Here is a 55449-nt window from a genome sequence, read left to right on the forward strand (position 1 = left end):
TCGGTGGGGGGATGGTCCATCTGTTCAGTGTGCGTGGCCATGGCGGCTTCCTCATAGTCGTTTTCCGCGGCGACCTGTCGATTGCCTTCATCAATACGACGAACCACCGACAGGTTTTTCGACATCTCCCGCCGACGGGATCTGTGAATTCCGCTTTCTGCGGGCGTTCGAGGCCAGAATTGGTCTCGTGTGCCCGGATTCCGCTGTTTTCACGAGCGTCGGCGCCCACCGTCGAGACGTGAGAGAAGCGCGGAACCGCCAGCACGATGCCGCTGTAGGTGTCATGGAGGACACAGGCGGGTCGGTAGGCTTGGTCCAGTGTTCACCATCCTGCGCCGCCTGATCCGCTACGCCGTGATCGCGGCGGTCCTCGCCATGGTGGCGTCGAGCGCATGGGTGCAGTGGGAGAGCCGCGCTCGCATCCAACAGGACGCGTCCCGGCCGTGGGTGATCGTGCTCGGCGACCGTGTGCACGACGGCGAGCCGTCGGTGTACCTCCGGGAGCGACTCGACACCGCGCTGACGGTCCTGCGCGAGAACCGCGCCCAGCGCGTCCTCGTCTCCGGACACGCGGCGTCGACGAAGGGCGACGAGGTTGCCGCGATGCGGCAGTACCTCGAGGCGCGCGGCGTCGCCGCCGGATCCATCACCGACGACCGCTTCGGCGTGACGACCTACAACACCTGCGCCCGCGCGAAAACCGTCTTCGGAATCGACCAGGCCATCCTGGTGACACAGGACTTCCACCTGCGTCGAGCCGTCGCGCTGTGCCAGTCGCAGGGCATTGATGCGGTGGGCGTCGAGGCGGATTCCGACGCCGGCGTCTATCTCACGGTGCGGAACTGGGTCCGCGAGGTCTCACTGTCGCGCCCGAAGGCCGCGCTCGACGCCCTCCGCGATCCGGGTCCTGTGTCCCGCGACCGCTGAACGCGACACGGCGGCACTGCTATGTCATGGCGTCGATGAAGCCCTCAGGATCATCGAGGCTGAGGTAGAGGGAGCGGACCTCGCCCCATTTGGTACTCACGCGCTGCACAGACTTCGAGGTCACGGGCATGTCGAACTCGAGAACCACCATGCCGTCACGCGAACCGTTGACCACCCAGAGATCGCCCACCGGGTGAACTCCCCACGCCAGAGGCCGCCGCGAGGATGTCCGGGCCGACCTGATGTTCGCGAGCGGAACCTCCAGTCGGAACGCCCAGCCGTGCCTGATGCGCAACGTGTCACCGTCCACCACGATGGCCGTGCGCTGGGGACCGAGGCCGATCGCGGTGGCGATCGGTCGATACCAGCGGTCATAGCGCATCGCGAAGTTCACATTGCGATTGTCGCACGAGCGGTGGGCCTAGCCGGCTACGCGTTGAAGCGGAAACTCGACGGTGTCACCCTTCCTACGCACTGACCTACTTTCGCGAACGGGATCATGCGCCCAGCATCGTCCATCGTCGCGAGCAGACCATGCCCGCCCTCGGTCGTCGACAATGTCCACAATCACCGCGTACCGCCACGTGCTGGCGACCTCGGGGTCGGACACGAAGCGCAGGTGGAGCCGGGCGGATACAACCCACTCGTCCGGCAGGCGCCGCGCCCTCAGTTGCCGGATCAGCTGCATACCGTAACGTCGCGCCAACTGGTCGCTATGAACGTCGGCGCGCAAGTCGATATCAATCCCAGAGGGACCCGCGGTTCGGCACAAGAGGCCGATACCCCACCAGCCGTCGATGTCATTGTTCCGGCTGCTGAAACTGGTGGCGATTCCTCGACACACGTCCTCGAGCTCGCGGCGCCGAGGCATCGGGATGTCCCGATCTAGACGTTGAAGCGGAACTCGACGACGTCACCGTCGGACATCACGTAGTCCTTGCCCTCCATGCGGACCTTGCCGGCCGCCTTCGCGGCGGCCATGGTGCCGTTGGCGTCGAGGTCGGCGAAGGAGACGATCTCGGCCTTGATGAAACCCTTCTCGAAGTCGGTGTGGATAACGCCGGCGGCCTTGGGGGCGGTGTCGCCCTTGCGGATCGTCCAGGCGCGCGACTCCTTGGGGCCGGCGGTGAGGTAGGTCTGCAGGCCCAGAGTGTGGAAGCCGGCGCGGGCGAGCGAATCGAGGCCCGGCTCGTCCTGCCCGATCGACTCCAGCATCTCGGCCTGGTCCTCGGGGTCGAGCTCCAGCAGCTCGGACTCGATCTTGGCGTCGAGGAAGACGGCGTCGGCGGGGGCGACCTCGGCGACGAGCTCCTCGCGGCGCGCGGCGTCGGTGAGCACGCCCTCATCGGCGTTGAAGACATACAAGAAGGGCTTCGCGGTCATCAGGTGCAGCTCGCGGACCGGCGCGGTGTCGAAGCCGGCGCCGAACAGGGTCTTGCCGTCGGTCAGGATCGCCTCCGCGGCCTTGACGGCCTCGAGCGTCTCGACGAGCTCCTTGTTCTTCCGCGCATCCTTCTCGAGCCGGGGCAGGGCCTTCTCGATGGTCTGCAGGTCGGCGAGAATCAGCTCGGTGGCGACGGTCTCGATGTCGGCGAGCGGGTCGACCTTGCCGGCCACGTGCACGACGTCCTCGTCGGAGAAGACGCGTACCACCTGGCAGATCGCGTCGGCCTCGCGGATGTTGGAGAGGAACTGGTTGCCCATGCCCTCGCCCTCCGAGGCGCCCTTGACGATGCCGGCGATGTCGACGAAGGACACCGTCGCCGGCAGGATGCGCTCCGAGCCGAAGATCTCGGCCAGGCGGTTCAGCCGCGGGTCCGGAAGGTTCACTACGCCGACGTTCGGCTCGATGGTGGCGAACGGGTAGTTCGCCGCCTCCACCTCACTGTTGGTGAGGGCATTGAACAGGGTGGACTTGCCGACGTTGGGCAGTCCGACGATTCCGAGGGTAAGGCTCACGGGGCCTGATTCTACGTGCTGCGATCCGGCGCGAATCCCCCGCGCCCGCGGCTCGTGGATGAAACGATGATCCCTGCGAACCACCACCGTGGCGTAGACATCCAGGAGGCCTCGTGTCAGCTCCCACCGCTCCGTCGACCACGGAGTCCGACGGCGACATCACCTACATTCGGACGGCCCCGGACCTGCCGCCCGTCGCCGTGATCGACCGCAGCCCGATCACCACTAAACACAAGGTGATCTTCGGCGTGATCGCCCTCATCGGCGCCGTCGCCTGGGCCATGATCGCGCTCGCCCGCGGCGAATCCGTGAACGCCGTGTGGTTCGTGCTCGCCGCGATCTGCACGTACGTCGTCGGTTACCGCTTCTACGCCCGCCTCATCGAACTCAAGGTGGTGCGCCCCCGCGACGACCACGCCACGCCCGCGGAGGTGCTGGAGAACGGCACCGACTACCTGCCCACCGACCGGCGCGTGCTGTTCGGGCACCACTTCGCCGCGATCGCCGGCGCCGGGCCGCTCGTCGGGCCCGTGCTCGCCGCCCAGATGGGATACCTGCCCGGCACGATCTGGATCATCGTCGGCGCCCTGGTCGCCGGCTGCGTGCAGGACTACCTCGTGCTGTGGGTCGCTACCCGCCGCCGTGGCCGCTCGCTGGGCCAGATGATCCGCGACGAGCTCGGCCCGGTCGGCGGCGCCGCCGCGATCATCGGCATCGCCGCGATCATGACCATCCTCATCGCGGTGCTCGCGCTGGTCGTGGTGCAGGCGCTGGGCCACAGCCCCTGGGGCGTCTTCTCCATCGCCGCGACCATCCCCATCGCCCTGTTCATGGGCATCTACCTGCGCATCCTCCGGCCCGGCCGGGTCTCGGAGGTCTCATTGATCGGCTGCGTGCTGCTGCTCGCCGCAGTGATCGGCGGTCGCTACGTGGGCGAGAGCGGCTGGGGCAAGGAGCTGTTCACCCTCACCCCGGTCCAGCTGAGCTGGGCGATCATCATCTACGGCTTCGCCGCCTCGGTGCTCCCGGTGTGGCTGTTGCTCGCGCCGCGCGACTACCTCTCCACCTTCATGAAGGTCGGAACCATCGTGCTGCTGGCCGTCGGCATCGTCATCGCGCGCCCGGTCATGGAGGCGCCCGCCGTCTCCGACTTCGCGACCCGCGGCGACGGCCCCGTCTTCGCCGGATCCCTGTTCCCGTTCCTCTTCATCACCATCGCGTGCGGCGCCCTCTCCGGCTTCCACTCCCTCGTCAGCTCCGGCACCACGCCGAAGCTGCTGGAGAAGGAGGGGCAGATGCGGCTGATCGGTTACGGCGGCATGCTCACCGAGTCCTTTGTCGCGATCATGGCGCTGATCACCGCGTCGATCATCAACCAGCACTTCTACTTCGCCATGAACGCGCCACTTGCCAAGACCGGCGGTACCGCGGAGACCGCGGCCACCTACGTGAACTCGCTGGGCCTGAGCGGCGACCCGGTCACCGGGCAGCAACTCTCGCAGGCGGCGAAGGACGTCGGCGAGGAGTCCATCGTCTCCCGGACCGGCGGCGCCCCGACTCTGGCCTTCGGCATGTCCGAGGTGCTGCACCAGGTGTTCGGAGGATCCTCGATGAAGTCCTTCTGGTACCACTTCGCGATCATGTTCGAGGCGCTGTTCATCCTCACCACAGTCGATGCCGGCACCCGGGTCGCCCGCTTTTTGGTCTCGGACGCGCTCAGTAACCTGGGCGGCCCGTTCCGGCGACTCAAGGATCCGAGCTGGCGCGTCGGGGCCTGGATCGCCTCGCTGCTGGTCGTCGCCGCGTGGGGCAGCATCCTGCTCATGGGCGTGACCGACCCACTGGGCGGCATCAACACGCTCTTCCCGCTGTTCGGCATCGCCAACCAGCTGCTCGCCGCCATGGCACTCACCGTGGTCGTCGTGGTGGTGGTCAAGAAGGGCTACTACAAGTGGGTCTGGATACCAGCGATCCCGCTGGTCTGGGACCTCATCGTGACCATGACCGCCTCCTGGCAGAAGATCTTCAGCTCCGACCCGGCGGTCGGCTACTGGAAGCAGCACAGCAACTTCAAGGCCGCCGCCGAGGCCGGTAAGTCGACGTTCGGCTCCGCCAAGACCCCGGAGGCCATCGACGCGGTGGTGCGCAACACCTTCATCCAGGGCACGCTGTCGATCGTCTTCGCACTCATGGTGCTCGTCGTCGTGGTGATGGGTGTGTGGACCATCTACCGTACGGTCTCCGGCAACGGCCGCCCGCTCACCGAGGAGGAACCGGTGCCCAGCAATCTCTTCGCGCCGAGCGGCCTCATCCCCACCCCCGCGGAGAGGAAGGTGCAGGAGCAATGGGACGCCCTGGGAGTGACCCGATCGTCCGGGCACTGAAGGCGATCCGCTGGTACGTGGGCTCAGTGATGGGCGACAACCACTACCGGCGGTACGTCGAGCACCGTCGCGCGACGCATCCGGGCGAGCCCGTGATGACGGAACGCGAGTACTGGAAGGCCCGGCACGACGGTGCGACGGTGACCGCCCGCTGCTGCTGAGCTGCGCCGCCACGGTGATGGCCGAAAGCCGCTAGCGCAGGTGCCGGTGCAATGCCAGAGTCGAAGGGGTGAACACCAGCTCACCCCACCTCGACTTCGACCGGTGCTACCGGGCGATCGCCGGGCGCGATCCCCGGTTCGACGGCCAGTTCTACACCGCCGTCGCCACCACGGGCATCTACTGCCGACCGTCGTGCCCCGCAACCACCCCCAAAGCCGCGAACGTCAGCTTCCACCTCACCGCCGCGGCGGCCCAGGCCGCGGGATACCGGGCGTGCCGGCGTTGCCTTCCCGACGCCGTACCGGGCTCGCCCCGCTGGAACCTCGAGTCCGACCTCGCCGCGCGGGCCATGCGCCTCATCGCCGACGGGGTGGTCGACCGGTGCGGGGTGACGGGCCTCGCCGGGCAACTCGGCTACAGCACGCGACAACTCACCAGAGTGCTCACCGCAGAGCTCGGCGCCAGTCCGCTGGCACTCGCACGGGCGCACCGCGCCACGACCGCGCGGATCCTCATCACCGGCACGACGCTGCACTTCTCGGACATCGCCTTCGCCGCCGGCTTCACCTCGATCCGCCAGTTCAACGACACGATCCGCGAGGTCTTCGCGCGGACCCCGTCGGAGCTGCGGACGCAGCGCGGCCCCGACCCGGCGGCCCCGTCGACCGGGGAGCTGAGCCTGCGCCTCGCGCTGCGCGGCCCGTACGCCACCGGCTGGGTGCGGTGGTTCCTCGGCGCGCACGCCGTGGCCGGCCTCGAGCACGCCGACGGTGACCGCTACACCCGCGTCCTGAGCCTGCCGGGCGGGAGCGGGATCGCCTGTGTCGATCTGGGTCCCGCGTCAGATGGGTACGTGCGTGCCACTCTCTCGCTCGCGGCGATGAGCGACCTGTCGACAGCGGTGGCGCGGCTGCGGCACCTGCTGGACCTGGATGCCGACCCCGCCGCCGTGGACGAGGCGCTCGCCGCCGATCCGCAGCTGGCGCCGCTCGTCGCCGCGACGCCCGGGATCCGGCTGTTCGGCACCGTCGACCCGGCGGAGCTGCTGCTGCGCACCATGATCGGGCAGCAGATCTCCATCGCCGCGGCGGCCACACACCAGGCCCGGCTCGTCGCGGCGCTCGGCGCGGAGGTCGACGACCCGGCGGGCCTTCTCTCCCGGGCATTCCCCACACCGGCCGCCGTCGCCGAGCGCGGCGGCGAGGTCCTCACCGGCCCCCGGACCCGGATCGCCGCGATCCTCGGCGCCGCGGCCGATCTCGCCGAGGGGCGACTGGTCCTGCACGCGGGCATGACCCGGGAGGAGGCCCGCACGGAACTGCTGCGACTCAAGGGAGTCGGGCCCTGGACCGCTGACTACGTGGCGATGCGCCTGCTCGCCGACCCCGATACCCTCCTCGCGTCCGACCTTGTGGTCGCGAAGGGCGCGGAGCACCTCGGGCTCGACATCACCGCCAACCGGTGGAGCCCGTGGGGCAGCTACGTCTCCCTGCACCTGTGGAACCACTCCCTCACCACCGACCGGAGGATCACCCCGTGACCGCTGACTTCGCCACCCTCGCCACGCCCGCCGGGCCCTTCACCGCCGTCGTCGACGCCGACGGGGCCGTGCTCGCCTCGGGCTGGACCGCGGATCTCGGCGACCTGCTGCCCGTCATCCACACGGCGCTGCGGCCGGCCGCCGTCGACGAGCGCGCCGAATTGGGTGCCGTCACCCGGGCCGTCGCGGCCTTCCACGCCGGCGAGGTGACCGCGATCGACGACATCGTCGTGCGGCAGCGCTCCGGCGCCTTCGTCGAGCATGCCTGGGACGTGCTGCGCACCGTCGAACCCGGGAAGCCCGTGACCTACACGGAGTACGCCGACCTGTCCGGGCGGCCCGCGGCGGTCCGGGCCGCAGCGATGGCCTGCGCGCGCAACGCGGCAGCCCTGTTCGTCCCCTGCCACCGGGTGCTGCGGTTGGACGGCACGCTCGGCGGATTCCGGTGGGGACTCGCCGTGAAGAAGTGGCTGTTGGACCACGAGGCACATACGATCGCGACGTGAGCGAAGAGACGACGACACCGCCGCCGGGCACGAAGACCCGCAGCGAGGTCTACGGCGAGGCCGGCCGCTGGCTGGCCACCTGGAGCTGGCGGACCGTCGCGGTCGCGGCGATGCTGTTCGTCCTCAGCTGGATCATCGGCGAGTTCTGGACGATCCTGCTGCCGGTGCTGCTGGCGATCCTGCTGTGCACGGTGCTGTGGCCGCCGGTGCGCTGGCTGCGCAGCAAGGGTCTGCCGCCCGCGCTCGCCACGGCGCTGGTGATGCTGCTCTCCCTGGGCCTCCTCGGCGGCGTCATCGGCGCCATCGCGCCGTCCATCGGCGGCCAGTCGAAAGAGATCGCCGATCGCGCCGTCGAGGGTGTCGGCAAGGTGCAGAAGTGGGCGCAGGGCCCGCCCCTGAATCTGCAGGACGAGCAGATCAGCAAGTTCGTCACCTCGATCACCAAGAAGCTGCAGGAGAGCGCCGAGACCATCGCGTCGGGCGTCTTCACGGGCGTCAGCGCCGCCGGCTCCTTCGTGGTCGCGATCGTGATGGTCGCGATGCTGACCTTCTTCTTCCTCAAGGACGGCGACAAGTTCATGCCATGGCTGCGACGCCACTCGGGAACGCCGGTCTCGGAGCACTTCGCCGAGCTGCTCAGCCGCATCTGGGGCACCCTGGGCGGGTTCATCCGCACCCAGGCGGTCGTCAGCTTCATCGACGCCCTGTTCATCGGACTCGGCCTGGTGATCCTGCAGGTGCCCCTGGCAGGTGCACTGGCGGTGATCACCTTCCTCGGCGGCTTCATCCCCATCGTCGGTGCCTTCGTCGCGGGCGCGCTCGCCGTGATCGTCGCGCTGGTGACCAACGGTTTCGGCACGGCGCTGGCGGTGCTCGCCGTGGTCATTGCGGTGCAGCAGCTCGAGGGCAATGTGCTCTCGCCGATCCTGCAGTCGCGCTCGATGCAGCTGCACCCCGCGATCGTGCTGCTCGCCATCGCCTTCGGCAGCACCCAGTTCGGCATTATCGGCGCCTTCCTCGCCGTGCCCGTCGCCGCCGCGATCGCGGTGCTGTTCCGGTACCTCGGCGAACTCGTCGACGAACAGACCGGCGAGACGCCGCCGCCCGAGGAGGAGCCGAAGCCCAGCTTCTGGGACAAGTTCCGGCGCAAGTCTGCGAAGCCGGCTGCGGAGCCGGCGAAGGACGCCCCGGCCGAGACGGCCTGAAACTTGTCAGTGGGGGCGTCCATGCTGACGGCATGGACCTCTCGCACCTGATCGTCGCGCTGCTGGCGCTGCTGGTCGGCGGCGCCGTCGGGATCATCCTGGCCCGGTCCCTGCCCGCGCAGCCCGGCCGGTCCGACGGTGCCGGGCCGGCCCCGGACGCGGTGGCGGGGCCGGTGAATGCGCTGCTCGCGCCCCTTCGGCAGACCCTGGATTCGCTGGGCCACGAGTTCGCCGTCGCCGAGCGCAGCCGCGTCGCCGCCTTCGCCGGGCTGCGGGAGCAGATCGGCACGGTGGCGCGCACGAGCGAAGCTCTGCGCGCCGAGACCGCCACGCTGCGCTCCGCGATGAAGTCGTCCACCGTGCGCGGCCGCTGGGGCGAGCTGCAACTCGAGCGGGTGGTGGAACTGGCCGGGCTGAGCCGGCACTGCGACTTCTCGACGCAGGTGGGCGGCGCGGTCGGCGAGGCGCGGGTTCGGCCCGACGTCGTGGTGCACCTCGCGGGCGGCCGCGATCTGGCCGTCGACGCGAAAGTGCCACTGGACGCGTACCTGCAGCTGCTCGAGGCGCCGCCGGCGGAACACGCCGCCCTGCTCTCCGACCATGCGCGGCGGTTCCGCTCCCACGTCGTGCAGCTGGCGGGCAAACGGTACTGGGAGGCCGTCGGCTCACCGGAGCTCGTAGTGATGTTCGTGCCCGCCGAGGCATTCCTCGACGCCGCACTGCAGGCCGACCCCGAGCTGCTCGAGTTCGCCCTCGACCGGAACGTGGTGCTCGCCACACCGACGACGCTCGTCGCGATGCTCCGCGCCGTCGCGCTGAGCTGGCGACAGCACGCCCTCGGCGAGGACGCGGCGCGGATACAAGCGCTCGGCCGCGAACTGAACGAGCGATTCGACGTTCTGAACAGTCACTTCGCTTCACTGGGTACGGCGCTGGGCAGGACCGTCGAGGCCTTCAACGCCACGGTCGGTTCGTACAACTCCCGGGTGGGTGTCACCGCCCGCCGTCTGGCCGACCTCGATTCCCTGCCGGACGGTTCGCGCGACGATCCACTGGAACTCGACCGCGCGCCGCGAGCCGTCCCCACGGCGGAAGATTCTCGGTTCTCACAGCCTTAGCCGGTACGGTTCACCTGTGTCGAAGTTCCCACCGTCCCGCTCCCAGGTCCCGGTCGACGAGCGCTCCGTGCTCGCGACGGTGCCCGGACTGCCGTGGTGGGGCGCTGTCCTGACCATGCTGGTCTTCACCGCCGCGGGCGCCCTCGCCTCGGGCGAGTTCGCGGGCGCGAACGCCGGTGTGCTCGCAATGTCGGTCGGCGCGGTCGTCGCCGTACTCGCCGTGCGCAATCGCGCGCTGTTCACCGCGATCGTCCAGCCCCCGCTCATCATCGCCACCGCGATCCCGCTGTACCGGTGGTTCTCCCTCCCCAGCCCGCGCAAGACCAGTCAGATCCTCACCGATGTGCTCTTCCCCATGATCTCGCTCTTCCCGTGGATGTTCTGGACCACGGTGATCGTGCTGGTCATCGGCGGCGTACGCCTGCTGCAGTACCGCTCGCTCACCGCGAACGCCCGCAGCGCACAGCGCCGCGGCGCCTCGGCGGGGGCGAAGTCCGCACCGGCCAAGGCAGGTGTCAAGGCCGGCACCAAGCCCGGTACGGCGAAGCCCGACACGGCTGAGCCTGCCCTCGTCGGAGCCGCGAAGCCCGCTGCCGTCGCGGCGAGCGCTGGGGCCACGGGTGCTGCCGCCAGAGCCGGGAAGCGGCACGCCGAGTCCGCCGGGCTGCCGATCGGCGAGCGGATCCGCGCGGCATTCAGCCGCCTCCGCCCCGCGCCTGCCGCGGGCGCGGTCGGCGCCGCTGCCCTCGTCGGCAACGGTGCCGGCCGCTCCGAGCGCCACCAGAGCCGCGCCACCGAGCACCGATCCAGCCGCGCTGTCCGAGAGCGGGCGGAGCGGACCGACCGCCGGGAACCCGCCGCCGCGGCCGACGCCCCCGTCCGGGGCCGCAGCTCGGCCGCGCGCCGAGAAGATCCGCGCCGCGATCTCCGTCGCGATGCGGTGCGGCGCGACGAACAGCGCCGGGATTCGGCCGCGCGCCTCGCTCGGACCCGCGAGGAGATCGCCGCGCGCGACACCGGGGCACCCGCGACCCAAATCAACCGCGTGATCCGGCCCGACTCGGGGCAGATCCCGCGGCCGGCGATGCCGAGGCAGCCCGACGAGGATGACCGTCGGGCGATGCCGCGCGGCGCCCGGCCCCGCCCTGCCGTGGCACAGGGCGACCGGCCGCGCCCCGGGATCCACGACTCGCGGGAACTGCGGCACGACGACGAGCGTCGCCGGATCGGCGAGCCCCAGCCCCGGTGGCGCACTCCGCGGGGTCCGGAGGGCCGCCCCGACGCCCCCGCCGCGCGGGCCGCGCCCCCCGCTGACGCGCGCGACTACCGACGCGAGGCCGGCGACATCGATCGCGCCCGCGGCGTGGACCCCGCAGCACGTCGTCCCGGGCGGGAGCGCACGCAGATCCCGCGCGACGACTTCGCCTCGCTCCCCCGCATCTCCGGCAGCCGCGCGGCGCAGCCCGATCTTCCTAGCCTGACCGGCGAGGAGCGGATCGCGCGGAGGGGCGAGACGCCGTCGAACCCGGGACGCTACGAGCACTACCGGCCCCCGCGCTACCGGCCGCGGAGCGAGGACTCGGCGGTGGAGACCAACTTCCGGGACGACTTCACAGAGCCCTCCGACGAGCCCCGGCAGATCCGCCGGCACCGCTACAAGGACTGATTCCACCGCGCCGACGAGAAGGGCGCGCCACCGTTTCCGGTGGCGCGCCCTTCTCGTGGGGGGGTGACGCGGTCAGGCCTTGGCGCGGGGGCGCAGCTCACGCGGGAGGGCGAAGACCAGCGTCTCGTTCGCAGTGGTGACGGCCTTGACATCGTGGAAGCCCTCGCCGTCCAGGTACTCGACAACGCCCTTGACCAGGATCTCGGGCACTGATGCACCGGAGGTGATGCCGACCGTCTCCACGCCGTCGAGCCAGGCGGGATCGATCTCGCGGGCGAAGTCGATGAGGTACGCGGCACGGGCACCGGCCTGCAGCGCCACCTCTACCAGCCGCACCGAGTTCGACGAGTTGCGCGAGCCCACAACGATGACCAGATCGCACTCCGGGGCCATCGCCTTCACCGCGACCTGCCGGTTCTGGGTGGCGTAGCAGATGTCGTCACTGGGCGGGTCCTGCAGCTTGGGGAACTTCTCCCGCAGGCGGCGGACCGTCTCCATGGTCTCGTCGACCGAGAGCGTGGTCTGCGAGAGCCAGACCAACTTGTCCTCGTCGCGGACGGTGACGTTGTCGACCGCGTCCGGACCGTCGACGAGCTGCACATGCTCGGGCGCCTCGCCTGCCGTGCCCTCGACCTCCTCGTGCCCCTCGTGGCCGATGAGGAGGATGTCGAAATCGTCGCGGGCGAAGCGCTTCGCCTCCTGGTGCACCTTGGTGACCAGCGGACACGTCGCGTCGATGGTGCGCAGGCTGCGCTGCGCGGCGCCCTCGTGCACCGCAGGGGAGACGCCGTGCGCGGAGAACACGAGGAGCGAGCCCTCAGGTACTTCGTCGGTCTCGTCGACGAAGATCACGCCCTTGTCCTGCAGCGTCTCCACAACGTGCCGGTTGTGCACGATCTCCTTGCGCACGTACACCGGGGCGCCGTGCTTCTCGAGGGCCTTCTCGACCGTTTCCACTGCACGGTCGACACCCGCGCAGTAGCCACGCGGCTCGGCCAGCAGGACACGCTTGCCAGAACTCATGCCTCTAGGCTACGGCACCTGGCGGTGTGCCCGTGAGCACGATGAGGCACCCTGGACACATGAGCCGTTTACCGTTCGTGGTCCGCGTCGCCGTCGGGGCCGTGGCCCTCGCCGCCGAGAAGGGTCAGGAGATCGTCGGGGGCGCCGTGACCGCCCCGCTCACGCTGGGCAGCAAGTCCGCGCAGGCCTTCATCCACATCCAGCAGGACCTGGCCGACCTCGCCGTCCGCGGTGACCGCGCGCTCGAGAGCGTCTTCCCCGCCAAGGAGGAGGAGCAGGCCGCCTGGGCGACCTTCGACGACGACGAGGACGTCGACGTGGATCTGCCCGCGGCGAAGCCCGCCTACGGCGAGGTGCGACCGGCCACCGAGTCCGCCCGCTCACCCGAGCCCGCGCCGGCACACGCCGTGCGGGCCGACGGTGCCACGCAGTCCACCTCGGTCGCCACCGCCCCGCAGACCGCGGCGGAGCAGCCGGTCGCCGACGAGGCACCGGCGGGCGCCGGACGGTACGCGCTGTACAGCTCCCCCGCCCCCGCGACGTCGGACACGACGGCGCCCGCCGAGACCCCCGACGACCTGCCCGCTGCCGTGCTCCGTATCGACTACCCCGAGCTCACGCTGGCGCAGCTGCGCGGCCGGCTCCCCGGCCTCACCACGCCCGAGGTGGAGTCACTCGTCGAGTACGAGCGCGGTCACAAGGCGCGGCCGCCCTTCCTCACGATGCTCGAGAACCGCATCACGCGGTGACCGGACCGGCTTCCACCGGCTCGCCCGGCAGCGGTGCGGGCGGCCCGTCGACCGCGGAGCACCCGTGGCCGGTGCGCGTGGTCTCGATGAAGATCGCGCAGTGGATCGACCGCCTCGGCGAGGTGTGGGTCGAGGGGCAGATCACCCAGCTCAACCGCCGCGGCGGGGGCACTGCCTTCCTGACTCTGCGCGACCCGTCGGCGAACGTCTCAGTGCAGGTCACGTGTCTACCGGCCGTGCTCGACCGCTCCGAGGTGCCGCTCACCGAGGGCACGCAGGTCATCGTGCGCGGCAGATTCACCTACTGGACCGGGCGGGGCAGCCTCTCGCTGCGGATCACCGAGATCCGCGCCGTCGGCGTGGGCGAGCTGCTCGCCCGCATCGAGCGGCTGCGGCAGCTGCTGCACGCCGAGGGACTGTTCGACCCGCGGCTCAAGCGGCCCTTGCCGTTCCTTCCCCGCACCGTCGGGCTGGTGACCGCACGGGCCAGCGCCGCCGAGCGCGACGTGCGGTCGATCGCGGAGGGCCGCTGGCCCGACGTTCGCATCCGCGCCGAGTACGCCACCGTGCAGGGCCCGACGGCGGTTCCTCAGCTGGTGGCGGCCCTGCGCGCCCTGGACGCCGACCCCGAGGTCGACGTGATCATCATGGCCCGCGGCGGCGGCAGCGTGGAGGACCTGCTCCCCTTCTCCGACGAGACGCTGTGCCGCGCCGTGCACGCGGCCCGCACCCCCATCGTCTCCGCGATCGGCCATGAGCCCGACAACCCGCTCTGCGACTTCGCCGCCGACGTGCGCGCCGCGACGCCGACCGACGCCGCCAAGCGGGTCGTGCCCGACGTGGTCTCCGAGCTGGAACGGATCGCCGAGCTGCGCGAGCGCGCGGCGGCCGCACTGCGCGGGTGGGTCCGTCGGGAGGAGCACACGGTGGACGCGCTGCGCTCGCGGCCGGTGTTCGCACACCCGCTGCGGCTCGTCGACGACCGCGCCGACGATGTCGCGCGCCTGTTGCGCGACGTCCGGCGGGACGTGCGGCGCATCGTCGAACGGGAATCCGAACGGACCGCGCACCTGGCCGCGCGGCTGACGTCACTCGGCCCCGCCGCGACGATGGCGCGCGGCTACGCCGTAGTGCAGAAGGTGACGCCGGACGGCGAGAACCCCGTGGTCCGCGGTATCGACGAACTCGCGCCCGGCTCGCAACTGCGGGTCCGGCTGCCCGACGGTGCCGCGTCCGCAGCCGTCATGGGCGTGACGAAGATCTCCGCACGAACCGAGGAAGAGGCATGAGCGACGAGACACCGGTGGCCGAACTGGGCTACGAGCAGGCCCGCGACGAGCTCGCGGTGGTGGTGAAGCTACTGGAGCAGGGCGGGATCGACCTGGACGAGTCGCTGAACCTGTGGGAGCGCGGCGAGGCGCTCGCCAAGCGCTGCGAGGAGCACCTCGCGGGCGCGCGGGAGCGCATCGAGAACGCGATCGCCGCCGAGGAGTGAGCGGACGGGCCGCGCTGCTTACCGGGGCGCGGCGGGGGCCGGCGCACCGGACCGCGGAAGCGGCTGCTGCGACTGGACCGCGGCGGCCAGCTCGGTGAACCGGGGCACGGTTCCGCCGCCGAAGACGACGAGGACGGCACCGTCTACCTGCAGGACCCAGGCGCTGCGGTTCTTGTCGTTCGGTCCGTAGACCTCCCAGGTCCGGCCCTCGACGGGGACCGTGCCCGAGGGCTTGGCCTTCGCGCCGTAGACGGACTCGAGCACCACGTCGGCGGGCGATCCGGACTGCGAGAGCTGCAGCGAGTTCTTCTCGGGCGTCACGTAATTGACGGAGAAGACCTTGCCGCCGACCACGTCGTCGTCGCGGGTGGCGGTGGCCTTCCAGCCCTCCGGAACCCCGTCGACCACGCCCGTGCCGCCGGGCATCCGCACCGGGAAACCGAGCGTGTCCGCCGACACCTGGAAGACGCCCTTCGGGTTGATCGGCTCGACGGTCTCGTCCTTCGGGTCGGCGCCGAAGCCGAGCTTGAAGTTGCCCGACGCGAACAGGACGATCAGGCACAGGGCGATCAGCGGAACCATCGTGAACACCATGTCGCGACGGTTCTGCAGGATCCGGGGTTTGTCAGCCACGACGTCCAGTATCCCGGGCGCGACGTCCGGCGGTGGAGGCGGGCATGATCCAACGGGCCCTGGCCCGACCGGACCCGTCACCGACCGGTAGGGCATGGAAGAATCGAGCGAGGCCCGCCGCGCCCACCCGCGCGCTCGAGATCCGGAGGAATCCATGTCCGATACCCACGCTGAGAAGAACCCCATCGCGCCGGACCGGAACCTGGCCATGGAGCTGGTCCGTGTCACCGAGGCCGGCGCGCTCGCCGCGGGCCGTTGGGTGGGGCGCGGACAGAAGGAGTCGGGCGACGGCGCGGCCGTGGACGCGATGCGCCAACTGGTCTCGACGGTGTCGATGAGCGGCGTGGTCGTGATCGGCGAGGGCGAGAAGGACGAGGCGCCGATGCTCTACAACGGCGAAGAGGTGGGCAACGGCTTCGGCCCGTCGACCGACGTCGCCGTGGACCCCGTCGACGGCACGACGCTGATGGCCAAGGGCATGCCCGGCTCGATCGCGGTCCTCGCGGTCGCCGAGCGCGGCGCCATGTACGACCCCTCGGCCGTGTTCTACATGAACAAGATCGCCGTGGGCCCCGAGGCCGCCGGCGTCATCGACATCGAGGCCCCGATCGCGGACAACATCGCGAAGGTCGCCAAGGCCAAGGGCATCAAGGTCACCGACGTCACGCTGACGGTGCTCGATCGCCCCCGGCACGAGCAGCTCATCGCCGATATCCGTGCGACCGGCGCGATCGTGCGCCTCATCTCTGACGGTGACGTGGCCGGCGCCATCGCCGCCGCCCGCCCCGAGGCCAAGACCGACATCCTCGTCGGCATCGGCGGTACGCCCGAGGGCATCATCGCCGCGGCCGCACTGCGCTGCATGGGCGGCGAGATCCAGGGCACCCTGGCACCGTCGAACGACGTCGAGAAGCAGCGCCTCGCCGACCTGGGCATCGACCCGACGCAGGTGCTCGGCACCACCGACCTGGTGCGCGGCGAGCACGTCTACTTCGCGGCGACCGGCGTCACCGACGGTGACCTGCTGCGCGGCGTCCGCTACCGCGCCGACGGCGCGACCACGCAGTCGATCGTGATGCGCAGCAAGTCGGGCACCGTCCGCACCGTGGACGCGACGCACCGCCTGACCAAGCTGAAGACCTACGCGCAGATCTTCGACTGAGAAGTGATCTTCTCCTCGGGCCCTGGGAACATTCCCGGGGCCCGAGTAGGTTTCTAAGGTATGGCTAACAACGCTGATACCCCGGAGACCGAGTACCGCATCGAGCACGACACCATGGGCGAGGTCCGGGTGCCCGTGAACGCCCTGTGGCGCGCGCAAACGCAGCGCGCCGTGGAGAACTTTCCGATCAGCTTCCGTCCTCTCGAGCGCGCGCAGATCCGCGCGATGGGGCTGCTCAAGGCCGCCGCGGCGCAGGTCAACCGGGACCTGGGGCTGCTGGCGCCGGAGAAGGCCGCCGCGATCATCGCCGCCGCGCAGGAGATCGCCGACGGGCTGCACGACGACCAGTTCCCCATCGACGTCTTCCAGACCGGCTCCGGCACCAGCTCGAACATGAACGCCAACGAGGTGATCGCCTCCCTCGCCGGCCGCGCCGGCGTGCAGGTGCACCCCAACGACGACGTGAACATGTCGCAGTCGTCGAACGACACCTTCCCCACGGCGACGCACGTCGCCGCGACCGAGGGCGCAGTCACCACACTGATCCCCGCGCTGGAGCACCTGCAGGCGGCGCTGGCGGCGAAGTCCGCGGCCTGGCGGACGACGGTGAAGTCGGGCCGCACGCACCTCATGGACGCGGTGCCCGTGACGCTCGGCCAGGAGTTCGGCGGCTACGCCCGCCAGGTCGAGGCCGGCGTCGAGCGAGTGCGGGCGACGCTCCCCCGCGTCGGCGAGGTCCCGATCGGCGGCACCGCCGTGGGCACGGGCCTCAACGCGCCGGAGCGGTTCGGTTCGCTGGTGGTGGCGGAGCTGGTGCGGCTGACAGGGGTCGAAGACATCCGGCTGGCGAAGGACAACTTCGAGGCCCAGGCCGCGCGCGACGGTCTGGTCGAGCTGTCGGGCGCGCTGCGGACGATTGCGGTCTCGCTGACCAAGATCGCCAACGACGTGCGCTGGATGGGCTCCGGCCCGCTCACCGGGCTCGGCGAGATCGCGCTGCCGGACCTGCAGCCCGGCAGCTCGATCATGCCCGGCAAGGTGAACCCGGTGCTCCCCGAAGCGGTGACGCAGGTGGCCGCGCAGGTGATCGGCAACGACGCCGCAGTGGTGTGGGGCGGCGGCAACGGCGCCTTCGAGCTCAACGTCTACATCCCGATGATGGCGCGCAACGTGCTCGAGTCGATCACGTTGCTGGCCAACGTCTCCCGCCTCTTCGCGGACAAGTGCATCGAGGGCCTGGTCGCCCACGAGGACCGGCTGCGCACGCTCGCCGAGTCGTCGCCGTCGATCGTGACCCCGCTCAACTCGCTGATCGGCTACGAGGAGGCAGCGGCTGTCGCGAAGCAGGCGCTGCGCGAGGGTAAGACGATCCGGCAGACCGTGATCGACCGCGGGCTGATCGGCGAGAAGCTCACGCTGGAGGAACTCGATCGCAGGCTGGACGTGCTGGCCATGGCGAACGTCGAACGGGTCAGGTGAGGCTCGCGGCGCCGATGGCGCCGTAGGGAGCCGGGGCGGGCGCGCACGTGCCGTCGGTCGCGAGAGCGGATACGGTGACCGAGCGGGCGCCGTCGAGCGCGATCGAGATGGTCCGCGGCGCGTCCTCGCGCGCGAGCACGGAGGCCAGCTTCGTCGAGCCGTCGACGATGAAGGAGACGCGCACTCGCAAATCCCGCGGGGTGTGCGGCTGCAGTCCCAGGACTCCGGTGAGCTTCGCGAACTCACCTGCGAGCCGGTAGACGGCAGTCGAGGGGGTGCCCTCGCAGCCGATCCAGACGCCGGTCGCGCTACGATAGGTGGTGCCTGCGAGAGTGGCGGTCAGGGCCTGGCCCGTATCGCCGACGGTGCTGGACCTGGCCAGGCGGGTGTAGAGCGGCGTGCCCGTGGGCGTCGCGCCGATGTCACCCTGCGTGAATGACGAGTCCCTCGCAGTCTTCGCCTCTACGCTGCGCGAACCCGGGTACGCGTCGTTCGGCGACGCGACCTGCAGTCCGCAGCCGACGATGGCGGACGTGGCCGCGGCCGCCATCGTCAGTGCTGTGAAACTTGTTCTCAATCTCACGCGCTGAGGATAGCCCGCCGGCGTGCCCGGGCACGCGGGGTCAGCGACGATCGACGAGCACGTAGGACGCACCGGCGGTCGCCGCCGCGACGGCGAGTACCGACGGCCACGCTCCGATCTTCTTCGCCAACGGATGGGATACGCCGAATCCGCCCAGGTAAACCGCCCCGAGCGCGGCCGCCGTCCCCGCTCCGGCCTTCGCGTACCAGCCCTGCGCGGCCGCAGCGCCCGCCGCCGCGAGCACGACGCCGCCGAGCGGGCGGATCCCCGTCTCCCGGGCCACGTAGTAGCCGCCCACGAGTCCCGCGGCGGCGATCGGAGCGGTGCCGATCCGGTCGATGATGTCGGTCATTCCTCGACACTACCCACTACCGCGCGTAGTAGGACTGCGGCCCGCGGGTAACGTCGACCGCATGAGCACACCGCGGTGGTTCACCGAGACCAAGGAAGGCCACAGCGAGTGGTACATCGAGCGTTTCCGGACGATGGCGCGGGAGGGCGCGGACCTGGCTGGTGAGGCACGACTCGTGGACGCGATGGTGGGCCGCGGGTCGCGGATCCTGGACGCCGGCTGCGGGCCGGGCCGGATCGGCGGATACCTGCACTCGGTGGGTCACAACGTGACCGGAGTGGACGTGGATCCGAAGCTCATCGCCGCGGCTCAGGAGGATCATCCGGGTCCGCGGTGGCTCGTGCAGGACCTCGCGGAACTGGACCTCGACGGCACGTTCGACGCGATCGTCTGCGCGGGAAACGTGTTGGTCTTCGTCGCCGAGGGCACGGAGACGCAGGTGCTCGCGAACTTCCGGAAGCACTTGACGCCCGAGGGATTCGCGGTCGTGGGCTTCCACACGGATCGCGGGCTCACACCGGATCGACTGGACGCCCACGCCGCCGAGGCAGGCCTGCGTACTGACCTGCGACTCGCGACGTGGGACGTCAAGCCCTGGCACGACGGCGCCGACTTCGCCGTGACGATCCTGCGCCCGGACTGACGAGACGAGCGGCGCACCGTCGAACCCGATCACGGTGCGCCAGAAGGTCTACCGCTCCTTCGAACGCACCCGAATCCCACTGAGCGGCAGGGCGACCTCACCCGACGGATCGGTGAAGAAGTCGTTGCCCTTGTCGTCGACCACGATGAAGGCCGGGAAGTTCTCGACCTCGATCTTCCACACCGCCTCCATGCCGAGCTCGGGGTACTCGATGACCTCCTGGCTCTTGATGCAGTCGAGCGCAAGCCGGGCGGCGGGGCCGCCGATGGAGCCGAGGTAGAAGCCTCCGTGCGTGTCGCAGGCCTGCGTGACCTGCTTGGACCGGTTCCCCTTCGCCAACATCACGAGAGATCCGCCCGCGGCCTGGAACTCGTCGACGTAGCTGTCCATACGGCCCGCGGTGGTGGGGCCGAAGGAGCCGGACGCCATACCCTCCGGGGTCTTCGCCGGGCCTGCGTAGTAGACCGGGTGATCCTTGAGGTACTGCGGCATCTCCTCGCCCGCGTCCAGCCGCTCCTTGATCTTGGCGTGCGCGATATCGCGGGCCACGACCAACGGGCCGGTCAACGACAGACGGGTCTTCACCGGGTACTTCGACAGCTCGGCGAGGATCTCGGGCATCGGCCGGTTCAGGTCGATCTCGACGACCGCACCGCCCTCAATGTCCTCCGCTACACCGGCATCCGGCATGTACTGCGCCGGGTCGGTCTCGAGCTGCTCCAGGAAGACGCCGTCGGCGGTGATTTTTCCGAGGGCCTGGCGGTCCGCGGAGCAGGACACCGCGATCGCGACGGGCAGCGAGGCGCCGTGCCTGGGCAGGCGCACGACACGCACGTCATGGCAGAAGTACTTACCGCCGAACTGCGCGCCGATGCCGAAGGACTGGGTGAGCTCGAAGACCTTCTCCTCCAGCTCTTTGTCGCGGAAGCCGTGCGCTGCAATGGAGCCGGTCTCGGGTAGCTCGTCGAGGTAGTGCGCCGAGGCGTACTTGGCAGTCTTGAGCGCGAACTCGGCGGACGTGCCGCCGATGACGATCGCGAGGTGGTACGGCGGGCAGGCCGCGGTACCCAGCGAGCGGATCTTCTCGTCGAGGAACTTCAGGATGCGGTCCGGGTTGAGGATCGCCTTCGTCTCCTGGAACAGGAAGGACTTGTTGGCCGAGCCGCCGCCCTTGGCCATGAACAGGAACTTGTACTCCGGCCCCTTCGGCCCCTGCTCGGTGGCGTAGATCTCCACCTGGGCCGGCAGGTTGGTGCCGGTGTTATTCTCCTCGTACATGGTGATCGGCGCGTTCTGCGAGTAGCGCAAGTTGAGCTTGGTGTAGGCGTCGTACACGCCGCGGGAGACCCACTCGCCGTCGTCTACGCCGGTCAGCACGCCCTCGGACTTCTTGCCCATGACGATCGCGGTGCCGGTGTCCTGGCACATCGGCAGCACGCCGCCCGCGGAGATGTTGACGTTCTTGAGCAGGTCGAGCGCCACGAAGCGGTCGTTGCCCGACGCCTCGGGATCGTCGATGATCTTCCGCAGCTGCTGCAGGTGCGCGGGCCGCAGGTAGTGGCTGATGTCGTGCATCGCCTCCGCGGTCAGCTGCTGCAGCGCCTCGGGCGCGACCTTGAGGAACTTCTGCCCGTCGACCTCGAAGGTCTCCACGCCCTCGGCCGTGACGAGCCGGTACGGCGTCGTGTCGGGACCGATGGGCAGCAGGTCGGAATAGATGAATTCGGGGCTGTTCGAAGTCACGTAACGAGGGTATTCCCCGGCGGATCACCGGTCCGGGTTAGGTTGCCCTACCTGCGGGAACCCGGGCTCGACGGTGCCGTCAGCGCAGAGCCGGGATCGCGAGGCCCACGGCGGCCGCGACGCTGAGCCACAGACGCGCCAGGTTCCATACACCCCAGTTACGCGCGAACTCGGCCCATTCGACGGTGCCCGTCATGAGCCGCTGGTTCAGGGGGACGTTCACCGCCACCGTGAGGACGAACGCCGCGATCGCACAGAGCGCCCCCAGTGCACCCGCGACCGTCCGGGCATCGAAACCGTCCGCGATCACCAGAGCGATGGCGGCCACGACCGGCAGCAGCGCCCCCAGCATGAAGAGCGCGAGGAACGGTGGCCGCTCGACCGCGTCGTTCATGCGGCGCATGGCCTCGGCACCGTCGGGGACGGCGCGCTGGGCTGTGATGACGGTGGCGTAGGCGAAGTAGAAGCCGGCCAAAACCCCGCTGAGCAGGGCGGCCGATCCGAGGAGGAATTTGAGTGTCATGGATCAAGAATCGCCTCGGATCGTGGCGTGATCCATAGTTCAGACCCCCCATTCCATACGCATTCGTCTAATCTGACGACATGGACCCGCTGTTCCGGATGGTGTCCGGTCTTCGCGCGCACGGCCTGTTCTCGCTTCGCATCTCGATGGTGCCGCCGTGGTCGGTGGACATCGACGACGGTGCGCCGCTGAGCGTGATCGCCGTCGACCGCGGCGCCGCGTGGATCTCCGGTGCGGACACCCGGATCCGGCTCGAGGCGGGTGCCGTCGCGCTGGTCGCGCACGGGCCGCACTACGTCGTCGCGGATGAGCCCGAACGCCCGCCGACTGTGCGGATCGAGGAGGGCGGCGCGTGCATACCGCTCACCGAGTCGATGCGCTCGACCACCCACCGCGGCCTGCTCACCTGGGGCAACCACGACGAGGGCCCGGATCAGCTGTTGGTCGGCACGTACGCCTCGGCCTCCCAGGTGGGCCGGCACCTCGTCGAACAGCTCCCCGAGTTCACGGTGCTGCCGCCCGGCGAGGTCGACGACGCGCTGATCGGGCTGATACGGCGCGAGCTCGCGGATCCGCGCCCCGGGCACAGTTTCGTCATCGACCGGCTCCTCGACGTCGTGGTCTGCGTCGCGATCCGGTCGGCCGCGCGTACTGCCCCGACGGGCTGGCTGTCGGGCACCGTCGACGACGTGGTCGCGGGCGCGCTGGACCTGATCCACGAGTCGCCGGAGCGGCCGTGGACGGTCGCCTCCCTGGCCGGCGCGCTGCACGTCTCCCGGGCCGGCCTGGCGGCGCGGTTCCGCGCCGGCGTGGGCGAGCCGCCCGGCCGCTACCTCACGCTGTGGCGGCTCACCCTGGCGGCCGACGCACTGACCTCGTCGGACGACGGGCTCGACGCGATCGCCCGCCGCGTGGGTTACGGCTCCGCCTTCGCGCTCAGTGCCGCGTTCAAACGCCACCACGGAGCGAGCCCGTCCCAGTTCCGCGCCCGCGAGGCCGCCGTCAGCTGAATCCGAAGAGCGGCGGGAAGGCGAGGGCGACCACCGCGGCCCACGCCGCGTAGGCGGGCAGCGTGCTCGTCTGCCAGCGCTCGATCGCGGCGAAGTCTCTTCTCCCCCGGACGAATCCGAGCCCCAGCCGGGCCGCGCCCGCGAGGATCACCAGCAGCACGAGGTTCAGCCCCAGTACCGCGGCCTTGTTCGGCGACGTGCCGAACTCGGCGGTGCGGGTGACCATCGCGACGAGCACCACGAGGTCGACGGCGATCGCCGCGACCACCAGCGCCACCTGCAGCCGGTCGAAGACGTCCGGCCGGCGCCGCGGGTCGCGGGCGGAGACCGCGTACAGCAGTAATCCGACGACGAGCACCAGAACCACCGTCATCAGCACCAGGAGGTCGCGGTCGGCCCCGATGAGGCCAGGCCGCGACGCGAAGGCGCCCAGCACCACGAGAAGCATGACCAGCGTGATCGGGGTGAAGATCCGCGTCAGCACGGGCGCGATGTTCTCGATCACCTCCTGCTTGGCCTCCACGAGCCACGCGGCCACCAGCACCGCGCCGCCGACGCAGATCGGCAGCGCCCACTCGGTGACCGGCGACTCCGCGTCCAGCCCGACGGAGCCCAGCGCCGCGATCGTCAGGCCCGTGATCGCGCCGCCGCCGAGGGCGATGAGCAGGAAGTAGATGACGAACTCGCCCGTGAACCGCACGAAGTCCATCCGCCGGGGCGCCGAGCGCCACGCGCCGCCGGTGTAGGCGACGCCCACGCCGAACCACAGCACCAGCGGCGCGGCGACGACGGCGAGTACCTCGGTGGAGCCGCCGGACTCGAACGGATACGCGGCGAGGACGCCCGCCACCACCGCGAATCCGCCGAGCACCACCGCCGTCAAGCGCGCGGGCATCGCGCGCTTCCACGCGAAGTACCCGACGAGGAAGGGCGCGACCGCGAAGCCGACGAAGCGCGGCGCGGACTCGCCGAGAAGGTGCAGCACCGCGAGTAGCGACAATCCGGCCGCCGCGCCGAGCGCGAGCACCACCGGCAGCTCGCCGCGCCGCGCGGATTCGCCGTCGGTGCTGCCCAGCACCAGCTGCTTCCAGAGCCGATCGGAGTGCTCGCGGGCGAACTCGTGCGCCACCGCGTCGGCAGCGCCCATCCGCTTGACCGCGACGAGGAAGGACTCGTCGCCGTCGAGGCCACGGGCCTCGAGGTCGGAGATCTGGTCCCGTAGGTGGGACTCGAGCTCGTCGACCTCCTCGGCCCGCATCCGGCGGCCTTCCAGGTAGCCGCGCCACTGCTGGATCTGCGCGTCAACGGGGCCGGTCATGCGAGCCCCGGGTGCGGCGCACCGTCGGACCAGAGACCGTCGAGGGCGGCACTGACGACCCGCCACTGGTCCCGACGGTCCGCGAGCGCCTCCCGTCCGGCGGGCGTGATGGCGTAGTGCTTGCGCTTGCGGCCGGTGTCGGCCACGCCCCACCGCGATTCGACGTGCCCGAGGCGCTCGAGCCGGTGCAGCAGCGGATAGAGCATGCCGTCGGACCACTCCAGCCGCCCGCCGGAGAGCTCGCGGACGCGGGTGAGAATCGCGTACCCGTAACTGTCGCCGCGGCTGAGGATGCTCAGCACCAGCGGGGTCGCCGACGCGGCAACCAGATCCTTATCGATGTGCATCGCTCCCCCATACCTAGAACCACTAGGTATACATATACCTTGCGGTGCTAGGTATGACAAGCCTCTGATGCCGTTACGACACTGCGGTGGCGGGCATGCACATCCAGTACCCTGGACAGACGTGACCGAAGTCCCCCACGTGGCCGCCCGGCCGGTGCCGCCCACTCTCCAGGGATCCCACGCGGGCGCCATCGCGTCCGTCTCCGGCGAGGGCGTGCCACTCCCCGAGCACGAATTCTTCGTCGAGGAGTTCCGAGGGATCACGATCGTGGTCGCGCTTCCGCTGATCAACGACGCGACTCTCGGGGCCGCCGGCAGCACGGTCGACGCCTTCAGGGCGGGGGACACGCGCTTCGTCTTCGTCGTTCCGGCCGACCACGTCGACGTGACCGCCGCCGCGATCGGGGGGCGAGTGGTGCACGGAGCGTCGGCCTGGAACGACGACTTCATCGCCGACCTCTGGCTCACCGTCACCGACGCGAAGCGGGTCGTCGTCGGGGCTGATCCCGCCGCCCTCGCGTGGACCGCGGGAGCCGTGTCCACGAGCGTACGCGCTTCGAAGATGGTGCTCACCGACCCGGGCGGGGGCTGGGGCACCCCGCCCCGCAGCTACGCCGACATCGACCTCCACGGTGAGCAGCTCGCCGCCCATTTGGCCGAACGCGGGCTCCCCGACTACGCGCCCGCCGCGCAGGCGGCGCTCGTGGGCGGGGCGTACAGCGTGAACCTCTGCCGCGCCGACGACCTCGCCTACGAGCTCCTCACGTTCGATGGACGCGGCACGGTGCTCACGCACGGCCGGTACCTCCACCTGACGCCGCTCCAGGTCGACGATTTCGCGCGGATCGAATCGCTGGTGGGCCAAGGCGTCCGGGAGGGGATCCTCAAACCTCGCAGCCGCGCCGAGATCGCCAGGATGGCGGCCGGCGGCCTCGGCGCCCGGGTGCTCCGCACCGGTCACCTCGCGGGCGTGGTGGGACTGGAAGTCGACCGGTACGCCGGCACCGGCTACGGCGAGGTGTCGGGGCTGATCACCGTCGCCGAGTTCTCCGGTCTCGGCGCCGGAAGCCTCCTCATCGACGGATTGTTCGAGCTCTGCCGCACCCGGGGGTTGACGCACGTCTTCGCCGTCACCGTCAGCGACAGCGCCGCCGACTTCTTCGCCCGGCGAGGCTTCCGGGAAGTCGGGCACCAGGACGTCCCGACAACGAAGTGGGAGGGCTACGACGCCGGCCGCCTCGAGGTCGCACGCTGCTTCCTCCGCGCGATCGAGGCCCGTCCCGCTGCGTAGTCGCCGACGCCGGCTGTCCCGTTCCGAAACCGGACTCCAGGGACCACGCGGCGAAGCATTTCCATCGTGGTCACGCTGGAGGCCGGTTTCGGATCGAGCTATGCGCCGGGGGCGAACTCCTCCAGCATCTCGGTGACGAGGGCGGCGATCGGCGAGCGCTCGGAACGCGTGAGCGTGACGTGCGCGAACAGCGGGTGGCCCTTGAGCTTCTCGATCACCGCAGCCACGCCGTCATGCCGGCCGACGCGCAGGTTGTCGCGCTGGGCGACGTCGTGCGTGAGCACCACCCGCGAACCCGAGCCGAGCCGCGAGAGCACCGTCAGCAGCACGTTGCGCTCCAGGGACTGCGCCTCGTCGACGATGACGAAAGAGTCGTGCAGCGAGCGGCCGCGGATATGGGTGAGCGGCAGCACCTCCAGCATCCCGCGCGACATCACCTCGTCCATCACCTCGGGCGAGGCGAGCCCGTCGAGGGTGTCGTAGACGGCCTGCGCCCACGGCCCCATCTTCTCGTTCTCGGAGCCGGGCAGGTAGCCGAGGTCCTGGCCGCCGACGGCGTAGAGCGGGCGGAAGACGACGACCTTGCGCTGCGTCCGCTTCTCCAGCACGGCCTCCAGGCCGGCGCAGAGCGCCAGCGCCGACTTGCCGGTGCCGGCCTTGCCTCCGAGGGAGACGATGCCCACCGACTCGTCGAGCAGCAGGTCGAGGGCGACGCGCTGCTCTGCGCTGCGGCCGTGCAGCCCGAAGGCCTCGCGGTCGCCGCGCACGAGCTGCAGCTGCTTCTCCGCCGTCACGCGGCCCAGAGCACTCGACGTTCCTCCGAGCAGCCGCACGCCGGTGTTGCACGGGAGGTCCCGCGCGGCGTCGTGATCAACGACCCCGCCCGCGAACAGCGCGTCGATCACTTCGCGCGGAACCTCCAGCTCCTCCATACCGGTCCAGCCGGAGGTCACCACGTCCTGCGCCCGGTACTCGTCCGCGTCGAGACCCACCGCGCCGGCCTTGACCCGGAGCGGGATGTCCTTCGAGACCAGCACCACGTCGCGGCCCTCGGCGCGCAGGTTGAGCGCGCAGGCGAGGATGCGGGCGTCGTTGGTCTCCGTGCGGAAACCGACCGGCAGCACCGTCGGATCGATGTGGTTGAGCTCGACCTGGACCGTGCCCCCGCCCGGGGTGGGGATCGGCTGGTCGAGTCGGCCGTGCTCGAGCCGCAGGTCGTCGAGCATGCGCAGGGACTCGCGGGCGAACCAGCCGAGTTCGGCGTGGTGACGCTTGCCCTCGAGTTCGCTGATCACCACGAGCGGGAGCACGACATCGTGCTCGGCGAAACGGGTGATGGCCCAGGGATCGGACAGCAGGACGGAGGTGTCGAGCACGTATGTGCGGGGGGTCTCACGGAAAGACACGGTGACGCTCCTAGCCTGCGCGGCGCCCACGCAAGCGTGTAGCTGCGGCCGGCCGGTCCAAACGTCTCGGTGCGTGGTCTACGCCCCGACGACGAGGACCGGGGCCGGCCCTCTCGCGACGATGAGTGAAGTCACGGTTGGAACCTCCCGGGACGAACTGCTTCCCCGCAATCCGTCACCGCCAAACTAACGCCGAACGCGCCGCGCGGCACGGAGGCTGCGCGGCGCGTTCGTGAACACTTCGTTACGGGCCGGGGGCCGTTGTTACAGGGCGAGACCCCAGGTCGCGAGGAGGCCGTTCAGGATCTCGCGATCGCGCTCGGGCGAGCTGATGCCGGCCTCCGTGACGATACGGCGGGCCTCGTCCAGGCCGTCCGCGGTCTCGGCGCCGATGGGCGAGGCGAGGCGCGCCTGGGCAAGCAGTGCGTCCTTGACGTGCCCCTCGTTGACGTCGAGCGCGACGGTGAGCAGCTCGGTCCAGTACTGCTGCTGCACGCGGTCGTCGTTCGCGACCTTGCGCAGGGTGGTAGCCAGTCCGGGCGGCGTGCCCTGGGCGGTCTCGGCGTAATCGGCGAGGCGGTCGAAGTAGTCGGCGGAGAGCGCCTCGTGAACGATCACCATGGCGATCTGTTCGGCGATGTGGATCTCCTCGCGGGTGCCCTCGTACTGCCGGTAGCCGCGGGTCACAGCCTCGAGGCGCCACATCTCCAGCTGCTCGACGTCGCAGGTGCGGCTCACCACGACGTGGTCGCGCAGCGCGATGCCGTGGCGGTTCTCCTCGGCGGTCCAGTGGCCGACGAACTTACCCCAGTCCGAATCGATGAGGTGGTGCTGCGCCAGCAGGCGATGGAAGGACGGCAGGTGGTCCTTGGTCAGCAGGCCCAGGATGAGGCCGTTGCTGACCACCGCGTCGACCTTGACGTCGGTAGGGACGAAGTCCTCACCGCCGAGGAAGGCGTAGTTGCGGCCGTCGTCCCACGGGATGTAGTCGTGCGGCTGCCAGGCGTCGCCGGCCTCGACGTAGGCCGCGCGGATGTCCGGCAGCGCCTTGTCGATGGCGAGCGTCAGGTCGTCCTCTGAAGTGCTGGAAGTCACCCGGACACTGTAAGGCAGCGCCCACCCGGCCTTCAAACCACGGTGACGACGACCCGCGACCACCACGAGGCCGGGCGCGATCGCAGTCCGTTCGATGCAGCGGTCGTCTGGGTGATCCGGCAGCCGTCGGACGTCGACGGGGGTCAGCGCGAGAGCAGGCCCCAGTCCTCGAGGCCCTCGTACAGCGGGACCTCGAGCGCCAACGCGGAGACGCGGGCGCGCAGCGCTGCGGTGTCGGCGGCCTTGCCCTGCGCGAGGGCGGTGCCGATGATGTCGGCGACCTCGGTGAACTCCTTCTCACCGAAGCCACGGCTGGCCAGGGCGGCCGTGCCGATCCGCAGGCCCGAGGTGACCATCGGCGGGCGCGGGTCGAAGGGGACGGCGTTGCGGTTGACGGTGATGCCGACCTCGTGCAGGAGGTCCTCGGCCTGTTGACCGTCGAGGTCACTGTTGCGCAGGTCGACGAGCACGAGGTGCACGTCGGTGCCGCCGGTGAGCACGGTGATGCCGGCGTCAGCGACGTCCTTACCGTTCAGCCGCTCGGCGAGGATCTTGGCACCGTCGAGCGTGCGCTGCTGCTTCTCCCGGAACTCCTCCGTGCCCGCGACCTTGAGCGCAACAGCCTTAGCGGCGATCACGTGCATGAGCGGGCCGCCCTGCTGGCCGGGGAAGACAGCGGAGTTGAGCTTCTTGGCCCACTCCTGCTTCGCCAGGATGATGCCGGAGCGGGGCCCGCCCAGCGTCTTGTGCACGGTGGAGCTGACGACATCGGCGTGCGGAACGGGACTGGGGTGCAGGCCCGCGGCGACGAGGCCGGCGAAATGCGCCATGTCGACCCAGAGGTGCGCGCCCACCTCGTCGGCGATGGAGCGGAAGGCGGCGAAGTCGAGCTGCCGCGGGTACGCCGACCAACCGGCGACGATGACCTTGGGCTGGGAATCGAGGGCGATCTTGCGCACCTCGTCCATATCGACCCGGTGGTCCTCCTTGGAGACGCCGTAGAAGACGTTCTCGTAGAGCTTGCCCGAGAAGTTCAGGCGCATGCCGTGGGTGAGGTGGCCGCCGTGCGCGAGGTCGAGGCCCATCAGGGTCTCGCCCGGCTCCATGAGGGCCTGCAGCACGGCCGCGTTCGCCTGTGCGCCGGAGTGCGGCTGGACGTTGGCGAAGTCGGCGCCGAACAGCTCCTTGGCACGGTTGCGGGCGAGGTCCTCCACCACGTCGACGTACTCGCAGCCGCCGTAGTAGCGACGCCCCGGGTAGCCCTCGGCGTACTTGTTGGTGAGCACGGAGCCCTGCGCCTGCAGCACTGCGCGCGGCACGAAGTTCTCCGAGGCGATCATCTCCAGCGTGTCGCGCTGCCGCGCGAGCTCGCCGTTCATGGCGGCCGCGACCTCGGGATCGAGTTCGGCCAGGGACGCGGAGTTCACGCTGGAATCGCTCATGCGGTCATCCTAAGCCGCGAGCTCCCGCCGCAGCGCAGACGGGGTGAGGGGCTCGTCGAGCAGCCTGCCGAACCGGTCCAGCCGCGCGGGCCCGGAATCGGCGCGATCGAGCCAGGTGCCCAGCAACGCGTAGCCCTCAACGTAGGTGCTGATGTACGCCCGCCACAGCGGCGAGCCGACGAAGCGCAGCGACTGCCGCGCGCTGCGCTCGGCCATGAGACCCCAGCGCTGCAGGTAAGCGGCCACGTCGTCCTCGCTGGCGCCGCGGTCGTGCAGCAGCAGCGCGGCGTCCTGCCGCACGTGGAGCAGGCCCGACGAGGCCGCCGCCATCCGCTCGGCGAGCTCCCCGTCGAAGGACAGACCGAGGTCGGCGTAGATCTCCTGCGCCCAGCGGCCCCAGCCGGGGCCGATCGCGGCATCGAGCGCGTGGTCGGCCAGGCCCTCCGCCATGAGGCACTGCGGGGTGTTGACCAGGAAGATGGTCTGCTCGGGTTGGTTCTCCCGCGCGACCAGCAGCTGTTCCTTGCGGCAGTGCTCAGTGTGATGGCCCGGGTAGGCCTCGTGCGCGATGAGATGCGGCAGCGAGGAGAGGTACTGCGGTAGGTCACCGTTGACCGCGACCCGCGAGGTGTAGTCGCCCAGGTAGTAGTTGAAGCCGGACCAGGGCTTGTCGTGCTCGATCTCGAACCGCACGGTCTCCGCCTCGGGCAGCGGATAGCGCCCGCGCACGACGTCCCGCAACGCGCCGGCCAGCGCGTCCACCACCTCGGGCACGCGCTCGGCGGGCACCAGGAAGCGGTCGCGCTGGGCCTGCATGCGGGGCTGGAGCGAGCCCGCCCCGGGCAGGATCTCGTCGAGCGCGGCGTGCGCCGCCTCGTAGTCGGCGGTGTCTCCCATGGCGATGTCGACGTCGAAGTAGGCCTTCACCTCGTCGACGAAGCCGATCGGCGCACCGTCGAACTTGCGCGCCGAGCACTCGAGCGCGGCGACGTGCCCGGCCAGGAATTCGCGCCGCGGCGCGGTGAGCGCGGTGTCGGCGGCGACGTCGCGCAGCAGGGTGTGGGCCTCGGCGGCGAGGCGGGCGGGTTCGGGCGCGTCCTCGGCCTCCACCGCCCGACGGTGCGCCGGGTCGCCGAAGTAGGCGTCCACGAAACCGGATTCGATGCGGTCGAACCGCAGGCCCAGCCGCAGGTAACGGTCGGTGACGCTCAGCTCCTCCATGCGTGCCAGACTAGAGGGCATGTCTGACGCGGGGTGCCTCGTCCGGTGAGCGAACCGAGCCCGTACATCGAGCTCGACCGCGCTCAGTGGCGCGAGCTCCGCCAGTCGACTCCGCTGTCGCTGACCGAAGCCGACCTGTCCGATCTCCGCGGCCTCGGCGAGCAGATCGACCTGGCCGAGGTCGCCGAGGTCTATCTCCCCGTCTCCCGCCTGATCCACCTGCAGGTGGCGGCGCGACAGCGGCTCTACGCCGCGACCGCGACCTTCCTCGGCGAGCAGCGGCACAATGCGCAGGTCCCCTTCGTCATCGGCGTCGCCGGCTCGGTGGCGGTCGGCAAGTCGACGACGGCCCGCGTGCTACAGGCGCTGCTCGCGCGCTGGGACTCGCACCCCCGGGTCGACCTGGTGACCACCGACGGCTTCCTGCACCCCACCGCGGAGCTGGAGCGCCGCGGCATCATGCACCGCAAGGGTTTCCCCGAGTCGTACGACCGCCGGGCCCTGCTGCGGTTCGTGACCACGGTGAAGTCGGGCGCGGAGGACGCGACGGCGCCCATGTACTCGCACCAGCTGTACGACATCGTCCCCGGCGAGTTCATCCACGTGCGCCGGCCCGACATCCTCATCGTGGAGGGCCTCAACGTGCTGCAGACCGGGCCGCGACTCATGGTCTCGGACTTGTTCGACTTCTCCGTGTACGTCGACGCGCGGATCGAGGACATCGAGCGCTGGTACGTCGATCGGTTCCTGTCCATGCGGACCACGTCGTTCGCGGACCCGGCCTCGCACTTCCACCACTACGCCGGACTCTCCGACACCGAGGCCCGCGACCGCGCCGAGGGCATCTGGGCGGGCATCAACCGCCCGAACCTGGTGCAGAACATCCTGCCCACCCGCCCGCGCGCGACGCTGGTGCTGCGCAAGGACTCCGATCATTCGATCAACCGGGTGCGGTTGCGCAAGCTCTGACGGTCCGCGCCCGGCCACGCACCGTCGCGCCTACGATCGGTCACCATGACCCGCCCCGGAGCCTCGCTGCCCGAACTCCTGCTGCAGGCGGGCGCGCGGGCGGACGTCGACGACGCCGACGCCGACGCGCACGTCTACCGCGCCGCGCTGCGCGTGCTGAGCCGCGAGGGCACGCGGCACACGACGGTGGAGAAGATCGCCGCCGAGGCGAAGATGAGCCGGATGACCCTGTTCCGGAGGTTCGGCTCCAAGGACGAGATCCTGGCCGCGGCTCTGGCGTGGACGCTGGGTCGACTGTTCACACAGACCGCAGAGGTGGTCGCGACGACCCCCGACATCCCGACGCGGATCGAGGAGGTCTTCGTGCTGTGCTGCCGGGCGGGTCGGGGCCTCGTTCCCGCGGATCCGCGGGAACGCGCGGAGCTGTTCGCCGACGAGCGACTCGACACCGTCCGCCACGGCATCGGTTTCGTCCGAGCGATGATCGTGCAGGAGCAGGAGGCCGGGACGATGCCGGGGGACGCGACCGACGTCCGCGCCGACGCCCTGGTCCGCCTGACCACGGCGTGCTTCGCCGTCTCCCCCGCCCCGTTCGATCTGGAGGACGACGATGCCGCGCGCGCCTACGCGCGCACGGCGCTCGTCCCACTCGTGCAGTGATCAGCCGAACGGGCAGCCGGCGGAGGGCGACGTGGCGCGCTGCTCCGGCGTGCGCTCACGCTGGAAAGCGGTGAAGTCCGGCAGGTCCCGCCGCTTCATGGCGCGCAGGGCGCGCGCCTTCCCGCGGGCGTAGTACGCGAGCGGCGTGTAGCCCACCCGCTCGGGGATCACCTTGTACGCCTGGCGGATCGCCGCGGTGACGGCGCGGTACGAGTACTCCTCGCGGCGCGTCCACCCCACACCCAGGATCTCGCGCACCTCGGGCTGCAGCACCCCCACGGTGAGCAGGTAGACGGCGCGGTTGACCGAGACGCCGATCGGCTTGAGTGCCGGCTCGACCGCCCTGAGGAACGGTCCCGCCTCCGGCGGCAGCGGCGGGTTGCCGTGCGCGAAATCGTCGAGGAACTGCAGCGCACCCGGGTGGGCGACGAGCTTGGGCAGCATGTCCTCGTAGTAGCTCGCGAAGGCGAGGGGTTCCCAGGGCACGGCACCGTCAGGCACCTGGACGATCGCGGCGAGCTTGCGCGAGTCATCGAAGAGTTCGCGGATCTCCGCGTCGGAGAGCGGGCGGCCGAGGCTGCGCGGCAGCGAGTCGATTCCCGTGATCGTGCCGGTCGCGATCACCCAGCCGTAGGCCTCCGGGTTGAGGGCGCTGATGTGCTTCCCTTCGGCGTTGCGCATCTGCAGCGGCTGGTGCTGCGCACGCAGCCGGTAGCCCTCCTCGATCGCCGCGTCCTCGCCGAAGTACCAGCGCTGCACCGAGTCCATCGAGCGGATCGCGCGGCCGACAGGGTCGGTGTAGGCGACGCTGAACTCCCCCACGATGTCGCCGATGACCGGGTGCATCAGCTGCATCACGAACGCGGCGCCGTTGATCGGCAAGAAGGACCACTGCCCCGCCACGGTCCCACCGATTCCCAGCGGGTCGATGAAGCGCGACTCCGGCCCGTACCGCTCGGGCGCGGTCGACACCGCCGGACGCTCTGCGAGTTCCGTCATTCTCCACCCTCCTGTTACGACTGATAATTAAATCGTAACAGCGTGTGGCGCGCATCACCAGGAATTGGTGATAGAAATTTCTCGATCACCACTCACAAGAGCGGTCGACGCAGGTCAGATCGGCTCTACGCCCCGAACCGACGGTGCCGGGCGGCGTAGTCGCGCAGCGCACGCAGGAAGTCGACCCGTCGGAACTCCGGCCAGTAGGCCTCCGTGAACCAGATCTCGCTGTAAGCGCTCTGCCACAGCAGGAAGCCGGAGAGCCGCTGCTCGCCCGACGTGCGGATCACCAGGTCGGGATCGGGCTGCCCCTTGGTGTACAGGTGCTGATCGATCCCCTCGACCGTGACCGCGTCCACGAGCTCCTGCCCCGACATCCCGTCGGCGAGCTCGCTGCGCAGCAGGGACTGCACGGCGTCGACGATCTCCTTGCGCCCCCCGTAGCCGACGGCCACGTTGACATGCGTGCCCGTGCGGCCCTTCGTCCCCTCAGCGGCGGCAGTGAGCCGGCGCGCGGCGTCGGGCGGCAGCAGGTCCATCGCGCCGACGATCTTCACGGACCAGTTCTTGTCCGGGCCGGAGATCTCCTCGACGACGTCGGTAATGATCTCCAGCAGCGCAGCGAGCTCGTCGGGATCGCGCTGCAGGTTCTCGGTCGAGAGCAGGTAGATGGTGGCGAGCTCGATACCGGCCTCGTCGCACCACTCCAGCATCTCGGCGATCTTCTTCGCGCCCATGCGGTAGCCGTGGCTCACGTCGCTGAACCCGGCCGCCCGGGCCCAGCGCCGGTTGCCGTCGCAGAGCACCGCCACATGGCGGGGCCGCTGCGCCCCATCGCGATAGGCGTTGGTGAGCTCGTTCACCAGCCGACGCTCGTAGAGCGCGTAGGCCGGCGAGACGAGCTTGCGGGCCGCGTCCGTGGGCAGCGACACTGGCAGTTTGGGGGCACTCACCACGCTGCAACCCTACAACCGGAACCTGAGACCCAGCCTCATTCGTGCGCGGTCGGCGTCAGTCGTGCGCCGCGTAGATCGCCGCCGCCAGCTCGGTGCGCAGGGCCTGGAACTCCGCGGTCGCGGTGACGGACGGATCGCGCACGGTGTCCGGTCCGTCGCCCGGCAGCTCGACCTTGCGGTCGATCACCACGCGACCGGGGCGGGCGCTCATCACCAGCACCCGGGTGCTCAGGAACACCGCCTCCTCCACCGAGTGGGTGATGAAGACGATGGTCTTGCCCGCCTCCCGCCAGATCTTCAGCAGGTCCACCTGCAGCCGCTCGCGGGTCAGCGCGTCGAGCGCGCCGTAGGGCTCGTCCATGAGCACGATCGCGGGATCGTTGACCAGCACGCGGGCGATCTGCGCGCGCTGCTGCATGCCACCGGACAGCTCGTAGGGTCGCTTGTCGCCGAAGTCGCCGAGGCCCACGAGATCCAGCAGCTTCTGCGCCTGCTCGCGCCGCTCGGTCTTGCCCACGCCGCTCACCTTGGGCCCGAACTCCACATTGCCGCGCACCGTCAGCCAGGGGTACAGGGTGGGGGCCTGGAAGACCACGCCCCGGTCGGCCGACGGTGCGCTCACCCGCGCGCCGCCGACCTCGACGACGCCCTCGGTGGGGTCCTCGAAGCCGGCGACGAGCCGCAGGAGGGTCGTCTTGCCGCAGCCCGACGGGCCGACGATGGAGACGAACTCGCCCGGCTCGATCGTGAGATCCGTCGGCTGCAGCGCGATGGTCTGGCCGCTCGCGGTGTCGTAGGTCTTGCCGACCCCCGTCAACTCGACGCGTTCGGTCCCGGTCACTTGGTAACCCCCTGTGCGGCTGCGGCGTAGACGCCGTCGGTGTAGTGCTGCGCCGGCGCGACGCCCTGGACCTGGCCCTGCTGGAGCAGGAATTCGGCGGTCCGGCGGATGTCGGCGCCGAGCTGCCCGCCGAGGTGGTCGGGGCCGCCCTGGGTCTTCGCGTCGAAGTAGGCGTAGCCCTTGATCTGCGTGAGGACCTGGTCCAGCGGCACGCCGAGCTGGCCGGCGATGTGCTCGGCGGCCTTGTTCGGGTCGGTGTTCAGCAGGTTCGCCGCCCAGCTCTGCGCGGCGGTCCAGGCCTTGAGGAAGGCCGGGTTGTTCTTCACGAAGTCGCCGCGCGCGCCCTCGAGGTCGTAGGTCGGCGCGCCCTGTTCGGCGACCTCGGCGCTCGTCGTGAGCACGGTGCCCTTGAGCTGGCTCAGCGTGGGCTCCCAGATGTAGGCCGCGTCGATCTGCCCACCACCCCACGCGCCGCGGATGGCGTCCGGCGCGAGGTTGATCACCTGCGCGTCGCTGACGCCGGCCTTGGCCAGCGCGGTCAGCAGGCTGTAGTGGGCGGTGGACGCGAAGGGCACCGCGATGCGCTTGCCCTTGAGATCGGCGACCGTCTTGATGCCGTCCCCGCGGGCGACGAGCGACTCCGCGGCCCCGATCCGGTCCTGGATCCAGATGACCTTCACGTCGATGTTCAGCGGCGCGCTGAGCGCCTTCGCGGCGGGCGCGCTGCCGAGCAGGCCCACGTCGAGGCTGTTGGCACCGAAGGCCTGGATCACATCGCCGCCGGAGGCGAACTTGCTCCACACGACGTTCACGTTGGGCAGACAGGTCGTGAGCAGGCCGGTGTCCTTGACGACGAGGTCGCCGTTCGGGATCTCCTGCCAGCCGATCCGGACGGTGCCCGTCACCGTCGGGTCCGGGTCGACCGGGCACGCCGTCGTCCCGCCGATGGAGCGGGACTGTTCGGCGCGGCCGGATTCGACGAGGCAGCCGGTCAGGGTGAGGCCGACGGTGCCGATCACGAGCGCCGTGCGCGCAAGACGCTTCAGGCGGTTCATGCCTTCCCCTTCCACGGGACGGCCAGCAGACCGATCCACTTGATGAGCGAGTCCAGCAACAGCGCGGTGACACCGATGACGATGATGCAGGCGATGGTCAGAGGGGTGTTGAGCTGCTGGCCGGCGAGGTAGGCGAGGCCGCCGATGCCGGGGATGCCGTTGTTGAGCTCGGCCGCGACGACGGTGGTCCATGCGAAGCCGACGGCGATGCGGATGCCGTTGATGACCTCGGGCAGCGTGGCCGGGACGATGACGCCGCGGATGGTCTGCAGGCGGTTCGCGCCGAGCGCGCGGGCCGCGTTGATCTGGTCGATGCTCACGCCCTGCACGCCGTTGACGGTGGAGATGGCGATGGCCGGGAAGGCCGCGAGGAAGAGCAGCCAGATCTTGCTGGTGTCGCCGATGCCGAACCACACGATGAGCAGGCCGATGTAACCCAGCGGCGGCAGCGCGCGCAGGAAGTTCAGGTAGGGCTCGATGATCGTGTTGATCGTCTTCGACGTGCCCATGGCGAAGCCGAGCAGCGGGCCGATGATGATCGCCGCGCCGACACCGGCGAAGATCCGCTGCAGGCTGGCCACCAGGTGCTCCCAGAGGAAGTAGTTCTGCTCACCGAGGACCTCGCGCGGCACGCCAGGCGCCACCTGGTGCCAGGTGCTGGCGCGCACCGCGGCGTCCCACACGGCCTTCGGCGTGGGCAGGAAGGTCTCGTCGATCAGCCGCAGCCCGCTCACCAGCCACCAGGCGGCGAGGAAGACGAGCAGCGCGACGATGCGCACGAGCCACGACCTGACCGCCAGCGGAAGCGGTTCGATGACGGCGTTCTTGACCCTCAGTAGCGGGGGCTCCCCGGCCATGAATTCCTCTCCGGCGCCCCAGTGGGCACACGAACAGGAAACTCTGTCAGGCGGCGGTTCGCATCGGAACCGTTCGAATCGCGGTGATCGTTAGGTGTGTCGGTGCACGGAGCGAGCGGCCACCCGTCGCGCGGCATAAGGGTGGCTCAGACGTTCCTCCGGTGCACGTTCCGAGCGGCAACCTGGTCTCGGGGCATGATCTGGATCGAGTCGATGTTGACATGCGGCGGGCGGGTGACGGTCCACGTCACGGCGTCGGCGATGTCGTCGGCGGTCAGGTTGTCTACGCCTTGATAGATCTTGTCGGCCGCGGCCTGATCCCCGCCGAGACGGACCACGGAGAATTCGGTCTCCACGAGGCCGGGATCGATCTCGATGACGCGGATCGGCTCACCCTTCAGCTCCAGGCGCAGCACGCGGGTCACCGCACGAGCGCCGTGCTTGGCGGCGTTGTAGCCGGCACCGGTCTCGTAGGCCTCCAGCGCGGCGACGGACCCGATGGTCACGACGCTCGCGGCCGGCGATGCCCGCAACTTGGGCAGCAGCGACTGGGTGACCCGCAGGATCGACAGCACGTTGATGTCGTACATGCGGGACCAGTCGGCCTCGTCGGCGGTCTCGATCCGATCGACGCCGAGTGCGCCGCCGGCGTTGTTGACCAGCACGTCGACCTTCTCGATCGCGTCGGTGAAGGCCTGCACCGAGGCCACGTCGGAGACGTCAAGCGGCAATGCGGTGACGATCCGCTCGGGATACTCGGCCTCGAGCTGCCGCTTGAGGTCCTCCAACCGCTCCACGCGGCGAGCTCCGATCACCACGTCGAACCCCGCGCGCACCAGGTGCCGCGCGGTAGCGGCCCCGATCCCGCTGCTCGCTCCGGTGACGACGGCGATTTCAGCCATACGTGTTCTCCATTCCCACGTCGATGCGGTGATGTTCCAGGTCGTGCAGGGCGTAGACGGCGAAGGAGTCGATCGTGAACGCGGAGCCGTTGGAGCGCAGGCCCGTCCGCGCCCAGTCATCATCGCCGACAGTGGCGTACGCCTGTGCGAAAGCGGCCGCCGCGTCCGCGAGCTCGTCGGCGACAGTGCTCGGGTCCTGCGCGTCGTACTCGTCCTCGACCGCGGTCACGTCCTGATCCCAATTCGCGAAGGTCGCGCCGTCGCGGGTGAGCATCAGGTTCAGCCGCTCCCGCATGATGAGGTGCACGTCGCGCAGGTGGCAGCCGTACTCGAGCACCGACCAGGTCCGCTCGTCGGGCCTGACGCGCGCATCGGGCCGCGCCAACGCGGCATCCCAGCCGATCGCCGACCGCGCGATGCGGTCGGCGACGTCCTCGCGACGGACCGTCGACGGGTCGAATCCGCAGGCCGGACACGCCCGCTCGATGACCCACGTCCAGTCTTTTGTGTCCGGTGTGATCGCCACGGCGATCAACCTACTCCCCGTTTCGAAACTCCAGGATTTCGGCGGGCCACACCACGATCCTGCCGCCGACGGCCGCAGAACCCGATTTTCAGAACACACCTCAGCGCAGCGCGGCCGCCAGGTCGTGCAGCACCGAGTCCGAGGTGCCGAAGTCCATGCACTTGTCCGTGACGGACTGTCCGTAGACCAGCGGGCCGGGGCCGGGCTGCTGCGCGCCGGCGACGAGGAAGGACTCGAGCATCACGCCGGAGATCCCCTTCTCCCCCGCGGCCAGGCGGGCCGCGATCTCGCGCGCGACCTCGGCCTGGCGGACGTGGTCCTTGCCCGAGTTGGCGTGCGAGCAGTCGACCATGAGCGAGTCCGCCAGGCCTGCCGTGACCAGCTTGTCCACGGCCGCCGACACCGAGGCGGTGTCGAAGTTCGGCCCACCGCGGCCGCCGCGCAGAATGACGTGGCAGTTGTCGTTGCCGACGGTCTCGACCACGGCTGCGGCGCCGTCGTCGTCGGTGCCGAAGAAGACGTGCCGGGCCGCGGCGGCCTGCACCCCGTCGATCGCGACGGAGACGTTGCCGTCGGTCGCGTTCTTGAAGCCGATCGGCATCGACAGGCCGGAGGCGAGCTGGCGGTGCACCTGCGACTCCGTGGTGCGGGCGCCGATCGCGCCCCAGGCGACGGTGTCGGCGATGTACTGCGGGCTGGTCGGCTCCAGGAACTCGCAGCCCACGGGCAGGCCGATCTCCAGGATGTCGAGCAGCAGCTGCCGGGCGACACGCAGGCCGCGGGGCACGTCGTAGCTCTCGTCCATACCGGGGTCGTTGATGAGGCCCTTCCACCCGACGGTGGTGCGCGGCTTCTCGAAGTACACGCGCATCACGACGAGCAACTCGTCGGCCAGCTCGTCCGCGATCGGCTTGAGCCGACGGGCGTAGTCGAGCGCGGCCTCGGGGTCGTGCACGGAGCAGGGGCCCACGACCACGAGGAGCCGCTGGTCGCGGCCCGCGATGACATCGGCGACCGCGGCGCGGTCGGCCTCGACCTGCGCGGCCAGACGGGGCGCGAGCGGCAGCTCGTCACGCAACTGCGCGGGCGAGGGGATCGCGTGGAACGCCGAGACCCGACGGTTCGATGTCGACGCCGGTGTATCGAGTTCGATGGTCATGAGAAACCTTCCTGGTGGCGGCACCAGATCCCTTCCGGTGCCATAGAAAAAGGCAGCGAGTGATCTCGCTGCCTTCGGCTCCGGGTTCGTACGGTCGGGATTATCCGCGCATGCGCGCATCACCGCCGACTCCACCCGGAGCCTCGGTAAAGCGCCAATACGCGTTCATACCCACGAGACAGACGTTAGCACATCCTTAGCGCGCCAATTCTGTGGCGAGCGTCTCACCGTCGGTGACCGGTAGGGAGCACACCGACCCGCGGCAGACATACGCGGCGGCGCGGCCATCGACGGGGCCGCGCCCCTCCAACAGCGGATGCGAATCCTTAGCTCCAGCAATGACTACCGCGCCGCCGGGGGCGAGACGGCGCGCCTCCGCCACCAGCGCGGCGGCTCCCGTCCCGTCGGCGATCGCGATCTGCAGTCCCGCCGCGGCCTGTTCGGCGACGGCGAGGTGGTGCCCCGCCCCGCGGGGCACCCGGCGGATGAGTTCGCCCGAGCGCGCCCGGGTGGCCGCAGCAAGCGGGGCGTAGCGCTCCCCGAGCAAGGCCTCGGCGTAGGTCAGGGCCTCGGCGATGAGGCTGGCGCCGGCGGGGGTGGCGCCATCCGCGGAATCCCGCGGGCGGGTCAGGAGCGCCTCGCCGTCCGACGGTGCGTCGTACCAGCTCCCATCCGCCGCAGGGTCGAGGAAACGCACGATCGCAGCGTCGAGGATCGCGGCCGCCGCTGCGGCCCAGTCGGACTCGTCCGTCCCTGAGCCGCCCGCGTGCTGCGCCAGCGCAAGCAAGCCTGTGACGAGCGCGGCGTAATCCTCCAGCATGCCGTCGGCCTCGCCTACCACGCCCCCGAGCGAGCTGCGGCGCAGTCGCGCACCATCCCAATGGGTTCCGAGCAGGTACCGCGCGACCGCCCCGGCTTCGCCGACCCGGCCGGCCTCCGCGAGAGCGGTGACCGCGAGGCCGTTCCAGACGGTGACCACCTTGTCATCGCGGCCGGGCTGCGGGCGCTGCGCACGCACGTCGTACAGCCGGCGACGCACGTCGGCGAGGCGCACCGCATCGGGCTCGCCATGCAGTTGCAGTGTGGACGTGCCGTGCTCGAAGGTGCCGCCCGGTGTGACAGCGAAAACCTCGGCGGCCCAGGCCCCGTCGGCCTCTCCGAGCACCTCGACGAGCTGGGCCGGCGTCCACACGTACGTGGCGCCCTCCACGCCGCGCCCGTCGACGACGGTGTCCGCGTCGAGCGAGGAAGCGAGCCCGCCGCCGTCGACGCCGAGGTCGCGGATCAGGAAGTCGGCGGTCTCGTCGGCCACCCGCAGCGCCAGTGGCGAGCCGGTGCGGCGCCCCAGGTGGGCGTAGAACCGGAGCAGAAGGGCGTTGTCGTACAGCATCTTCTCGAAGTGCGGAACCACCCAGTCGGCGTCCACGGCGTAGCGGGCGAAGCCGCCGGCGAGCTGGTCGTAGATGCCGCCGCGGGCCATCGCCTCGGCGCAGCGCACGGCGACGCCGTAGGAGGCGGGGTCCCCGGTGCGCTCATGGTGCCGCAGCAGGGCCTCGACGGTGGCCGACGGAGGGAACTTCGGCGCGCGACCGAAACCGCCCGACGGGTCCTCGTCGGCGCAGATGACGCGGACCGCCCCGTTCAGGTCATCGGCGGAGGGCGCGGCACCGTCGGGCAGGCCGGCGGAGGCCTGCCGCAGGTGCGCGGCAACCTGCCCAGAGACGCGGCCGACCTCGTCGCGCCAGTCGCGCCAGGTGTCGGTGATGGCCTCGAGGAGCTGAGGGAAGCTGGCCTGACCGTTCCGCGGCTCCGGCGGGTAGTAGGTCCCGCAGTAGAAGGGCTCACCGGACGGGGTGAGGAAGCAGGTCATGGGCCAACCGCCCTGGCCGGTCATGGCGACGGTGGCGTTCATGTAGATCGCGTCGAGATCGGGGCGCTCCTCGCGGTCGACCTTGATGCAGACGAAGTCGGCATTCATCTGCGCCGCGATGGCCTCGTTCTCGAAGGACTCGTGCGCCATGACGTGGCACCAATGGCACGCGGCGTAACCGATCGACAGCAGGATCGGCACGTCGCGCTCGGCGGCCTCCGCCAGCGCGGCCTCGCTCCACTCCTGCCAGTGCACCGGGTTGTCCGCGTGCTGGCGCAGGTACGGGCTGGTGGATGCGCCGAGACGGTTCATGTCCCCATCCTGCCTCAGACCGCCGACCCGGCGCGTGGTCGACGAGCGGCGACTATGCGTGAGCCCTCACTACGTCACCAATGTGTAGACCGTCGCGCTCCCGACCTTCGTCGCGGTGAAGTTCTTCTCCACCCAGCTCTGGATCTCGGACTTCCCGCCGCCGGGGCGGAAGCCGCCGGAGGCAACGTAGTAGGAGATCTTCCCGTCCTTCACCCACTGCTGGAACTGCGCGAGCGTGGGCGCAGGGTCGGAGCCGCTGAACCCGCCGATCGCGATCACCGGCCGACCGGAGTTCAGCTGCAGCGAGCCCTGGCTCTGCGCACCGCTGACCGCGGCCGCCCACTGCGTCGTGGTGCCCTTGAGCAGCGCGACCAGCTCGGCATTCGATGCTTCGCCGCCGGGCCGGGCGCCCCCGTCGCGCGCACCGTCGGGCAGTTCGACTCCCGCCGGCAGCTCGATCTGCGTCCCGCCGCCCGACGGTGCCCTCCCCTCGCGCCCGCCACCCGGCCCGCCGAACATGTCGCCGGACTTCGCGGTCTTGACTGCGGTCGGCACGCCGCCGCTGTGCGCGGTACCCGCTGTCGAGAACGAGAACGCCGCCGTCGCAACACCACCGGCGAGCAGCGCGAGCACCAACGCGGCCGCCGCCGCACGCACGACCCGCTGTCGGGTCACGACCAGTGCGCCGATCGCCGCCACCACCAGGACGCCGACGACGATCCCCAACGCCGGCCAGGCGTATCCGGCCCGCCAGGCGCGAACAATGCCCCAGCCGCCGGCGGCCACTACCAGAGCGACCACGGCGAGCGTGCCCGACACCGTCGACCTGCGGCTCCACGCGACGGCCGCACCCCCGCCCACGAGCACCGCGATCGCCGGAACCAGAGCCACGGTGTAGTACGGGTGCACGGTGCCGCTCATGTACGAGAAGACCACGCCCGTCACCACCAGCCAGGTGCCGAAGACGGTGAGCCCCAGCGCGAGATCACGATCCAGGCGACGCCGCGCCACCAGCACAAGCCCGATCACCAGCACGAGCAGCGCCGCCGGCAGCAGCCACGAGATCTCGTTGCCGAACTCGTTGCTGAACAGTCGCGCGAGGCTGGGCGTGCCGCCGAAGGACGTGCCCGTGGCGCCGTTTCCGCCCGGCCCACCGCCGCCGAAGCCACCGGAACCGGAGCCGCCGCTGTTCCCGACGATCCGCGCCAGCCCGTTGTAGCCGAGCACCAGATCCATGAAGGTGCCGTCCTTCGAGCCGCCGATGTACGGCCGCGACGACGCGGGCCACAGCACCGTCAGCAGCACGTACCAGCCGGCCGAGACGACCACGGCGACGACACCCAGCGCCAGGTCCCGCGACCGTCGCAGCCACGAGGTCGGCGCGAACAGCAGGTACGCGAGCCCGAAGCCGGGCAGCACCAACAGGCCCTGCAGCATCTTGGTGAGGAAGGCGAAGCCGAGCAGCGCGCCGCACGCCACGAGCCACCGCCACGACGCTGCCTGGCACGCCCGCACGGTGCAGTAGGCGGCTGCGGTCATGAGGAGCACCAGCAGGGCGTCGGGGTTGTTGAACCGGAAGATGAGGACCGCCGCCGGGGTCAGGGCGCACACGGCGCCGGCCAGGAGCGCGCCGCCGGTCGCGACCCGATCCTCCAACGAACCGAGAAGCCGCCGCGTCGTCAGGTACACCAGCCCGACGGTGCCCACGCCCATCAGGGCCTGCGGCAGCAAGATCGACCATGACGAGAGCCCGAAGACGCGGACGAACAGGCCGGTCACCCACAGCGCCGCGGGCGGCTTGTCGACGGTGATCACGTTGCCCGGGTCGAGCGAGCCGAACAGCCAGGCCTTCCAGCTCAGCCCGCCGGCCTGCGCCGCGGCGGCGTAGAAGTCGTTGCCGTAGCCGCTGATCGAGAGGTTCCAGCAGTACAGCAGCGCCGTGGCGGCGAGCAGAGCGGTCACGGCACAGCGCCGCGGAGTCATGTACTTCACGGAAGCCACCCTCGCGGACGGAACTGCGTGCCCCCGGCCCTGAGCCTGGGAGGTCGCTGTGAGGGCTCCTACCGGGGCGCGTCGCCCCGGGCACCGTCGGATCCGCCCGACGGTCCGCCGTCTCCCTTGGTGAGCGAGGCCCCGTCGGCCTCGATCCCCGCGTGGTCGGTGCCGCCGGCCTCGTCGCCCTCGCCGGGCGCCTCGTCGTCGAAGGACTCGGGGAGGTTCTTGACGTGCTTGTTCATCGAGCGGATGAGCAGGAAGGTCACCGCCAGCAGTGCAACGATCACGGCCAGGCCTAGCGGGCCCGACTTGCCGAACTCCGGCCCCTTGGGCTTCTGCGGGTCCTGGGCCAGGATCGCGACGTCGGTGGCGAGCTGCAGTAGCGGTCCCATCACTTCTCGATCCCGCTGAACAGGTCCTTCTCGGGCATCCTGCTGCTCACAGTGGTCTTCGCCAACTCGTACTCCTCGGTCGGCCACAGGCGCTGCTGCCACTCCATCGGCACCGCGAAGAAGGGGCCGTTGGGGTCGATCTGGGTGGCGTGCGCGCGCAGCGCGTCGTCGCGCACGGGGAAGTACTCGCCGCACTCGACCTGCGTGGTCACGCGGGCCATCATGTCGTTCTTCTCGTCCTTCCACCGGGCGAGCCACTCGGTGTAGGGGTTCTCGAGGCCGTTCTTCTCGAACTCGTCGGCGAAGGCCTGGAACTTGCCGCGCAGGAAGCCGTGGCTGTAGTAGATCTTCGAGATCTGCCAGGGCTCGCCGGCGTCGGGGAACTGCGCGGGATCGGCCGCTGCCTCGTAGGCCGCCATCGAGACGGTGTGGGTCATGATGTGGTCCGGATGCGGGTAGCCGCCGTTCTCGTCGTACGTGATCATCACGTGCGGGCGGAACTCGCGGATCAGGCGCACCAGCGTCTCCGTCGGCACCTCCACCGGCTCCAGCGCGAAACAGCCGTCGGGGAGCGGCGGCAGCGGGTCGCCCTCGGGCAGCCCCGAGTCGACGAACCCGAGCCAGCGATGCTCGACGCCCAGGATGGTGGCGGCCTTGGCCATCTCCTCGCGGCGCACCTCGGGCAGGCGGTCCTTGACGCCCGCGACGTCCATCGCGGGGTTGAGGATGTCGCCCCGTTCGCCGCCCGTGAACGTCGCGACCAGCACGTCGTTCCCCTCGGCCGCGTACCGCGCCATGGTGGCGGCGCCCTTGCTCGACTCGTCGTCCGGGTGCGCGTGAACGGCAAGGAGGCGGTATCCGGTCATGACCCCCAGTGTTCCACGATCGGGCGCGGGCACGCCGCGCCGGGTGTGCTTCGATGGATGCATGTCGACCGCCCCCGTCCGCCCCTCCGATCGCTATCCCGACGAGCGCGATCCCGCGCGCACCCGTCGCATCGGACTCATCGGGCTGGTGGTGGTCGTGATCCTCGGCGTGGGCCTCGCGTGGATGGGCTACCAGAAGTTCTCGCGGCAGCCCGTCACCGGCGAGACCGCGGGCTACGAGGTACTGTCCGATTCGGCGGTGGATGTGCAGGTCACCGTGACTCGTACCGACCCGCAGCAGGCGGTCAGCTGCATCGTCTACGCCAAGAACAAGGCGGGCGACGAGATCGGCCGCCGCGAGTTCTACGTCGCGCCGTCGCCGGACCCCGTCGTGGTGGTCAGCAGCGAGGTGCGCACCACCGAACCGCCCGCCGTCGGCGACGTCTTCGGTTGCGGAACGAACGTGCCCGCGTATCTTGACCGTGCGTGAGCACTGAAACCACTCCCGAGTCTGGGCGGCCGGCCCGCAACCGCGGTCCGGCCTTCGCCACAGTCAGCAGTTACTACTTCCCCATGCTCGTCGGCCTGTTCGTCGGCGTCATGATCATCAGCAACATCACGGGCACCAAGGCCGTGCTGTTCGCGCCGTCGCTGCACGTCGAGATCCTCGGCCTGCAGATAGACGGCATCGCCACCGACGGCGCCTTCTACCTCTTCCCCCTCGCCTACGTCCTCGGTGACGTGATCTCCGAGGTCTACGGCTTCCGCGCCATGCGGCGCGTGATCGTCACGGGCTTCGCGATCCTCGCGCTCGCGGCACTCTGCTTCTGGGTCACCACGCTCCTGCCGCCCGCCCCTGGTTGGCCCAACGACGAGGCCTTCAAGACCGTCGCGGGCGTGGTCCCACGGTTCCTGATCGCCGGTCTCGCGGGCTACCTGGTGGGCGAATTCATGAACTCCTGGGTCCTGGTGCGGATGAAGGCCTGGACGGGCGAGAAGCACCTGTGGTCGCGCCTGCTCGGCTCCACCGTCGTCGGCGAGTTCTTCGACACCCTCGTCTTCTGTTCCATCGCCGCGCCCGCGCTCGGCTTCACCTCCCCGGGCCAGTTCCTCAACTACCTGATCCTGGGATTCGTGTGGAAGACGCTGGTCGAGATCCTCATCATGCCGCTGAGCTACGCGCTGTGCGGCTTCCTCAAGCGCCGGGAGCCCACCTACCAGCAGGCTCTGCAGGCCGCCTGATCCGAATACCCGCTTCCGTTTCCCATGCTAGAATCAGCGGATACACGGTTCCGGATGGAGCCGTGTATTGCTGCATTTACGGGCCCCGGGTTCCGTTTCGGGGCCGGCCGGCTGTGGAATGTGATTCCGCAGCGGGCCGCCGACTACGAAGAAGGACGAAGAAATGACGGACACTCAGGTGACGTGGTTGACCCCCGAGTCCCACGAGCGCCTCAAGCACGAGTTGGACGCCTTGATCGCCAACCGCCCCGTCATCGCCGCCGAGATCAATGAGCGTCGCGAAGAGGGCGATCTCAAGGAGAACGGCGGCTACCACGCCGCGCGCGACGAGCAGGGCCAGCAGGAGGCGCGTATCCGCCAGCTGCAGGAACTCCTCAACAACGCGAAGGTCGGCGAGGCCCCGACGCAGTCCGGAGTAGCGCTCCCCGGCTCGGTCGTGAAGGTCTACTACGACGGCGACGAGAAGGACACCGAGACCTTCCTCATCGCAACGCGCGAGGAGGGCGGGGGCGACGGTGAGCTGGAGATCTACTCCCCCAACTCCCCGCTCGGCGCGGCCCTGATCGACGCGAAGGTCGGCGAGACCCGCGAATACACGATCCCCAGCGGCGCGGTCGTCAAGGTCACCCTGGTCAGCGCGGAGCCCTACCACTCCTGAGCTCCCCAGCACCGTCGAAAGCGGGCCCGCCCCAATGGGGACGGGCCCGCTTTCGCGTATCGGGGGGCCGCTGCTATCCGGCGCGGCTGCTCTGGAGCTGGCTGACGGTGACGAAGGCGAAGCCCTGGTCGCCGAGTTGCGTCATCATGCGGTCCATCGCCGCCGCCGACGAGACGAAGGTGTCGTGCAGCATCACGATCTGCCCTGGCTTCACCTTCAGCAGCACCTGCGTCAAGCCGTCGGGATCACCCTGGTAGTTGTAGTCCATCGAATCCAGGTCCCAGAGGACCTGCGTCAGCCCCAACCGCTTGCCGGTCTCGACCACCGACGTCGACGTGTGCCCGCCCATCGGCCGGAACAGCGTGGGAACGCTGCCCACGGAGCTGCGGATCGCGTCGTTGGTCTGCTGCAACTGCGCGGTGCTGTCGGTCTCGGACAGCGTCGTCATGTCCGGCTGAGTCCACGTGCCGTTGGCGACCTCGTTCCCGGTGCCGGCGATCGCGGTCATGATGTCGGGGTTGAGGCCCACCTGCGCGCCGGTCACGAAGAACGTGCCCTTAGCGCCGTGATTGTCGAGGATCTGCAGGAACTGCCTGGTCGCGGGGCCGGGGCCGCCGGAGAAGGTCAGCGCGACGCACTTGCTCTTCGCGCAGTCGACGCTGCCGTCCGGCAGGTACACGGGCTTGGTCACGGGCTTTGCGGCCGCCTGCGGGGCGGGCGCGGGGGTCGACGTGCCGCCGCCCTGGCCCGACGGTCCGCCCTCGCCCCGATTCGCTGCGTCGCCGCCGGCCGCGGCGGGCGCAGGCGGGACCGCGGGGGCGGTCGGCCCGCCGACGGTGGGCTGGGGCTTCGCGGGCGCGTTCGGTGGCGGCACCACGACGGTCATCGTGGCCGGAGCCTGCGGCGACGGGGGCACGGTGGTCTGCCCGGGCGGTAGAGCCCCGGGGTTGATCCCGGCGCTGGGTTTCGCGGAGGCGCCCGACGGGGCCGACGGCAGCGGGTCGAAGGTGAGGCTCGAACCCAATCGGCTCGTATCGCCGCCGGTCACACCGCACCCGACCGCGACGGCAGCCGCGATCACGAGGGCACTCCCCGCGACCGCGTAGTTGCGGACCTTCCGGCTCTGCTTCGGCCTCAAGAACTCACTCCAGCCACTTGTGTCACGTTTTACAACAATAGCCACTTTAGTCCCACGAACCCTGAAGGGGAAGTCGAAGGTTCAGATGGTGACCGAGTCGTTACTCCGGGCGGCCACCTGTGCGGTCGCGGAACGGACATCTTTCGAAGCGTTCTGCGACGGATCGCGCCTCGAACATCGCAGAACGCCTCGAAAGATGCGGCCACGCCTGCCTAAGGCGCGGACAAGGAGCCGACAAGGACGGCGACGGACCATCGTGCCGTGCATCCGAACTACTTCGAGCCGTGGCACCGGCGCCACCCTGCCGCCTTCATCATCCTGACCGTGACGGCGATCGTGCTGGTCATCCTCACGCTGGGCGCCGGACTACTCCTCGGACTGGGCGTGCTGTTCGTGCACGCGCTGTCCGACCCTGTGCCCGTCGACGCCCACGACGAGCGCACGGTGCGAACGCGGTTCAGCAGCTACGCCGACGACGTCGACGCGTCGCGCGACGTGTCGGGCATGTGGTGCACCCGCCTGAAGAACGGCGCCGGGAGCACCCGTTGGTTCCCGCCCGGCCCCCGATCCACCGGCGACGTCACCGTCGACGGCGACGCCGCCACGATCGGCGTGCACTACTACCCCCAGGGCGCCCCGACGGACCCCGACGAGGACCCCGTCCGGGCGAAGACGCTGGTGCAGTTCCGCTACGAGTCCGGATTGTGGCGGTACTGCGGGGTCAGCTGAACGCGTTCTCCAGATCGGCGACGAGGTCGCCGATGTCCTCGATGCCGACGGACAGGCGCACCAGGTCCTCGGGGACCTCGAGCTGTGAGCCGGCGGTGGAGGCGTGGGTCATCGCGGCGGGGTGCTCGATGAGCGACTCGATGCCGCCCAGCGACTCGGCGAGCGTGAAGATCTCGGTCCGCGCGCAGAAGCGCTGCGCCGCTTCGCGGCCGCCGGCGAGGCGAACGGAGATCATGCCGCCGAAGCGCTTCATCTGCTTCGTCGCGACGGCGTGGTTCGGGTGGCTCTCCAGGCCCGGATACAGCACCGTCGACACCTCGGGACGGCCGGAGAGGAACTCGACGATCTTCTCCGCGTTGTCGCAGTGCCGGTCCATCCGGACGCCGAGCGTCTTGATGCCGCGCAGCGCGAGGTAGACGTCGAACGGGCCGGGCACCGCGCCCGCGCCGTTCTGCAGGAAGGCGAAGTCGGTGTCGAGCTGCTCGTCGTTGGTCACGAGCGCGCCGCCGACGGTGTCACTGTGCCCGCCGAGGTACTTGGTGACCGAATGGAGCACCACGTCGGCGCCGAGGGCCAGCGGTGTCTGCAGGTACGGGCTGGCGAAGGTGTTGTCCACCACCAGCTTCGCGTTCCCGGCGTGCGCCACCTCGGCGAGGGCCTCGATGTCGCCGATGTTGAGCAGCGGGTTGGTCGGAGTCTCGATCCACACCAGCTTGGTGTTGGGGCGGATCGCAGCGCGCACCGCGTCGACGTCGGTGATCGGCGCCGGGGTGTGCTCGATCCCCCACTGCGAGAAGACCTTGTCGATGAGACGGAAGGTCCCGCCGTAGGCGTCGTCGGGGATGATCAGGTGATCGCCCGGGCGCAGGGTGGCACGCAGCAGGCAGTCGGTGGCGGCCATGCCGGAGGCGAAGCCGCGGCCGAAAGTGCCCTCCTCGATCGCGGCGAGGTTGGCCTCGTACGCACGCCGGGTCGGGTTGCCGGTGCGGGCGTACTCGAAGCCGCCGCGCATGCCGCCGACGCCGTCCTGCGCAAACGTGGAGCTGGCGTAGATCGGCACGTTGACGGCGCCCGTCAGCGGGTCGGGCTCGTAGCCGGCGTGGATCGCGCGGGTCGAGAAGCCCTGCGCCGCATGCTTGTCGATGGCGCTCTTCTGCTCACTCATGTCGCTGGCCCTTCTACTTGCCGTGGGAGAGGAAGTTCAGCACGTCGTGCCGGGTGATCACGCCGACGGGCTTGCCGTCGTCGATCACCATGAGGGCGTCGGACTCCCGCAGCGCGGTGTTGGCGGCCGAGATGGGCTCGCCCGCACCGATCAGGGGGAACGCCGGGCCCATGTGCTTGCTCACCGGGTCGGCGAGGTTCGCGCGGCCCTCGAAGACGGCCGAGAGCAGCTCGCGCTCGGTGACGGCGCCCGCCACCTCGCCCGCCATGATGGGGGGCTCGGCGCCGACGACCGGCATCTGCGAGACGTTGTACTCGGCGAGGATTTCGATGGCGTCGCGGATGGTCTCCGACGGGTGCGTGTGCACCAGGTCGGGAAGCTCGCCCTTCTTGCCGCGCAGGATGTCGCCGACGAGGGACTCCTGCTCGTTGGGGTCGAGCGGGGCGCGCAGGAAGCCGTAGCTCGACATCCACTTGTCGTTGAAGATCTTCGACAGGTAGCCGCGGCCACCGTCGGGCAGCAGCACGACGACGACGGCGTCGGGGTCGCGCTCGGCGACACGCAGCGCAGCGACGACCGCCATGCCGCACGAGCCGCCGACGAGCAGGCCCTCCTCGCGGGCGAGGCGGCGGGTCATCTCGAAGGAGTCGGCGTCGGAGACGGCGATGATCTCGTCCGGGATGTCGGGGTCGTAGGCGGTGGGCCAGAAGTCCTCGCCCACGCCCTCGACGAGGTACGGGCGGCCGGTGCCGCCGGAGTAGACGGAGCCCTCGGGATCGGCGCCGACGACCTTCACAGTGCCGCCGGAGATCTCCTTGAGGTAACGGCCAGTACCGGTGATCGTGCCGCCCGTGCCGACGCCCGCCACGAAGTGGGTGATCTTGCCCTCGGTGTCGCGCCAGATCTCGGGGCCGGTGGTCTCGTAGTGCGAGGCCGGGCCGTTGGGGTTCGAGTACTGGTTCGGCTTCCAGGCGCCGGGGATCTCACGGGTGAGACGGTCGGAGACGTTGTAGTACGAGTCCGGATGCTCCGGCGCGACGGCGGTCGGGCAGACGACGACTTCGGCGCCGTAGGCCTTGAGGACGTTGCGCTTGTCCTCGCTGACCTTGTCCGGGCAGACGAAGACGCACTTGTAACCGCGCTGCTGCGCGACGATCGCCAGTCCCACGCCGGTGTTGCCGGACGTCGGCTCGACGATGGTGCCGCCGGGCTTGAGTTCGCCCGACTCCTCCGCGGCGTCGATCATCTTCACCGCGATCCGGTCCTTGCTGGACCCGCCGGGGTTGAGGTACTCGATCTTGGCCGCGACCAGGCCCGATCCGGGCTTCACCACGGAGTTCAATCGAACCAGGGGGGTGTCGCCGATCAACTCACTGACGTGTCCTGCGATACGCATGCCTCCATGGTCCCATTCACGCCCCGCGGGGCGTGCGCCCGGTGCCCGCCTCGGTCGGTAGATTGGCGGCATGGGGTACTCCCGGAGTCGGCTCACCCGTGACGCGCTGTACACCTCGGCCGCCGCCGTCAGCGGCGCCGGAGCCACCTGGGGCGCCTACGCGCTGCTCACCAAACAGGCGCGCACGGCGCGCACCGTCATCCCCCATCGCACCGACAAGGCACCGTCGAAGGACGGTGTCTACGCCCCTGGCACCGCCGTCGTCGAGCGGCCCGGGCCGCATCATCCCGCCGACGTGAGCCTCATGGTCTTCGGCGACTCCACCGCTGCCGGGCTCGGGGTCGACGATGCCGAGCACACGCCCGGCGTGCTCCTCGCGCGCGGCCTCGTGGCGGAGACGGGCCGGACGGTGCGGCTCGCGGTGAAGGCGATCGTGGGCGCGACGTCGAAGGGGCTGGCTGCGCAGATCGAGGCGGCCTTCATCGCGAAGCAGATCCCGGACGTGGCGGTGATCATCGTCGGGGCGAACGACGTGACGGCGCTCAACGCGATCGAGCCGTCGGCGCGGCGCCTCGGCGCGGCAGTCGCTCAGTTGCGGGGTGCGGGCGCCGAAGTCGTGGTCGGTACCTGCCCGGACATCGGGGTGGTGCAGTCCATCCCGCAACCCCTGCGGTCGGTGATCCGGCGCTACGGGCTGCAGCTGGCGGCGCGGCAGCGGGCGCATGTGCTCGCCGCGGGCGGGCATCCCGTGCCCTTCGCCGACACCCTGACGCCGGAGTTCCTGGAGGCGCCGGAACGTATGTTCTCGCCGGACAACTTCCACCCCTCGGCCGCGGGTTACGAGCTGGCGGCGCGGCTGCTGCTCCCCGAGGTGCTCGCTGTGCTCGGCGAGTGGCACGGACCGCTCCCGTCGCCGCCGGAGGTCTCCGAGGCGGCGGACGCGAACCGCCTGACGGCGCGCCTGGGCCGCGCACTGCGCCGTGACTGACTGAGCCCGGAAACGCCGAACGCCCCGCAGCCGGGACTGCGGGGCGTTCGGACTGTGGAGACTAGTCGCTGCTGTAGAAGTAGCTCAGCAGGCGCAGGATCTCGACGTACAGCCAGACCAGCGTGACGGTCAGGCCCAGGGCCACGCCCCACGCCGCCTTCGAGGGTGCGCCGGCACGGATCAGCTGATCCGCCTGGTCGAAGTCCAGCAGGAAGCTGAACGCCGCGATCGCGATGCACACCAGCGAGAAGATGATCGCGATGGTGCCGCCGCCGCGCAGCGGGTTCGAGTCGCCACCGGTCACGAGGGCGATCACCATGTTGCCGAGGGCGAGGACCAGCACGCCGATCATGGCTGCGAAGAGCATGCGGGTGAAGCGCGGGGTCACGCGGATCGCGCCGGTCTTGTAGACCACGAGCATGCCGATGAAGACGCCGATGGAGGCGAGCACGGCCTGGCCGATGAGGGCACCGGCGCTGACGCCGCTGACCATGTAGTTCGCGAAGACGAACGAGATGGAGCCGACGAACAGCCCCTCGAGGGCCGCGTACGACAGCACGATGGCCGGGTTGTCGCTCTTGCGGCCGAAGCTGGCAATCATCACCAGCACGAAGCCACCGATGCCGCCGATGAGGAGCAGCGGCATCGGGGAGACGATGCCGCCCGCGACGAGCGCGTACGCCGCGACGGCGAAGGCGATGAGCACGCCGAGCGTGGCCGCAGTCTTGGTGACCACGTCGTCGATCGTCATGGTGCCGGAGCCCGTGCCCTGCTGGTACGGGGCCGGCGGCTGCTGATACTGCTGGAACTGCATGCCCTGGGCGGCGCCGGCGGCACCCATCCCCAGGTTCATGCCCTGCGGGTATCCCTGCTGCTGACCGTGGCCCTGCTGCGGGTAGCCCTGCTGGTAGCCGGCGGGCGCCTGCTGGCGGGTCTCCTTGGTCAGCCCGCGGAAGATCGGGTTGCTGCTTTCGCGCACCGTGGGGTCCTTTCCCTGGTCGTGCACCTGTACGTACTGTTCAACGCTCGAGTCGGCGGTTGCGTTCCCGGTTTCGACGACGCTCTTTACGAACAGCTTAACCGTGTCGCGGCCGATGCGCAGGCACCCTACGCAGCCGGCCGGTCGAGCAGGTCGTACAACCGCCGCCGGAGCTCCTCACGGGGCACGACGGATTCCACCGCGGCCACCGAGTCGCCATCGTCACTGCGCAACACTCCGAGCAGCATGTGGGCGCTCTCGATGCTCCGATCCTTGCGGTGCGCGGCCTCCCGCACCGCGAGTTGCAGCGCCTTCTTCGACGCGGGGTCGAAGGGGATGTGACCGGCCCGGAACTTCTTGCGGATGGGCCGCAGGATGTCGAAGCCGAAGCGCTTCTCGATCGCGTCGGCGACGGCACCCATGTCGATGCCGATACCGCGCAGCGCCTCGGCGTCTCGATCGGTGAGCACGCGGCCGGCGGCGGAGGCGCGCACCGCGTCGGGCGTGAGCCCCACGCCCGCCAGCTCGTGCTGCAGCGGACCGTCGACGGTGCCGAGCACGCCGAGCAGCAGGTGGGTGGGAGTGATCTTGTCGGCGCCGTTCTCGCGCGCCTCCTCTTGGGCGAGCACGACCGCGACGCGGGCGCTCTTGGTGAACCGTTCGAACACAGCAGTCCTGTTCCCGGCTTACTTGCCGTACTTCTTGTGCACCGCCTGGCGGCTGACCGCGAGGTGTTCCGCGATGTCCTGCCAGGACCAGCCGAGGCTCCTGGCGTTGGACACCTGGACGGCCTCGAGTTGGTCGGCCAGCTTCCGCAGTGCGACGACGGCGCGGAGCCCCTCCGCGGGGTCCTCCGACGCCGCAGATCCGACGAGGGTGGGTGGTGAGCTCACGCCTGTCAATCTACGTTGACACAGCTGGGTTGTCAACACACATTGACAGGATTGCCGGCATGCCGCCGCGCTAGGCTTGCCCTCGCGCCCCTATAGCCCAATTGGCAGAGGCAGCGGACTTAAAATCCGCCGAGTGTCGGTTCGAGTCCGACTGGGGGCACAGCGCACCCTCCGATCGCTGCCGCACGACAACGGCCCCGCCGCCCTCACGGGACGACGAGGCCGCGTCACAACCGGATTACATTCCGGGCATCGGCAGGAATTCGAGGACGTCGATCGTGCCGACCTGAAGGTGCGGGTGGCCGACGAGGAGTCCGTCGAGCGCCTCTCGGGTCTCGGCCTGCAGCACCGAATAGCCGCCGACGGTGCCGTCGCCTCCCGTCACGGGCGAGCCGCCGTCAACGATCGCCTCCCCCGCCGTGCCGAACCACTCCATCCAGGCGGCCATTCCGGCCTGCTGCTCCTCGGGCGACGCCTGTGCCATCTGCTCCGCCGCCGACTGATCGGCGCGATAGAGGACGAGGTACTTCGTCATGATTTCCTGCTTCCATTGCCGGCTCCGTGTTGAACCGTTCGTATCGTCGGCAGGCACAACAATATTTGCAACCGTACATGTAAGAACTCGAACGTCCGGGGAGGTATCGGACCCTTCCCGTCAGCGCAGCACGCGGTAGTGCACGAAATCGACACCGCAGGCGAAGGATCGGCCGCCCACCCGCTCCAGCGTCGTGGTGGCTCCCCGCTGCGGGAAATACGGGATGCCGCCACCGACGAGCACGGGATAGACGCGCACCCGGTACTCGTCGATGAGTCCCAGTCGCGCTGCCTCGGCCGCGAGTCCCGCGCCGCCGACGCCGATGTTCCCCACGCCGGGTTCGGCGCGCAGCCGCGCGACCTCCTCGGACAGGTCACCCTCGGCG

The 55449-nt window shown here is 70.0% G+C and carries 58 protein-coding genes and 1 tRNA gene (2 of these 59 only partly in view); 24 read left to right on the forward strand and 35 right to left on the reverse strand.

Annotated features, from left to right (window positions below):
• Positions 1-41, reverse strand: partial view of an MDR family MFS transporter gene (locus HNP44_RS12120; RefSeq protein ID WP_259140614.1) — the 5' end (the start) only. The gene continues 1453 nt to the left of window position 1, outside the view; the window shows 41 of its 1494 coding nt (coding positions 1-41); its start codon is at positions 39-41; its stop codon lies beyond the left edge, outside the window.
• A gap of 277 nt (positions 42-318) precedes the next feature.
• On the opposite strand from HNP44_RS12120, the gene HNP44_RS12125 reads away from it, so the two are divergent.
• On the forward strand, positions 319-927 hold the full coding sequence (locus HNP44_RS12125) for a SanA/YdcF family protein (protein WP_259140615.1): 609 nt from the start codon (positions 319-321) through the stop codon (positions 925-927).
• 19 nt (positions 928-946) lie between these two features.
• Here the strand turns inward: HNP44_RS12125 and HNP44_RS12130 are convergent, their stop codons facing one another.
• A complete protein-coding gene (locus HNP44_RS12130) occupies positions 947-1321 on the reverse strand; it encodes a hypothetical protein (RefSeq protein ID WP_259140616.1) in 375 nt (124 codons plus the stop codon).
• Positions 1322-1812: 491 nt separating this feature from the next.
• Positions 1813-2886: a redox-regulated ATPase YchF gene (gene ychF, locus HNP44_RS12135; RefSeq protein ID WP_259140617.1), complete on the reverse strand. Its 1074-nt coding sequence runs from the start codon at positions 2884-2886 to the stop codon at positions 1813-1815.
• A gap of 113 nt (positions 2887-2999) precedes the next feature.
• Between ychF and HNP44_RS12140 the strand changes: the two genes are divergently transcribed.
• The 7 genes from HNP44_RS12140 (at position 3000) to HNP44_RS12170 (ending at position 11467) form a co-directional block, all read left to right on the forward strand.
• Positions 3000-5270, forward strand: coding sequence for a carbon starvation CstA family protein (locus HNP44_RS12140; RefSeq protein ID WP_259140618.1), 2271 nt, complete (start codon positions 3000-3002; stop codon positions 5268-5270).
• The gene (locus HNP44_RS12145; RefSeq protein WP_259140619.1) at positions 5231-5431 is read left to right on the forward strand and encodes a YbdD/YjiX family protein; all 201 of its coding nucleotides are present in this window, start codon (positions 5231-5233) and stop codon (positions 5429-5431) included. Before HNP44_RS12140 ends, HNP44_RS12145 begins: the two co-directional genes overlap by 40 nt.
• Before the next feature lie 68 nt (positions 5432-5499).
• The gene (locus HNP44_RS12150) at positions 5500-6972 is read left to right on the forward strand and encodes an AlkA N-terminal domain-containing protein (RefSeq protein ID WP_259140620.1); all 1473 of its coding nucleotides are present in this window, start codon (positions 5500-5502) and stop codon (positions 6970-6972) included.
• Positions 6969-7478, forward strand: coding sequence for a methylated-DNA--[protein]-cysteine S-methyltransferase (locus HNP44_RS12155; protein WP_259140621.1), 510 nt, complete (start codon positions 6969-6971; stop codon positions 7476-7478). Before HNP44_RS12150 ends, HNP44_RS12155 begins: the two co-directional genes overlap by 4 nt.
• Complete coding sequence (locus tag HNP44_RS12160; protein ID WP_374758778.1) at positions 7475-8683, forward strand: AI-2E family transporter; 1209 nt, start codon at positions 7475-7477, stop codon at positions 8681-8683. Before HNP44_RS12155 ends, HNP44_RS12160 begins: the two co-directional genes overlap by 4 nt.
• Positions 8684-8715: 32 nt before the next feature.
• Positions 8716-9801 (forward strand): DNA recombination protein RmuC, encoded by a 1086-nt coding sequence (locus HNP44_RS12165; protein WP_259140622.1) that lies wholly within the window; start codon positions 8716-8718, stop codon positions 9799-9801.
• 16 nt (positions 9802-9817) lie between these two features.
• A complete protein-coding gene (locus HNP44_RS12170; protein WP_259140624.1) occupies positions 9818-11467 on the forward strand; it encodes a DUF6542 domain-containing protein in 1650 nt (549 codons plus the stop codon).
• A gap of 72 nt (positions 11468-11539) precedes the next feature.
• On the opposite strand, the gene HNP44_RS12175 is transcribed toward HNP44_RS12170, so the two are convergent.
• Positions 11540-12490, reverse strand: a complete 951-nt coding sequence (locus tag HNP44_RS12175; RefSeq protein WP_224645876.1) for a 4-hydroxy-3-methylbut-2-enyl diphosphate reductase — start codon at positions 12488-12490, stop codon at positions 11540-11542.
• 59 nt (positions 12491-12549) lie between these two features.
• On the opposite strand from HNP44_RS12175, the gene HNP44_RS12180 reads away from it, so the two are divergent.
• From HNP44_RS12180 to HNP44_RS12190, 3 genes are read left to right on the forward strand one after another with little or no spacing between them, the layout of a single operon-like run.
• Positions 12550-13239 (forward strand): lipid droplet-associated protein, encoded by a 690-nt coding sequence (locus tag HNP44_RS12180; protein WP_259140626.1) that lies wholly within the window; start codon positions 12550-12552, stop codon positions 13237-13239.
• Positions 13236-14528, forward strand: a complete 1293-nt coding sequence (xseA, locus tag HNP44_RS12185) for an exodeoxyribonuclease VII large subunit (protein WP_259140627.1) — start codon at positions 13236-13238, stop codon at positions 14526-14528. Before HNP44_RS12180 ends, xseA begins: the two co-directional genes overlap by 4 nt.
• Positions 14525-14734, forward strand: coding sequence for an exodeoxyribonuclease VII small subunit (locus HNP44_RS12190; protein WP_259140630.1), 210 nt, complete (start codon positions 14525-14527; stop codon positions 14732-14734). Before xseA ends, HNP44_RS12190 begins: the two co-directional genes overlap by 4 nt.
• Positions 14735-14752: 18 nt before the next feature.
• On the opposite strand, the gene HNP44_RS12195 is transcribed toward HNP44_RS12190, so the two are convergent.
• Positions 14753-15367, reverse strand: coding sequence for a DUF4245 domain-containing protein (locus HNP44_RS12195; RefSeq protein WP_259140631.1), 615 nt, complete (start codon positions 15365-15367; stop codon positions 14753-14755).
• A gap of 154 nt (positions 15368-15521) precedes the next feature.
• On the opposite strand from HNP44_RS12195, the gene glpX reads away from it, so the two are divergent.
• Together glpX and HNP44_RS12205 are read left to right on the forward strand one after the other, a co-directional pair.
• A complete protein-coding gene (gene glpX / locus HNP44_RS12200) occupies positions 15522-16529 on the forward strand; it encodes a class II fructose-bisphosphatase (RefSeq protein ID WP_259140637.1) in 1008 nt (335 codons plus the stop codon).
• 60 nt (positions 16530-16589) lie between these two features.
• On the forward strand, positions 16590-18008 hold the full coding sequence (locus HNP44_RS12205; protein WP_259140638.1) for a class II fumarate hydratase: 1419 nt from the start codon (positions 16590-16592) through the stop codon (positions 18006-18008).
• On the opposite strand, the gene HNP44_RS12210 is transcribed toward HNP44_RS12205, so the two are convergent.
• Both HNP44_RS12210 and HNP44_RS12215 read right to left on the reverse strand, forming a co-directional pair.
• Entirely contained in the window at positions 18001-18591 is a 591-nt protein-coding gene (locus tag HNP44_RS12210; protein ID WP_259140639.1) for an NPCBM/NEW2 domain-containing protein, read from the reverse strand. The two genes, HNP44_RS12205 and HNP44_RS12210, sit on opposite strands and share 8 nt — an antisense overlap.
• Positions 18592-18631: 40 nt before the next feature.
• Positions 18632-18943, reverse strand: a complete 312-nt coding sequence (locus HNP44_RS12215) for a hypothetical protein (protein WP_259140640.1) — start codon at positions 18941-18943, stop codon at positions 18632-18634.
• A 61-nt stretch (positions 18944-19004) separates the two neighbouring features.
• On the opposite strand from HNP44_RS12215, the gene HNP44_RS12220 reads away from it, so the two are divergent.
• Positions 19005-19586: a class I SAM-dependent DNA methyltransferase gene (locus HNP44_RS12220; protein WP_259256884.1), complete on the forward strand. Its 582-nt coding sequence runs from the start codon at positions 19005-19007 to the stop codon at positions 19584-19586.
• 48 nt (positions 19587-19634) lie between these two features.
• Here HNP44_RS12220 and HNP44_RS12225 read toward each other — a convergent pair whose 3' ends face one another.
• Positions 19635-21329 (reverse strand): fumarate hydratase, encoded by a 1695-nt coding sequence (locus HNP44_RS12225; protein ID WP_259140642.1) that lies wholly within the window; start codon positions 21327-21329, stop codon positions 19635-19637.
• Between the two features lie 79 nt (positions 21330-21408).
• On the reverse strand, positions 21409-21852 hold the full coding sequence (locus tag HNP44_RS12230; protein ID WP_259140646.1) for an anthrone oxygenase family protein: 444 nt from the start codon (positions 21850-21852) through the stop codon (positions 21409-21411).
• Between the two features lie 80 nt (positions 21853-21932).
• Between HNP44_RS12230 and HNP44_RS12235 the strand changes: the two genes are divergently transcribed.
• On the forward strand, positions 21933-22862 hold the full coding sequence (locus HNP44_RS12235; protein WP_259140648.1) for an AraC family transcriptional regulator: 930 nt from the start codon (positions 21933-21935) through the stop codon (positions 22860-22862).
• Here the strand turns inward: HNP44_RS12235 and HNP44_RS12240 are convergent.
• The gene (locus HNP44_RS12240) at positions 22855-24180 is read right to left on the reverse strand and encodes a permease prefix domain 1-containing protein (RefSeq protein ID WP_259140649.1); all 1326 of its coding nucleotides are present in this window, start codon (positions 24178-24180) and stop codon (positions 22855-22857) included. The two genes, HNP44_RS12235 and HNP44_RS12240, sit on opposite strands and share 8 nt — an antisense overlap.
• On the reverse strand, positions 24177-24527 hold the full coding sequence (locus HNP44_RS12245; RefSeq protein WP_259140650.1) for a PadR family transcriptional regulator: 351 nt from the start codon (positions 24525-24527) through the stop codon (positions 24177-24179). The genes HNP44_RS12240 and HNP44_RS12245 overlap by 4 nt, the downstream gene beginning before the upstream one ends.
• Positions 24528-24648: 121 nt before the next feature.
• Between HNP44_RS12245 and HNP44_RS12250 the strand changes: the two genes are divergently transcribed.
• Positions 24649-25818 carry a GNAT family N-acetyltransferase gene (locus tag HNP44_RS12250; RefSeq protein ID WP_259140651.1) on the forward strand — a complete coding sequence of 390 codons (1170 nt, stop codon included), beginning with the start codon at positions 24649-24651 and terminating at the stop codon, positions 25816-25818.
• Between the two features lie 98 nt (positions 25819-25916).
• Here the strand turns inward: HNP44_RS12250 and HNP44_RS12255 are convergent, their stop codons facing one another.
• From HNP44_RS12255 to HNP44_RS12270, 4 genes are all read right to left on the reverse strand, one after another.
• Positions 25917-27224, reverse strand: a complete 1308-nt coding sequence (locus HNP44_RS12255; protein ID WP_259140652.1) for a PhoH family protein — start codon at positions 27222-27224, stop codon at positions 25917-25919.
• Between the two features lie 264 nt (positions 27225-27488).
• Complete coding sequence (locus HNP44_RS12260; protein WP_259140654.1) at positions 27489-28319, reverse strand: acyl-ACP desaturase; 831 nt, start codon at positions 28317-28319, stop codon at positions 27489-27491.
• A 143-nt stretch (positions 28320-28462) separates the two neighbouring features.
• Positions 28463-29761, reverse strand: coding sequence for a serine hydroxymethyltransferase (glyA, locus tag HNP44_RS12265; RefSeq protein ID WP_259140655.1), 1299 nt, complete (start codon positions 29759-29761; stop codon positions 28463-28465).
• 9 nt (positions 29762-29770) lie between these two features.
• A complete protein-coding gene (locus HNP44_RS12270) occupies positions 29771-30982 on the reverse strand; it encodes a DUF885 domain-containing protein (RefSeq protein ID WP_259140656.1) in 1212 nt (403 codons plus the stop codon).
• 33 nt (positions 30983-31015) lie between these two features.
• Here HNP44_RS12270 and coaA point away from each other — a divergent pair, with 33 nt between their 5' ends.
• Positions 31016-31951, forward strand: a complete 936-nt coding sequence (gene coaA / locus HNP44_RS12275; RefSeq protein WP_068524428.1) for a type I pantothenate kinase — start codon at positions 31016-31018, stop codon at positions 31949-31951.
• Between the two features lie 45 nt (positions 31952-31996).
• A complete protein-coding gene (locus HNP44_RS12280; protein WP_259256885.1) occupies positions 31997-32611 on the forward strand; it encodes a TetR/AcrR family transcriptional regulator in 615 nt (204 codons plus the stop codon).
• On the opposite strand, the gene HNP44_RS12285 is transcribed toward HNP44_RS12280, so the two are convergent.
• From HNP44_RS12285 to mca, 12 genes are all read right to left on the reverse strand, one after another.
• Positions 32612-33610, reverse strand: coding sequence for an oxygenase MpaB family protein (locus HNP44_RS12285; protein WP_259140658.1), 999 nt, complete (start codon positions 33608-33610; stop codon positions 32612-32614).
• Positions 33611-33735: 125 nt separating this feature from the next.
• A complete protein-coding gene (locus HNP44_RS12290) occupies positions 33736-34536 on the reverse strand; it encodes an isoprenyl transferase (protein ID WP_224645925.1) in 801 nt (266 codons plus the stop codon).
• Positions 34537-34621: 85 nt separating this feature from the next.
• The gene (locus HNP44_RS12295; protein ID WP_259140659.1) at positions 34622-35407 is read right to left on the reverse strand and encodes an ABC transporter ATP-binding protein; all 786 of its coding nucleotides are present in this window, start codon (positions 35405-35407) and stop codon (positions 34622-34624) included.
• Positions 35404-36462 carry a taurine ABC transporter substrate-binding protein gene (locus HNP44_RS12300; RefSeq protein WP_259140660.1) on the reverse strand — a complete coding sequence of 353 codons (1059 nt, stop codon included), beginning with the start codon at positions 36460-36462 and terminating at the stop codon, positions 35404-35406. Before HNP44_RS12300 ends, HNP44_RS12295 begins: the two co-directional genes overlap by 4 nt.
• Positions 36459-37319 (reverse strand): ABC transporter permease, encoded by an 861-nt coding sequence (locus HNP44_RS12305; protein ID WP_259140661.1) that lies wholly within the window; start codon positions 37317-37319, stop codon positions 36459-36461. Before HNP44_RS12305 ends, HNP44_RS12300 begins: the two co-directional genes overlap by 4 nt.
• Before the next feature lie 146 nt (positions 37320-37465).
• Positions 37466-38221 carry an SDR family NAD(P)-dependent oxidoreductase gene (locus HNP44_RS12310; RefSeq protein ID WP_259140662.1) on the reverse strand — a complete coding sequence of 252 codons (756 nt, stop codon included), beginning with the start codon at positions 38219-38221 and terminating at the stop codon, positions 37466-37468.
• Positions 38214-38747, reverse strand: coding sequence for a DinB family protein (locus tag HNP44_RS12315; RefSeq protein WP_259140663.1), 534 nt, complete (start codon positions 38745-38747; stop codon positions 38214-38216). Before HNP44_RS12315 ends, HNP44_RS12310 begins: the two co-directional genes overlap by 8 nt.
• A 100-nt stretch (positions 38748-38847) precedes the next feature.
• Entirely contained in the window at positions 38848-39906 is a 1059-nt protein-coding gene (locus tag HNP44_RS12320; RefSeq protein WP_259140665.1) for a 3-deoxy-7-phosphoheptulonate synthase, read from the reverse strand.
• A 196-nt stretch (positions 39907-40102) separates the two neighbouring features.
• Entirely contained in the window at positions 40103-42088 is a 1986-nt protein-coding gene (locus HNP44_RS12325; RefSeq protein ID WP_259140667.1) for a thioredoxin domain-containing protein, read from the reverse strand.
• A gap of 69 nt (positions 42089-42157) precedes the next feature.
• The gene (locus HNP44_RS12330; protein ID WP_259141167.1) at positions 42158-44071 is read right to left on the reverse strand and encodes an ArnT family glycosyltransferase; all 1914 of its coding nucleotides are present in this window, start codon (positions 44069-44071) and stop codon (positions 42158-42160) included.
• A 77-nt stretch (positions 44072-44148) separates the two neighbouring features.
• A complete protein-coding gene (locus HNP44_RS12335) occupies positions 44149-44475 on the reverse strand; it encodes a hypothetical protein (RefSeq protein ID WP_259140669.1) in 327 nt (108 codons plus the stop codon).
• The gene (mca, locus tag HNP44_RS12340) at positions 44475-45341 is read right to left on the reverse strand and encodes a mycothiol conjugate amidase Mca (RefSeq protein WP_259140670.1); all 867 of its coding nucleotides are present in this window, start codon (positions 45339-45341) and stop codon (positions 44475-44477) included. Before mca ends, HNP44_RS12335 begins: the two co-directional genes overlap by 1 nt.
• Before the next feature lie 61 nt (positions 45342-45402).
• Between mca and HNP44_RS12345 the strand changes: the two genes are divergently transcribed.
• From HNP44_RS12345 to greA, 3 genes are all read left to right on the forward strand, one after another.
• Positions 45403-45831, forward strand: coding sequence for a DUF4307 domain-containing protein (locus HNP44_RS12345; protein WP_224645833.1), 429 nt, complete (start codon positions 45403-45405; stop codon positions 45829-45831).
• Entirely contained in the window at positions 45828-46583 is a 756-nt protein-coding gene (locus tag HNP44_RS12350) for a queuosine precursor transporter (RefSeq protein WP_259140675.1), read from the forward strand. The genes HNP44_RS12345 and HNP44_RS12350 overlap by 4 nt, the downstream gene beginning before the upstream one ends.
• A gap of 163 nt (positions 46584-46746) precedes the next feature.
• A complete protein-coding gene (greA, locus tag HNP44_RS12355) occupies positions 46747-47241 on the forward strand; it encodes a transcription elongation factor GreA (protein WP_068524412.1) in 495 nt (164 codons plus the stop codon).
• Positions 47242-47314: 73 nt separating this feature from the next.
• Here the strand turns inward: greA and HNP44_RS12360 are convergent, their stop codons facing one another.
• Positions 47315-48379: a polysaccharide deacetylase family protein gene (locus HNP44_RS12360; protein ID WP_259140678.1), complete on the reverse strand. Its 1065-nt coding sequence runs from the start codon at positions 48377-48379 to the stop codon at positions 47315-47317.
• 261 nt (positions 48380-48640) lie between these two features.
• Here HNP44_RS12360 and HNP44_RS12365 point away from each other — a divergent pair, with 261 nt between their 5' ends.
• The gene (locus tag HNP44_RS12365; RefSeq protein ID WP_259140680.1) at positions 48641-49108 is read left to right on the forward strand and encodes a hypothetical protein; all 468 of its coding nucleotides are present in this window, start codon (positions 48641-48643) and stop codon (positions 49106-49108) included.
• Here the strand turns inward: HNP44_RS12365 and HNP44_RS12370 are convergent.
• Entirely contained in the window at positions 49101-50273 is a 1173-nt protein-coding gene (locus tag HNP44_RS12370; RefSeq protein WP_259140682.1) for a cystathionine gamma-synthase, read from the reverse strand. The two genes, HNP44_RS12365 and HNP44_RS12370, sit on opposite strands and share 8 nt — an antisense overlap.
• A gap of 13 nt (positions 50274-50286) precedes the next feature.
• Positions 50287-51669: a cystathionine beta-synthase gene (locus tag HNP44_RS12375; RefSeq protein ID WP_259140683.1), complete on the reverse strand. Its 1383-nt coding sequence runs from the start codon at positions 51667-51669 to the stop codon at positions 50287-50289.
• Positions 51670-51739: 70 nt separating this feature from the next.
• Between HNP44_RS12375 and HNP44_RS12380 the strand changes: the two genes are divergently transcribed.
• Positions 51740-52657 (forward strand): SGNH/GDSL hydrolase family protein, encoded by a 918-nt coding sequence (locus tag HNP44_RS12380; protein WP_259140685.1) that lies wholly within the window; start codon positions 51740-51742, stop codon positions 52655-52657.
• A gap of 61 nt (positions 52658-52718) precedes the next feature.
• Here HNP44_RS12380 and HNP44_RS12385 read toward each other — a convergent pair whose 3' ends face one another.
• The 3 genes from HNP44_RS12385 to HNP44_RS12395 all read right to left on the reverse strand — a co-directional run bounded on the left by HNP44_RS12385 (position 52719) and on the right by HNP44_RS12395 (position 54529).
• A complete protein-coding gene (locus HNP44_RS12385) occupies positions 52719-53636 on the reverse strand; it encodes a Bax inhibitor-1/YccA family protein (protein WP_259141168.1) in 918 nt (305 codons plus the stop codon).
• 128 nt (positions 53637-53764) lie between these two features.
• The gene (locus tag HNP44_RS12390; RefSeq protein ID WP_259140687.1) at positions 53765-54304 is read right to left on the reverse strand and encodes a Clp protease N-terminal domain-containing protein; all 540 of its coding nucleotides are present in this window, start codon (positions 54302-54304) and stop codon (positions 53765-53767) included.
• Between the two features lie 18 nt (positions 54305-54322).
• Entirely contained in the window at positions 54323-54529 is a 207-nt protein-coding gene (locus HNP44_RS12395; protein WP_068532770.1) for an RNA polymerase subunit sigma-70, read from the reverse strand.
• A gap of 86 nt (positions 54530-54615) precedes the next feature.
• Between HNP44_RS12395 and HNP44_RS12400 the strand changes: the two genes are divergently transcribed.
• Positions 54616-54689 (forward strand) — tRNA-Leu (locus HNP44_RS12400).
• Positions 54690-54767: 78 nt separating this feature from the next.
• On the opposite strand, the gene HNP44_RS12405 is transcribed toward HNP44_RS12400, so the two are convergent.
• Both HNP44_RS12405 and HNP44_RS12410 read right to left on the reverse strand, forming a co-directional pair.
• Positions 54768-55064 (reverse strand): hypothetical protein, encoded by a 297-nt coding sequence (locus tag HNP44_RS12405; protein ID WP_259140688.1) that lies wholly within the window; start codon positions 55062-55064, stop codon positions 54768-54770.
• Between the two features lie 120 nt (positions 55065-55184).
• Positions 55185-55449, reverse strand: partial view of a dihydrofolate reductase family protein gene (locus HNP44_RS12410; RefSeq protein ID WP_259140689.1) — the 3' end only. 302 nt of this gene lie beyond the right edge of the window; only the last 265 of its 567 coding nucleotides appear in the window; its start codon lies off the right edge, out of view; the stop codon is at positions 55185-55187.

Source organism: Tsukamurella ocularis (assembly GCF_024807615.1).
Classification (GTDB): Bacteria; Actinomycetota; Actinomycetes; order Mycobacteriales; family Mycobacteriaceae; genus Tsukamurella; species Tsukamurella ocularis.

Coding starts and splice junctions, on each gene's coding strand:
- HNP44_RS12380 (WP_259140685.1), top strand. CDS start 51,740: ATGGGGTACTCCCGGAGTCGGCTCACCCGTGACGCGCTGTACACCTCG.
- HNP44_RS12270 (WP_259140656.1), bottom strand. CDS start 30,982: ATGGAGGAGCTGAGCGTCACCGACCGTTACCTGCGGCTGGGCCTGCGG.
- HNP44_RS12280 (WP_259256885.1), top strand. CDS start 31,997: ATGACCCGCCCCGGAGCCTCGCTGCCCGAACTCCTGCTGCAGGCGGGC.
- glpX (WP_259140637.1), top strand. CDS start 15,522: ATGTCCGATACCCACGCTGAGAAGAACCCCATCGCGCCGGACCGGAAC.
- HNP44_RS12325 (WP_259140667.1), bottom strand. CDS start 42,088: ATGAACCGTCTCGGCGCATCCACCAGCCCGTACCTGCGCCAGCACGCG.
- HNP44_RS12310 (WP_259140662.1), bottom strand. CDS start 38,221: ATGGCTGAAATCGCCGTCGTCACCGGAGCGAGCAGCGGGATCGGGGCC.
- HNP44_RS12375 (WP_259140683.1), bottom strand. CDS start 51,669: ATGCGTATCGCAGGACACGTCAGTGAGTTGATCGGCGACACCCCCCTG.
- HNP44_RS12330 (WP_259141167.1), bottom strand. CDS start 44,071: ATGACTCCGCGGCGCTGTGCCGTGACCGCTCTGCTCGCCGCCACGGCG.
- HNP44_RS12230 (WP_259140646.1), bottom strand. CDS start 21,852: ATGACACTCAAATTCCTCCTCGGATCGGCCGCCCTGCTCAGCGGGGTT.
- HNP44_RS12145 (WP_259140619.1), top strand. CDS start 5,231: ATGGGACGCCCTGGGAGTGACCCGATCGTCCGGGCACTGAAGGCGATC.
- HNP44_RS12335 (WP_259140669.1), bottom strand. CDS start 44,475: ATGGGACCGCTACTGCAGCTCGCCACCGACGTCGCGATCCTGGCCCAG.
- greA (WP_068524412.1), top strand. CDS start 46,747: ATGACGGACACTCAGGTGACGTGGTTGACCCCCGAGTCCCACGAGCGC.
- HNP44_RS12245 (WP_259140650.1), bottom strand. CDS start 24,527: ATGCACATCGATAAGGATCTGGTTGCCGCGTCGGCGACCCCGCTGGTG.
- HNP44_RS12305 (WP_259140661.1), bottom strand. CDS start 37,319: ATGGCCGGGGAGCCCCCGCTACTGAGGGTCAAGAACGCCGTCATCGAA.
- HNP44_RS12215 (WP_259140640.1), bottom strand. CDS start 18,943: ATGACCGACATCATCGACCGGATCGGCACCGCTCCGATCGCCGCCGCG.
- mca (WP_259140670.1), bottom strand. CDS start 45,341: ATGACCGGATACCGCCTCCTTGCCGTTCACGCGCACCCGGACGACGAG.
- HNP44_RS12180 (WP_259140626.1), top strand. CDS start 12,550: ATGAGCCGTTTACCGTTCGTGGTCCGCGTCGCCGTCGGGGCCGTGGCC.
- glyA (WP_259140655.1), bottom strand. CDS start 29,761: ATGAGCGATTCCAGCGTGAACTCCGCGTCCCTGGCCGAACTCGATCCC.
- HNP44_RS12300 (WP_259140660.1), bottom strand. CDS start 36,462: ATGAACCGCCTGAAGCGTCTTGCGCGCACGGCGCTCGTGATCGGCACC.
- HNP44_RS12165 (WP_259140622.1), top strand. CDS start 8,716: ATGGACCTCTCGCACCTGATCGTCGCGCTGCTGGCGCTGCTGGTCGGC.
- HNP44_RS12205 (WP_259140638.1), top strand. CDS start 16,590: ATGGCTAACAACGCTGATACCCCGGAGACCGAGTACCGCATCGAGCAC.
- HNP44_RS12320 (WP_259140665.1), bottom strand. CDS start 39,906: ATGACCATCGAACTCGATACACCGGCGTCGACATCGAACCGTCGGGTC.
- HNP44_RS12405 (WP_259140688.1), bottom strand. CDS start 55,064: ATGACGAAGTACCTCGTCCTCTATCGCGCCGATCAGTCGGCGGCGGAG.
- HNP44_RS12370 (WP_259140682.1), bottom strand. CDS start 50,273: ATGAGTGAGCAGAAGAGCGCCATCGACAAGCATGCGGCGCAGGGCTTC.
- HNP44_RS12240 (WP_259140649.1), bottom strand. CDS start 24,180: ATGACCGGCCCCGTTGACGCGCAGATCCAGCAGTGGCGCGGCTACCTG.
- HNP44_RS12235 (WP_259140648.1), top strand. CDS start 21,933: ATGGACCCGCTGTTCCGGATGGTGTCCGGTCTTCGCGCGCACGGCCTG.
- HNP44_RS12220 (WP_259256884.1), top strand. CDS start 19,005: ATGAGCACACCGCGGTGGTTCACCGAGACCAAGGAAGGCCACAGCGAG.
- HNP44_RS12345 (WP_224645833.1), top strand. CDS start 45,403: ATGTCGACCGCCCCCGTCCGCCCCTCCGATCGCTATCCCGACGAGCGC.
- HNP44_RS12285 (WP_259140658.1), bottom strand. CDS start 33,610: ATGACGGAACTCGCAGAGCGTCCGGCGGTGTCGACCGCGCCCGAGCGG.
- HNP44_RS12175 (WP_224645876.1), bottom strand. CDS start 12,490: ATGAGTTCTGGCAAGCGTGTCCTGCTGGCCGAGCCGCGTGGCTACTGC.
- HNP44_RS12190 (WP_259140630.1), top strand. CDS start 14,525: ATGAGCGACGAGACACCGGTGGCCGAACTGGGCTACGAGCAGGCCCGC.